48 protein-coding genes (1 of these 48 cut by a window edge) are annotated in these 57,004 nt (G+C 62.8%); 31 read left to right on the top strand and 17 right to left on the bottom strand.

Annotated elements, in window-relative coordinates; all coding sequences use genetic code 11:
• From odhB to ACYCCG_RS20970, 6 genes are all read left to right on the top strand, one after another.
• Positions 1–1,198, top strand: partial view of a 2-oxoglutarate dehydrogenase complex dihydrolipoyllysine-residue succinyltransferase gene (gene odhB, locus ACYCCG_RS20995; protein ID WP_021784849.1) — the 3' portion only. It extends 26 nt beyond the left edge of the window; only the last 1,198 of its 1,224 coding nucleotides appear in the window; the start codon falls outside the window, past its left edge; its stop codon occupies positions 1,196–1,198.
• Positions 1,199–1,294: 96 nt separating this feature from the next.
• Positions 1,295–2,731 carry a dihydrolipoyl dehydrogenase gene (lpdA, locus tag ACYCCG_RS20990; RefSeq protein WP_021784850.1) on the top strand — a complete coding sequence of 479 codons (1,437 nt, stop codon included), beginning with the start codon at positions 1,295–1,297 and terminating at the stop codon, positions 2,729–2,731.
• A gap of 172 nt (positions 2,732–2,903) precedes the next feature.
• A complete protein-coding gene (gene sucC, locus ACYCCG_RS20985; protein ID WP_003254205.1) occupies positions 2,904–4,070 on the top strand; it encodes an ADP-forming succinate--CoA ligase subunit beta in 1,167 nt (388 codons plus the stop codon).
• Complete coding sequence (sucD, locus tag ACYCCG_RS20980) at positions 4,070–4,954, top strand: succinate--CoA ligase subunit alpha (protein WP_003254203.1); 885 nt, start codon at positions 4,070–4,072, stop codon at positions 4,952–4,954. The genes sucC and sucD overlap by 1 nt, the downstream gene beginning before the upstream one ends.
• A 403-nt stretch (positions 4,955–5,357) precedes the next feature.
• Positions 5,358–6,671 carry a branched-chain amino acid transport system II carrier protein gene (gene brnQ / locus ACYCCG_RS20975; protein WP_176682172.1) on the top strand — a complete coding sequence of 438 codons (1,314 nt, stop codon included), beginning with the start codon at positions 5,358–5,360 and terminating at the stop codon, positions 6,669–6,671.
• Between the two features lie 235 nt (positions 6,672–6,906).
• Complete coding sequence (locus tag ACYCCG_RS20970; RefSeq protein WP_209967208.1) at positions 6,907–7,656, top strand: DUF599 domain-containing protein; 750 nt, start codon at positions 6,907–6,909, stop codon at positions 7,654–7,656.
• Between the two features lie 67 nt (positions 7,657–7,723).
• On the opposite strand, the gene ACYCCG_RS20965 is transcribed toward ACYCCG_RS20970, so the two are convergent.
• Positions 7,724–8,008 carry a hypothetical protein gene (locus ACYCCG_RS20965; RefSeq protein ID WP_176682489.1) on the bottom strand — a complete coding sequence of 95 codons (285 nt, stop codon included), beginning with the start codon at positions 8,006–8,008 and terminating at the stop codon, positions 7,724–7,726.
• 154 nt (positions 8,009–8,162) lie between these two features.
• Here ACYCCG_RS20965 and ACYCCG_RS20960 point away from each other — a divergent pair, with 154 nt between their 5' ends.
• From ACYCCG_RS20960 to ACYCCG_RS20945, 4 genes are all read left to right on the top strand, one after another.
• Positions 8,163–8,639 (top strand): PaaI family thioesterase, encoded by a 477-nt coding sequence (locus ACYCCG_RS20960; RefSeq protein WP_010954945.1) that lies wholly within the window; start codon positions 8,163–8,165, stop codon positions 8,637–8,639.
• Positions 8,636–9,118, top strand: a complete 483-nt coding sequence (locus ACYCCG_RS20955; protein WP_176682174.1) for a PaaI family thioesterase — start codon at positions 8,636–8,638, stop codon at positions 9,116–9,118. Before ACYCCG_RS20960 ends, ACYCCG_RS20955 begins: the two co-directional genes overlap by 4 nt.
• A 69-nt stretch (positions 9,119–9,187) precedes the next feature.
• A complete protein-coding gene (gene htpG, locus ACYCCG_RS20950; RefSeq protein WP_176682175.1) occupies positions 9,188–11,092 on the top strand; it encodes a molecular chaperone HtpG in 1,905 nt (634 codons plus the stop codon).
• 77 nt (positions 11,093–11,169) lie between these two features.
• Positions 11,170–11,895 carry a dienelactone hydrolase family protein gene (locus tag ACYCCG_RS20945; protein ID WP_209967206.1) on the top strand — a complete coding sequence of 242 codons (726 nt, stop codon included), beginning with the start codon at positions 11,170–11,172 and terminating at the stop codon, positions 11,893–11,895.
• A gap of 395 nt (positions 11,896–12,290) precedes the next feature.
• On the opposite strand, the gene ACYCCG_RS20940 is transcribed toward ACYCCG_RS20945, so the two are convergent.
• Positions 12,291–13,154: a pirin family protein gene (locus tag ACYCCG_RS20940; protein WP_459671621.1), complete on the bottom strand. Its 864-nt coding sequence runs from the start codon at positions 13,152–13,154 to the stop codon at positions 12,291–12,293.
• Positions 13,155–13,270: 116 nt separating this feature from the next.
• Between ACYCCG_RS20940 and ACYCCG_RS20935 the strand changes: the two genes are divergently transcribed.
• The gene (locus ACYCCG_RS20935) at positions 13,271–14,278 is read left to right on the top strand and encodes an amidohydrolase family protein (protein WP_209967202.1); all 1,008 of its coding nucleotides are present in this window, start codon (positions 13,271–13,273) and stop codon (positions 14,276–14,278) included.
• Between the two features lie 130 nt (positions 14,279–14,408).
• Here ACYCCG_RS20935 and fabB read toward each other — a convergent pair whose 3' ends face one another.
• The 5 genes from fabB to ACYCCG_RS20910 all read right to left on the bottom strand — a co-directional run bounded on the left by fabB (position 14,409) and on the right by ACYCCG_RS20910 (position 21,296).
• The gene (fabB, locus tag ACYCCG_RS20930; RefSeq protein ID WP_176682179.1) at positions 14,409–15,629 is read right to left on the bottom strand and encodes a beta-ketoacyl-ACP synthase I; all 1,221 of its coding nucleotides are present in this window, start codon (positions 15,627–15,629) and stop codon (positions 14,409–14,411) included.
• Between the two features lie 11 nt (positions 15,630–15,640).
• The gene (gene fabA / locus ACYCCG_RS20925; RefSeq protein WP_003251509.1) at positions 15,641–16,156 is read right to left on the bottom strand and encodes a 3-hydroxyacyl-[acyl-carrier-protein] dehydratase FabA; all 516 of its coding nucleotides are present in this window, start codon (positions 16,154–16,156) and stop codon (positions 15,641–15,643) included.
• A gap of 207 nt (positions 16,157–16,363) precedes the next feature.
• Complete coding sequence (locus ACYCCG_RS20920; RefSeq protein ID WP_209967199.1) at positions 16,364–18,295, bottom strand: ATP-binding protein; 1,932 nt, start codon at positions 18,293–18,295, stop codon at positions 16,364–16,366.
• Entirely contained in the window at positions 18,292–19,182 is an 891-nt protein-coding gene (locus ACYCCG_RS20915) for an ABC transporter substrate-binding protein (RefSeq protein ID WP_339534177.1), read from the bottom strand. The genes ACYCCG_RS20920 and ACYCCG_RS20915 overlap by 4 nt, the downstream gene beginning before the upstream one ends.
• Positions 19,182–21,296, bottom strand: coding sequence for a TonB-dependent receptor plug domain-containing protein (locus ACYCCG_RS20910; RefSeq protein ID WP_339443281.1), 2,115 nt, complete (start codon positions 21,294–21,296; stop codon positions 19,182–19,184). Before ACYCCG_RS20910 ends, ACYCCG_RS20915 begins: the two co-directional genes overlap by 1 nt.
• Before the next feature lie 276 nt (positions 21,297–21,572).
• Between ACYCCG_RS20910 and ACYCCG_RS20905 the strand changes: the two genes are divergently transcribed.
• From ACYCCG_RS20905 to ACYCCG_RS20840, 14 genes are all read left to right on the top strand, one after another.
• Positions 21,573–22,598, top strand: coding sequence for an NAD(P)H-dependent glycerol-3-phosphate dehydrogenase (locus ACYCCG_RS20905; protein WP_176682183.1), 1,026 nt, complete (start codon positions 21,573–21,575; stop codon positions 22,596–22,598).
• 36 nt (positions 22,599–22,634) lie between these two features.
• On the top strand, positions 22,635–22,982 hold the full coding sequence (locus ACYCCG_RS20900; protein ID WP_176682184.1) for a DUF4389 domain-containing protein: 348 nt from the start codon (positions 22,635–22,637) through the stop codon (positions 22,980–22,982).
• A complete protein-coding gene (sixA, locus tag ACYCCG_RS20895; protein WP_459671618.1) occupies positions 22,979–23,437 on the top strand; it encodes a phosphohistidine phosphatase SixA in 459 nt (152 codons plus the stop codon). The genes ACYCCG_RS20900 and sixA overlap by 4 nt, the downstream gene beginning before the upstream one ends.
• 162 nt (positions 23,438–23,599) lie before the next feature.
• Entirely contained in the window at positions 23,600–23,974 is a 375-nt protein-coding gene (locus ACYCCG_RS20890) for a hypothetical protein (RefSeq protein WP_339443280.1), read from the top strand.
• Between the two features lie 92 nt (positions 23,975–24,066).
• On the top strand, positions 24,067–24,855 hold the full coding sequence (locus ACYCCG_RS20885) for an alpha/beta fold hydrolase (RefSeq protein ID WP_209969870.1): 789 nt from the start codon (positions 24,067–24,069) through the stop codon (positions 24,853–24,855).
• Positions 24,852–25,706 carry an alpha/beta hydrolase gene (locus tag ACYCCG_RS20880; RefSeq protein ID WP_176682187.1) on the top strand — a complete coding sequence of 285 codons (855 nt, stop codon included), beginning with the start codon at positions 24,852–24,854 and terminating at the stop codon, positions 25,704–25,706. Before ACYCCG_RS20885 ends, ACYCCG_RS20880 begins: the two co-directional genes overlap by 4 nt.
• 109 nt (positions 25,707–25,815) lie before the next feature.
• Positions 25,816–26,610 carry a DUF4892 domain-containing protein gene (locus ACYCCG_RS20875; RefSeq protein ID WP_176682188.1) on the top strand — a complete coding sequence of 265 codons (795 nt, stop codon included), beginning with the start codon at positions 25,816–25,818 and terminating at the stop codon, positions 26,608–26,610.
• Positions 26,611–26,622: 12 nt separating this feature from the next.
• The gene (locus ACYCCG_RS20870; protein WP_176682189.1) at positions 26,623–27,675 is read left to right on the top strand and encodes an AI-2E family transporter; all 1,053 of its coding nucleotides are present in this window, start codon (positions 26,623–26,625) and stop codon (positions 27,673–27,675) included.
• 238 nt (positions 27,676–27,913) lie between these two features.
• Positions 27,914–28,003, top strand: a complete 90-nt coding sequence (kdpF, locus tag ACYCCG_RS20865) for a K(+)-transporting ATPase subunit F (RefSeq protein ID WP_003251485.1) — start codon at positions 27,914–27,916, stop codon at positions 28,001–28,003.
• Between the two features lie 9 nt (positions 28,004–28,012).
• A complete protein-coding gene (gene kdpA, locus ACYCCG_RS20860; RefSeq protein ID WP_209967188.1) occupies positions 28,013–29,707 on the top strand; it encodes a potassium-transporting ATPase subunit KdpA in 1,695 nt (564 codons plus the stop codon).
• A gap of 9 nt (positions 29,708–29,716) precedes the next feature.
• On the top strand, positions 29,717–31,771 hold the full coding sequence (gene kdpB / locus ACYCCG_RS20855) for a potassium-transporting ATPase subunit KdpB (RefSeq protein WP_339443278.1): 2,055 nt from the start codon (positions 29,717–29,719) through the stop codon (positions 31,769–31,771).
• Between the two features lie 10 nt (positions 31,772–31,781).
• On the top strand, positions 31,782–32,339 hold the full coding sequence (gene kdpC, locus ACYCCG_RS20850; RefSeq protein WP_339443277.1) for a potassium-transporting ATPase subunit KdpC: 558 nt from the start codon (positions 31,782–31,784) through the stop codon (positions 32,337–32,339).
• Positions 32,340–32,486: 147 nt separating this feature from the next.
• Positions 32,487–35,141 carry a sensor histidine kinase gene (locus ACYCCG_RS20845; RefSeq protein WP_209967181.1) on the top strand — a complete coding sequence of 885 codons (2,655 nt, stop codon included), beginning with the start codon at positions 32,487–32,489 and terminating at the stop codon, positions 35,139–35,141.
• On the top strand, positions 35,138–35,833 hold the full coding sequence (locus ACYCCG_RS20840; protein ID WP_176682194.1) for a response regulator: 696 nt from the start codon (positions 35,138–35,140) through the stop codon (positions 35,831–35,833). Before ACYCCG_RS20845 ends, ACYCCG_RS20840 begins: the two co-directional genes overlap by 4 nt.
• A 63-nt stretch (positions 35,834–35,896) precedes the next feature.
• Here the strand turns inward: ACYCCG_RS20840 and ACYCCG_RS20835 are convergent, their stop codons facing one another.
• A complete protein-coding gene (locus ACYCCG_RS20835; protein WP_176682195.1) occupies positions 35,897–36,802 on the bottom strand; it encodes a LysR family transcriptional regulator in 906 nt (301 codons plus the stop codon).
• Positions 36,803–36,880: 78 nt separating this feature from the next.
• Between ACYCCG_RS20835 and ACYCCG_RS20830 the strand changes: the two genes are divergently transcribed.
• On the top strand, positions 36,881–38,116 hold the full coding sequence (locus ACYCCG_RS20830; protein WP_209967179.1) for a flavin monoamine oxidase family protein: 1,236 nt from the start codon (positions 36,881–36,883) through the stop codon (positions 38,114–38,116).
• 3 nt (positions 38,117–38,119) lie between these two features.
• On the opposite strand, the gene ACYCCG_RS20825 is transcribed toward ACYCCG_RS20830, so the two are convergent.
• The 8 genes from ACYCCG_RS20825 to gloB form a co-directional block, all read right to left on the bottom strand.
• Positions 38,120–41,050 carry an aminotransferase gene (locus ACYCCG_RS20825; RefSeq protein WP_459671613.1) on the bottom strand — a complete coding sequence of 977 codons (2,931 nt, stop codon included), beginning with the start codon at positions 41,048–41,050 and terminating at the stop codon, positions 38,120–38,122.
• A 410-nt stretch (positions 41,051–41,460) separates the two neighbouring features.
• Positions 41,461–43,065: an ABC transporter ATP-binding protein gene (locus ACYCCG_RS20820; RefSeq protein WP_459671611.1), complete on the bottom strand. Its 1,605-nt coding sequence runs from the start codon at positions 43,063–43,065 to the stop codon at positions 41,461–41,463.
• Position 43,066: 1 nt separating this feature from the next.
• Complete coding sequence (locus ACYCCG_RS20815) at positions 43,067–44,086, bottom strand: ABC transporter permease (protein ID WP_339443273.1); 1,020 nt, start codon at positions 44,084–44,086, stop codon at positions 43,067–43,069.
• A 1-nt stretch (position 44,087) separates the two neighbouring features.
• On the bottom strand, positions 44,088–45,161 hold the full coding sequence (locus ACYCCG_RS20810) for a microcin C ABC transporter permease YejB (protein ID WP_021783280.1): 1,074 nt from the start codon (positions 45,159–45,161) through the stop codon (positions 44,088–44,090).
• 1 nt (position 45,162) lies between these two features.
• Positions 45,163–46,998 (bottom strand): extracellular solute-binding protein, encoded by a 1,836-nt coding sequence (locus ACYCCG_RS20805; protein ID WP_459671608.1) that lies wholly within the window; start codon positions 46,996–46,998, stop codon positions 45,163–45,165.
• Positions 46,995–48,824: an extracellular solute-binding protein gene (locus ACYCCG_RS20800; RefSeq protein WP_209967171.1), complete on the bottom strand. Its 1,830-nt coding sequence runs from the start codon at positions 48,822–48,824 to the stop codon at positions 46,995–46,997. The genes ACYCCG_RS20805 and ACYCCG_RS20800 overlap by 4 nt, the downstream gene beginning before the upstream one ends.
• A 220-nt stretch (positions 48,825–49,044) precedes the next feature.
• The gene (locus ACYCCG_RS20795; RefSeq protein WP_209967169.1) at positions 49,045–50,475 is read right to left on the bottom strand and encodes a lytic transglycosylase domain-containing protein; all 1,431 of its coding nucleotides are present in this window, start codon (positions 50,473–50,475) and stop codon (positions 49,045–49,047) included.
• Between the two features lie 100 nt (positions 50,476–50,575).
• Complete coding sequence (gloB, locus tag ACYCCG_RS20790) at positions 50,576–51,355, bottom strand: hydroxyacylglutathione hydrolase (protein WP_176682202.1); 780 nt, start codon at positions 51,353–51,355, stop codon at positions 50,576–50,578.
• Between the two features lie 85 nt (positions 51,356–51,440).
• Between gloB and ACYCCG_RS20785 the strand changes: the two genes are divergently transcribed.
• The 4 genes from ACYCCG_RS20785 to ACYCCG_RS20770 all read left to right on the top strand — a co-directional run bounded on the left by ACYCCG_RS20785 (position 51,441) and on the right by ACYCCG_RS20770 (position 56,010).
• The gene (locus ACYCCG_RS20785; RefSeq protein ID WP_176682203.1) at positions 51,441–52,214 is read left to right on the top strand and encodes a class I SAM-dependent methyltransferase; all 774 of its coding nucleotides are present in this window, start codon (positions 51,441–51,443) and stop codon (positions 52,212–52,214) included.
• Between the two features lie 13 nt (positions 52,215–52,227).
• Positions 52,228–52,674: a ribonuclease HI gene (gene rnhA / locus ACYCCG_RS20780; RefSeq protein ID WP_176682204.1), complete on the top strand. Its 447-nt coding sequence runs from the start codon at positions 52,228–52,230 to the stop codon at positions 52,672–52,674.
• 50 nt (positions 52,675–52,724) lie between these two features.
• Positions 52,725–53,483 carry a DNA polymerase III subunit epsilon gene (gene dnaQ, locus ACYCCG_RS20775; protein WP_209967167.1) on the top strand — a complete coding sequence of 253 codons (759 nt, stop codon included), beginning with the start codon at positions 52,725–52,727 and terminating at the stop codon, positions 53,481–53,483.
• Positions 53,484–53,760: 277 nt separating this feature from the next.
• Positions 53,761–56,010: an Orn/Lys/Arg family decarboxylase gene (locus ACYCCG_RS20770; protein ID WP_209967164.1), complete on the top strand. Its 2,250-nt coding sequence runs from the start codon at positions 53,761–53,763 to the stop codon at positions 56,008–56,010.
• On the opposite strand, the gene ACYCCG_RS20765 is transcribed toward ACYCCG_RS20770, so the two are convergent.
• On the bottom strand, positions 55,994–56,212 hold the full coding sequence (locus ACYCCG_RS20765) for a hypothetical protein (RefSeq protein WP_010954911.1): 219 nt from the start codon (positions 56,210–56,212) through the stop codon (positions 55,994–55,996). The genes ACYCCG_RS20770 and ACYCCG_RS20765 overlap by 17 nt on opposite strands.
• Before the next feature lie 156 nt (positions 56,213–56,368).
• Here ACYCCG_RS20765 and chrR point away from each other — a divergent pair, with 156 nt between their 5' ends.
• Positions 56,369–56,929: a class I chromate reductase ChrR gene (gene chrR / locus ACYCCG_RS20760; protein WP_176682207.1), complete on the top strand. Its 561-nt coding sequence runs from the start codon at positions 56,369–56,371 to the stop codon at positions 56,927–56,929.
• Positions 56,930–57,004: the final 75 nt, after the last annotated feature.

Raw genomic sequence — 57,004 nt, 5'->3', positions numbered from 1 at the left:
CTTCCCGGAATCGGTTGCCGACGGCACCGTTGCCACCTGGCACAAGAAGCCGGGCGAAGCCGTCAAGCGTGACGAGCTGATCGTCGACATCGAGACTGACAAGGTTGTCCTGGAAGTACTGGCTACTGCCGATGGCGTGCTGGGCGATATCGTCAAGGGCGAGGGCGACACCGTCCTGTCCGACGAACTGCTGGGTTCGATCGTTGAAGGCGGTGCTGCCGCAGCACCAGCCGCGGCAGCCGCTCCTGCTGCTGCTCCGGCCGCTGCTGCCGCTGACGCCGGCGAAGATGACCCGATCGCTGCCCCGGCCGCGCGCAAGCTGGCTGAAGAAAACGGCATCGACCTGGCTACCGTGGCAGGTACCGGTAAAGGCGGTCGCGTCACCAAGGAAGACGTGGTTGCTGCTGTTGCCAACAAGAAGTCGGCACCTGCCGCTGCCCCGGCTGCCAAGCCTGCTGCCGCCGCCGCTGCCCCGGTTGTCGTCGCCGCTGGCGACCGCACCGAGAAGCGCGTGCCGATGACCCGCCTGCGTGCCAAGATCGCCGAGCGTCTGGTCGAAGCCCAGTCGAACATGGCGATGCTGACCACCTTCAACGAAGTGGACATGACCGAAGTCATGGCCCTGCGCTCGAAGTACAAGGACCTGTTCGAGAAGACCCACAATGGCGTGCGCCTGGGCTTCATGTCGTTCTTCGTCAAGGCTGCTACCGAAGCGCTGAAGCGCTTCCCGGCCGTGAACGCCTCGATCGACGGCAACGACATCGTCTACCACGGTTTCGCCGACGTCGGTGTTGCCGTGTCCAGCGACCGTGGCCTGGTGGTGCCGGTGCTGCGTAACGCCGAGTCGATGAGCCTGGCTGAAATCGAGAACGGCATCGCTACCTTCGGCAAGAAGGCCCGTGACGGCAAACTGGCCATCGAAGAAATGACCGGTGGCACCTTCACCATCACCAACGGTGGTACCTTCGGTTCGATGATGTCGACCCCGATCGTCAACCCGCCGCAGGCCGCCATTCTCGGCATGCACAACATCATCCAGCGCCCGATGGCCATCAACGGCCAGGTCGTGATTCGCCCGATGATGTACCTGGCGCTGTCGTACGATCACCGCCTGATCGACGGCAAGGAAGCGGTAACCTTCCTGGTCACTATCAAGAACCTGCTGGAAGATCCGTCCCGCCTGCTGCTGGACATCTAATCGCGCAGCTGTAAGCTGCAAGCCGCAAGCTTCAAGCTGAAGCCTGCTGGTCTTGCGGCTTGCAGCTTGCCGCTTGAAGCTAAAAAGGAATCTTTTATGACCCAGAAATTCGACGTAGTGGTGATTGGTGCAGGTCCTGGCGGCTATGTAGCTGCCATCAAGGCTGCCCAACTTGGTCTGAAGACTGCCTGTATCGAGAAGTACACCGACGCCGAGGGCAAGCTGGCCCTGGGCGGCACCTGCCTGAACGTAGGTTGCATTCCTTCCAAGGCGCTGCTGGACAGCTCCTGGAAGTACAAGGAAGCCAAAGAGAGCTTCAACGTCCACGGTATCTCCACTGGCGAAGTGAAGATGGACGTCGCCGCGATGGTTGGCCGCAAGGCTGGCATCGTCAAGAACCTGACCGGTGGCGTTGCCACCCTGTTCAAGGCCAACGGCGTTACTTCGATCCAGGGCCACGGCAAGCTGCTGGCTGGCAAGAAGGTCGAAGTCACCAAGGCTGACGGCACCACCGAAATCATCGAAGCCGAGAACGTGATCCTGGCTTCCGGCTCGCGCCCGATCGACATTCCGCCGGCTCCGGTCGACCAGAACGTCATCGTCGACTCCACCGGCGCCCTGGAATTCCAGGCCGTACCGAAGCGCCTGGGCGTTATCGGTGCAGGCGTGATCGGCCTGGAACTGGGCTCGGTATGGGCTCGCCTGGGTGCTGAAGTCACCGTGCTGGAAGCCCTGGACACCTTCCTGATGGCTGCCGACACCGCCGTGTCGAAAGAAGCCCAGAAGACCCTGACCAAGCAAGGCCTGGACATCAAGCTGGGCGCTCGTGTCACCGGCTCGAAAGTCAACGGCAATGAAGTCGAAGTGACCTACACCAACGCCGAAGGCGAGCAGAAGATCACCTTCGACAAGCTGATTGTCGCAGTCGGCCGTCGCCCGGTGACCACCGATCTGCTGGCTTCCGACAGCGGCGTGACCATCGACGAGCGTGGTTACATCTTCGTCGACGATTACTGCGCCACCAGCGTTCCGGGCGTGTACGCCATCGGTGACGTGGTACGCGGCATGATGCTGGCCCACAAGGCTTCGGAAGAGGGCATCATGGTCGTCGAGCGCATCAAGGGCCACAAGGCCCAGATGAACTACGACCTGATCCCCTCGGTCATCTACACCCACCCGGAAATCGCGTGGGTCGGCAAGACCGAACAGGCCTTGAAGGCCGAGGGCGTTGAGGTTAACGTGGGCACCTTCCCGTTCGCGGCCAGCGGCCGTGCGATGGCAGCCAACGACACCGGCGGTTTCGTCAAGGTCATCGCCGATGCCAAGACCGACCGCGTTCTGGGTGTTCACGTGATTGGCCCATCGGCTGCCGAACTGGTGCAGCAGGGCGCAATCGCAATGGAATTCGGCACCAGTGCCGAGGATCTGGGCATGATGGTCTTTAGCCATCCAACCCTGTCCGAAGCGTTGCATGAAGCAGCGCTGGCGGTGAATGGCGGCGCCATTCACGTGGCCAACCGTAAGAAGCGTTAATTATAAGAAACCACGGCGGGCTGCCCGTCGTGAGTCTTGCGTGCATGACTCACCGCGGAAAGTCCGCCGGACCGGATCACATGGGATAACCCGGGGTCAACGGTCACAGGTGGTGCGGCGCCACTGATGGCGCAGCGCCGAAGCGCAGTACCTAACGAAGACGGTAAAAAGCATGAATCTTCACGAGTATCAGGGTAAGCAGCTGTTCGCTGAATACGGCCTGCCAGTTTCCAAGGGTTTCGCAGTCGACACCCCTGAGCAAGCTGCAGAAGCCTGCGACAAGATCGGCGGGAACGAGTGGGTTGTAAAAGCCCAGGTTCACGCGGGTGGTCGCGGTAAAGCGGGCGGCGTAAAGCTGGTTCGCAGCAAGGAAGACGCCAAGGCGTTTGCTGCACAGTGGTTGGGCAAGAATCTGGTTACCTACCAGACCGATGCCAACGGTCAACCCGTCTCCAAGATTCTGGTCGAATCCTGCACTGACATCGCCAAAGAGCTGTACCTGGGCGCTGTAGTCGATCGTTCGAGCCGCCGTATCGTGTTCATGGCTTCCACCGAAGGTGGCGTGGACATCGAGAAAGTCGCTCACGAAACGCCTGAGAAAATCCTCAAGGCCACCATCGACCCACTGGTCGGCGCTCAGCCGTTCCAGGGTCGCGAGCTGGCATTCCAGCTGGGCCTGGAAGGCAAGCAAGTTCAACAGTTCGCCAAGATCTTCGTTGGCTTGGCCAAGCTGTTCAAGGATCACGACCTGGCGCTGCTGGAAGTGAACCCGCTGGTGATCAAGGCCGATGGCGACCTGCACTGCCTCGATGCCAAGATCAACATCGACGCCAACGCCATGTACCGTCAGCCGAAGCTGAAAACCTTCCACGACCCGTCGCAGGACGATGCCCGTGAAGCCCACGCTGCCAAGTTCGAACTGAACTACGTTGCCCTTGAAGGCAACATCGGCTGCATGGTCAACGGTGCCGGCCTGGCCATGGGTACCATGGACATCGTCAACCTGCACGGCGGCAAGCCGGCCAACTTCCTTGACGTTGGCGGTGGTGCTACCAAAGAGCGCGTAACCGAAGCGTTCAAGATCATTCTGTCCGACAGCAATGTCGCGGCCGTTCTGGTCAACATCTTCGGCGGCATCGTTCGCTGCGACATGATTGCCGAAGGCATCATTGGTGCAGTGAAAGAAGTCGGCGTCAAAGTTCCGGTCGTCGTTCGCCTCGAAGGCAACAACGCCGAACTGGGCGCTAAAGTACTGGCAGAAAGCGGTTTGAACATCATTGCGGCAACCAGCCTGACCGACGCTGCTCAACAAGTTGTCAAAGCTGCGGAGGGCAAGTAATGAGCGTCCTGATCAATAAAGACACCAAAGTCATCTGCCAGGGCTTCACCGGCTCGCAGGGTACTTTCCACTCCGAACAGGCCATTGCCTACGGCACCAAGATGGTCGGCGGCGTAACCCCAGGCAAGGGTGGCACCACCCACCTGGGCCTGCCGGTGTTCAACACCGTCAAGGAAGCCGTGGAAGCGACCGGCGCTGACGCTTCGGTCATCTATGTACCGGCTCCGTTCTGCAAAGACTCGATCCTGGAAGCGGCCTTCGGCGGCATCAAGCTGATCGTCTGCATCACCGAAGGCATTCCTACCCTGGACATGCTGGATGCCAAGGTCAAGTGCGACGAGCTGGGCGTTACCCTGATCGGCCCTAACTGCCCAGGTGTCATCACCCCGGGCGAGTGCAAGATCGGCATCATGCCAGGCCACATCCACCTGCCAGGCAAGGTCGGTATCGTTTCGCGTTCCGGCACCCTGACCTATGAAGCTGTGAAGCAGACCACCGACGCCGGCTTCGGCCAGTCGACCTGTGTCGGCATCGGCGGTGACCCGATCCCGGGCTCCAACTTCATCGATATCCTGAAGCTGTTCCAGGAAGACCCGAAGACCGAAGCGATTGTCATGATCGGTGAGATCGGCGGTTCGGCTGAAGAAGAAGCTGCGGCCTACATCAAGGCCCACGTCACCAAGCCTGTCGTATCCTACATCGCCGGTGTTACTGCACCTGCGGGCAAACGCATGGGCCACGCTGGCGCCATCATCTCCGGCGGCAAGGGCACTGCGGACGAGAAATTCGCCGCCCTGCAGGACGCGGGTGTGAAGACCGTGCGTTCCCTGGCTGACATTGGCAAGGCCCTGGCCGAGCTGACTGGCTGGGAAGCCAAGAAGTAATACTGCTACACCCCCCACGCGCACAGAGGCCACCTTCGGGTGGCCTTTGTCGTATGTGGGGTTCGTAGGAGCGGGTTTACCCGCGAAGAGGCCGGTTCTGGCAATAGAGATTCTTCGATAGGTTTAATAGGAATTTTCACGCAGACGAATGTTTCAATCCGAGGATAATTCCAGCCGTCCTCGGTCACACAGACGACAAACATGTACGCACATCGGACAAGCAGCACTGTGCCAGTGCGTTTGACTGACAAACCAGTTACATTACGCGTTCACTCTGTGCCCGTACCCCAAAAGGGAACGACACGCTAAACGGGTCTGGCCTATCAAGCCGGGCAGCATTTCCCCTTACCCAAAGGGAAATCCCCTCTCGAATCCCGATTTCAGCAGTGTGGTACTACCTTAAATGAAAGTTCTCAAAGGCCAGGATATCCTGGCGCTTGGCTTTATGACGTTTGCGCTTTTCGTGGGTGCAGGCAATATCATCTTCCCGCCTATCGTCGGTCTGCAGTCTGGCCCGCACGTCTGGATGGCGGCCTTGGGCTTCCTGGTCACCGCCGTGGGCCTGCCGGTCATCACCGTTGTCGCCTTGGCCAAGGTCGGTGGTGGCATGGATGCACTGAGCAGCCCGATCGGCAAGTTCTTCGGCGGCCTGCTGGCGGCTGTGTGCTACCTGTCGGTCGGCCCGCTGTTCGCCACCCCGCGTACGGCGACCGTGTCGTTCGAAGTAGGCGTTGCACCGCTGACCGGTGAAAGCCCGCTGGCGCTGTTCATCTACAGCCTGGTGTACTTCATCGTCGTGCTGGCCGTGTCCATGTACCCTGGCAAGTTGCTCGACACCGTGGGCCGCTTCCTGGCGCCGTTGAAGATCATTGCCCTGGCGGTGCTGGGTATCGCTGCCTTCGCGTTGCCCGCCGGTACCATTGGTGAAGCACAGCCTGCCTATGCCGCCGCTGCGTTCTCCAAAGGCTTCTCCGATGGCTACCTGACCATGGATACCCTGGGTGCCCTGGTGTTCGGTATCGTCATTGTCAATGCCATTCGTTCGCGCGGTGTCGAGTCGCCGAGGCTGATCACCCGCTACGCCATCATCGCCGGCCTGATCGCCGGTGTCGGGCTGGCCCTGGTCTACATCAGCCTGTTCCGCCTGGGTGCCACCAGCCACGACATTGCCGCTGACGCCACCAACGGTGCGGCGGTGCTGCATGCCTACGTACAGCACACCTTCGGTTCGCTGGGCAGCGGCTTCCTGGCCGTGCTGATCGCGCTGGCCTGCCTGGTGACTGCGGTTGGTCTGACCTGTGCCTGTGCCGAGTACTTCAGCCAGATCCTGCCGCTGTCGTACCGCGCGCTGGTGGTGATCCTCGCCGGCTTCTCGCTGCTGATCTCCAACCTTGGCCTGACCAAGTTGATCATGTTCTCGATCCCGGTGCTCACCGCCATCTATCCGCCGTGCATCGTGGTGGTCGGTCTGAGCTTCGTCAAAGACCTGTGGAACTCGCCAACGCGCATCCTGGCACCCGTGATGCTGGTCTCGCTGCTGTTCGGCATGGTCGATGCGATCAAGGGCAGCAGCCTTGCCCACATGTTGCCAGACTTCATGGCGCACCTGCCATTGAGTGATGCCGGTATGGCTTGGCTGGTACCGTCGGTGGTGACCCTGGTGGGTGCCGTGGCCTGCGACCGCATGCTCGGCAAGCCGCGCGAGGCGTTGGCCTGACCGTACAAGTCGAAGCCTGAGGGCGGCACCGGCCACAAGCCGTAGGGTGCGCGCCAAGGGTGAAAACAAGAGAGCCCCGTATCCGAAAGGATGCGGGGCTTTTCGTTGGTTGCCTGTTGCGGTCTCTTCGCAGCAGGTCAGGCATTTTTCACTGTGCAGGTGTGCCTTTTGCCGCTTGCCAGCGTCGAAATCCGGTCCCTATCCTTTAGGCACATGGCCCTTTCGGGAACCCTGCATGAACTTCATCCAAAGCAACCTCAACAACCTGCTGGCCATCGCCTGGTTCGCCCTTTGCTGGGGTGGCTATACCCGCTATGCGATCTGGAAGGGGCGCGACACCGCGTGCCTGGCCAGTGTGCTGCACCTGTACCGTGAAGACTGGATGCGCCGTATGTTGCTGCGCGACAACCGCATCGCCGATGCCAGCGTGATCGGTAACCTGGAGCGCAACGCCTCGTTCTTTGCCTCCAGCACCCTGATCATTCTGGCTGGCATCCTCACCGTGCTCGGTGCCTCCGACCGGGCACTGTCGTTGCTGGCCGACCTGCCGCTGGTTCAGCAGACATCCCAGGGCATGTCGGAGATCAAGCTGCTGTGCCTGGCCATGGTATTTGTCTATGCCTTCTTCACGTTCAGCTGGTGCATGCGCCAATACAACTTTGCCGCCGTGCTGGTGGGCTCGGCGCCGATGATCGGCGAACGGCTGGTCAACGAGCTGGAGCGCAAGGCGTTCGCTTCACGGGCGGCGCGGGTATTGTCGTTGGCGGCTAACCAGTTCAACCTTGGGCTGCGTTCTTATTACTTCGGAATGGCCATGTTGAGCTGGTTCATCAGCCCATGGTTGTTCATGGCGATGAGTGTGGGAGTAGTGCTGATTCTGTACCGTCGAGAGTTCCATTCGGATGTACTCGATGTGATGGTGTTCACACCGACCGAAAGTGTATTGTCGGAGCCTGCCAAGGAAAGCTCCGCAGCCTCTAACTGAAACGATTAATCGAAACTTTGCAGGCACAAAAAAACCCGACGTCGTCGGGTTTTTTTGTTTCAGCCAATTATTGCTTGGCGGGTTCTGCCGGAGTAGCTGGAGCCGCTTCTGGCGCCGGAGTAGCCGGAGCGGCTTCTTCGGCAGCCTTCTGCTCGGCTTCGGCCTGATCTTTGGCAGCTTCAGCGTTTTCCTCGGCTGCTTCGTTCATCTTATCCTGAGCTTCACCCATTTTTTCCTGGGCTTGCTCGGCGTGTTGCTGTGCGTCCTGGGCTTTGTCTTCGCTCGCTTTATCGCAAGCAGCCAGGCCCATGGCAGCGGCCAGCATCAGAGCAAAAGCAAAAGGTTTACGCATGGGGGTGTATCTCCTTGGTGGAATAAGTGACTTGTTCCTTCGAGTGCCACTACGCGGAATAAGTTCAACGAAGATTACAGATATATAACGCCTCATTCTATATAGACTTTTCAACGAATTCATGAAGCCGCCCTGCGGCCAATGGGAACAGCCAATGAGCGATTCAACCTTGATGGCAATGGCCGAGCGCTTTCTCTCGGCTTTAAAACATTGTCAGTTGTTGCAGATGCGGGTGGCGCAGGCTGATGGCGATGGCATGACCCTGGTCCTGCCGTGGTCGCCGGCCATTGTCGGCAACCCGCAAACTGGTGCTGTGCACGGCGGGGCGCTGACCACGCTGATGGACACCACCTGTGGCATGGCCACGTTGTGTGTGTTGCCGCGCTTCGAAGTGTGCCCGACGTTGGACCTGCGCATCGACTACATGCACCCTGCTGAGGCCGGCAAGGACATCTACGGTCACGCCCAGTGCTACCGTGTTACCCGCGACGTGATCTTCACCCGTGGCACCGCCTACCAGGACGACCCCGACCAGCCCATCTGCCAGGTGGTGGGCACGTTCATGCGCCTGGGCCAGGACATCAAGGGCGGCATCCGTTTCGGCGACAGTCTGAAGGAGGGCAAGGCATGATTCCGCGCGCGGTGCGCCAGCAGCTCAACGCCGCCCATGCGGTGGGCGACTATCGACCATTGCTGGCGCTGATTCCCTATGCCGGGCTGATCGGCATCGAATGCGAGCGTCAGGGCGATGACTTGTTGTTCCGCCTGCCGGCCAGCCCTGACAATATCGGCAACCCGCTGTTACCGGCCATTCATGGCGGCGTGATCGCCGGCTTCATGGAGCTGTCGGCAGCGCTGTACCTGCTGATCTACAGCGAGAGCGCAAGCATTCCGAAAATCATCGACTTTTCTGTCGACTACCTGCGCGCCGGGCATTTTCGCGATACCTACGCCCAGTGCCAGCTGTGGCGCCAGGGCCGGCGGGTGACCAACGTGGCCATCACCGCGTGGCAGGGCGACAGGCAGTCGCCGATTGCCACGGCCCGTGCGCATTTCAAGATCGAACCGGAAAAGCCCTTGAAATCATCCGGGCAGCCCCCATCTGCATGACATCCGCCGTTAACGCTGGCCGAATCGGCCGCCAGGCGCCATCGCCATCAGATCGGAGTTTCGAAGACCATGACTGTGGAAACACAAAAGGAAACGCTGGGCTTCCAGACCGAGGTGAAGCAACTGCTGCACCTCATGATTCACTCGCTGTACTCGAACAAGGAAATCTTCCTGCGGGAGCTGATTTCCAATGCTTCCGACGCCGCCGACAAGCTGCGTTTCGAAGCGTTGGCCAAGCCAGAGCTGTTCGAGGGCGATACTGACCTGAAGATTCGCCTGAGCTTCGACAAGGACGCTGGTACCGTGACCCTCGAGGACAACGGCATCGGCATGAGCCGCGAAGACGTCATTACCCACCTGGGCACCATCGCCAAGTCCGGCACTGCCGACTTCATGAAGAACCTCACCGGTGACCAGAAGAAGGACTCGCACCTGATCGGTCAGTTCGGCGTGGGCTTCTACTCCGCGTTCATCGTTGCCGACAAGGTCGATGTGTACAGCCGCCGTGCTGGTCAGCCAGCGGCGGAAGGTGTGCACTGGTCGTCGAAAGGCGAGGGCGAATTCGAAGTCGCCACCATCGACAAACCACAGCGTGGTACCCGTATCGTCCTGCACCTGAAGAAGGACGAACAGGAGTTCGCCGATGGCTGGCGCCTGCGCAACGTGGTCAAGAAGTACTCCGATCACATTGCCCTGCCGATTCAACTGCCAAAAGAGCAGGCCGCCGCCGAAGGTGAAGAACAGCCGGCCGAAGAGTGGGAAACCGTCAACCGCGCCAGCGCCCTGTGGACCCGTTCGCGCACCGAGGTGAAGGACGAGGAATACCAGGAGTTCTACAAGCACATTGGCCATGACTTCGAAAACCCGCTGGCCTGGAGCCACAACAAGGTCGAAGGCAAGCTCGAATACAACTCGCTGCTGTACGTGCCGGCCCGTGCGCCGTTCGACCTGTACCAGCGCGAAGCGCCGCGCGGCCTGAAGCTGTACGTGCAGCGTGTGTTCATCATGGACCAGGCCGAGTCGTTCCTGCCGCTGTACCTGCGCTTCATCAAGGGTGTGGTCGATTCCAACGACCTGTCGCTGAACGTGTCGCGTGAAATCCTGCAGAAAGACCCGATCATCGATTCGATGAAAACCGCGCTGACCAAGCGCGTGCTGGACATGCTGGAGAAGCTGGCGAAGAACGAACCCGAGCAGTACAAGGGCTTCTGGAAAAACTTCGGTCAGGTGCTGAAAGAGGGCCCGGCCGAAGACTTCGCCAACAAGGAGAAAATCGCCGGCCTGCTGCGCTTTGCGTCCACCCAGGACGACAGCGGCGAGCAGAGCGTCGCCCTGGCCGACTACCTGGCCCGTGCCAAGGAAGGTCAGGACAAGATCTATTACCTCACCGGCGAGTCGTACGCGCAGGTCAAGAACAGCCCGCACCTGGAAGTCTTCCGCAAGAAAGGCATCGAAGTGCTGCTGCTGACTGACCGCATCGACGAGTGGCTGATGAGCTACCTCAACGAATTCGACGGCAAGGCCTTTGTCGATATCGCCCGTGGCGACCTGGACCTGGGCAAGCTGGATTCGGAAGAAGACAAGAAAGCCCAGGAAGAAGTCGCCAAGGACAAGGAAGGTTTGGTCGAGCGACTGAAAGGTGCGCTGGGTGACACCGTGGCCGAAGTGCGCGTATCGCACCGCCTGACCGACTCGCCGGCGATCCTGGCCATCGGCGAGCAGGACCTGGGCCTGCAGATGCGCCAGATTCTGGAAGCCAGCGGGCAGAAAGTGCCGGAGTCCAAGCCGATCTTCGAGTTCAACCCGAGCCACCCGCTGATCGAGAAGTTGGACCACGAGCAGAGCGAAGACCGTTTCGCCGAGCTGTCGCACATCCTGTTCGATCAGGCGGCCCTGGCGGCCGGTGACAGCTTGAAGGACCCGGCGGCGTACGTTCGTCGCCTGAACAAGCTACTGGTCGAGCTGTCTGCTTGAGTTGATCATAGGAAAGCCCGCTTCGGCGGGCTTTTTTCATGGCTGCCTTTTTGTGAAAAGTGCCAAAGGAGTGCTAGATGAGCAAAGTTATCGTCGAGTCGCTGGTTTATCACCTGTCCGGCAAGGCCTATGAAAGCCGTTTGGTCTATGAGCCGGGGGCGCTGGGCCGTCCGGGCCTGGTGATGGCGCCGAACTGGATGGGCATTGGCGAAGGTGCCGAGCGTATCGCCAAGGAAGTCGCCGAGAAGGGCTATGTGGTGTTGATTGCCGACCTCTACGGGCAATCGGTGCGCCCGTCCAATGCCGATGAGGCAGGCGTGGCGATGATGCCGCTGAAGAATGACCGTGACGAACTGCGCAAACGCATGCAGGAAGCCTTGGCGCAATTGTTGGGCCAGTCGAAGGCGCTGCTGGAGCCTGGCAAGGTGGCTGCCTTCGGCTTCTGCTTCGGTGGCTGCTGCGCCCTGGAGCTGGCCCGTAGCGGCGCCGACCTGCGCGCGGCAGTGTCGTTCCACGGTACTCTGGACACGCCGAACCCTGAAGATGCCAAGCGCATCAAGGGTTCGGTGCTGGTGTTGCATGGTGCCTCCGACCCATTGGTGCCTAGAGAACAACTGCCGGCATTCGAGGACGAGATGAACGCGGCCAAGGTGGACTGGCAGTTGCTCAGTTATGGCGGTGCGGTGCACTCGTTTACCGACCCGAATGCCAACGTGCCGGGCAAGATGCAGTACGACCGGCGCACTTCCGAGCGAGCGTTCCGTTCGATGCATAATCTGCTGAGTGAAGTGTTCCAGCGCTGAGATTGCAGGGGGCTGCTTTGCAGCCCTTCGCGGGTAAACCCGCTCCTACGCGACGGCCTGCGCCCAATTACCAATGTGCGTTCACCCCCGATCAGGTGTAGGAGCGGGTTTACCCGCGAATACGGTGGCGGCGGCAACGGTGAACAGCGGGTGGAGATTGGCCAGCAGGGCCGGCCCTTTCGCGGGTGAACCCGCTCCTACAGGACGGCCTGCGCCCAATCACCAATGTGCGTTCACCCCTGATCAGGTGTAGGAGCGGGTTTACCCGCGAATACGGTAGCGGCATCAACGGTGAACGGCGGGTGGAAATTGGCCGGCAGGTCCGGCCTCTTCGCGGGTAAACCCGCTCCTACACGACGGGCTGCGCCCAGCCGTCGACCTGTGTCCACCCCCGATCACCGAGGTAACTCGATCCTGGAATGTTCCCCCGGCACCACCGGCCAATCCCCCGCGGCCCACCTGGCCCGGGCCCGCTCGATCAGCTCCGGGTCGCTGGCCACGAAATTCCAGTTCATCCGACGCGGCCCATCCAGCGGTGCACCGCCAATCAGTACCAATTGGCATTCACCCTCCGCATACAACGTCACCTCTTCCCCCTCCGGCAGTACTACCAGGCTGCACGGTTCCACGTCTTCATCGTTCATCGTCAACTCACCATCGAGCAGGTACAGCGCCCGCTGCACATGCTCATTCGGTACCAGCAAGGTGGTCGCCGGTTGCATCCGTACATGCGCATAAAGGGTAGGGGACAGCACCGGCACCGGCGACACCAGGCAGAACCCGCTGCCAGCAATCATGCAGATACGTACACCCAAGCTGTCACTGACGGGCAAGCTCGCGGCGGGGTGATGGCTGTAGCTTGCCTGGCCTTGCTCAAACTCGCGCGGCGATGCCAGCCATACCTGCAGCCCATGCAGGCGCGAGCCATGGGCCAGGGCATCCTCGGGGGTGCGCTCGACATGCGCGACGCCGCTGCCCGCAGTCATCCAGCTGACATCACCTGGCAGCACTCGCTGCGCCGAGCCAAGGCTGTCCTTGTGCAGGATTGCGCCTTCGAACAGGTAGGTCAGGGTCGACAAGCCGATATGCGGATGTTGGCGGATGTCCATGCCATGCCCCGGGGCATAGTCCGTTTCGAGCATGTGGTCGAAAAACACGAACGGGCCGACGCTGCGGCACTGGGCTGACGGCAGCGGGCGCAGGATCGGCTGGCCCTCGACCGATTCGGCACGGGGGTGAATGACCAGGGGGCTGCTCATGGGACGGCTCCAGGCGAGGTGACAGTGCTTCAAGCATAACGGTTTGCCTGCTGTGGCTGAACCGTCGCGTTGGCCGGCCGGTCTACTGTTTTCATACTCGGATAAGGAACCTGCCCATGATTGCCAGAGCGCTGGCCTGCGTGATGTTGTCTGCCTGTCTAAGCCAGGCGGCACAGGCGCGCGACTACCGCTACAGTGATGCCCACCTGCACTACGTGGACTTCTTCCAGGAAAGTGAAGGCATGCCGGCGCTGATCAAGGCCATGGATGCCGCAGGGGTTGAGCAGTCGATGATTTCAGGTATACCGGTGGCCAAGAAATGGCACGAAGACGAACCCAAGCGCCCGCGCTACTACGCCGGTGATGACGCTGATGCCTACTGGTACAGCGCCACCGATACTTACGTGGCGGCGGCGCTGCAGCAATTGCCGAGTGAGCAGCGCAAGCGCTTCCACCCATTCCTCAGCGGTTTCAACCCGGTGGACAAGAATGCGGTCAGCCATATCGAGCGCATGCTCGATTTGTACCCGGGCCTTTGGCAGGGCATCGGCGAGGTGTTTACTCGTCACGATGATCTGACAGCGCTGACCAGTGGGGACACGCCGCGCGCCAACAACGAGGCCATGACGCGCATCTATCATCTGGCGGCCGAGCGCGATCTACCGGTGCTCCTGCATTCCAACATCACCTCCAAGCGCGAGCGCAACCCGCTGTACCTGGCGGAGATCGAAGAGCCGCTGCGCAATCACCCGCATACGCGATTCATCTGGGCGCATGCCGGCAGCAGCATGGAGATACACCGCCACCAGACGCAGATGGACTTTCTACTGCCGGTACTGACGCGATTGCTGGAGGACTACCCGAACCTGTATGTCGATCTGTCGTGGAGTGTGCTGCAGCCGTATTTGCTGGATAAGCACGGCGTGCCGCGCAAGGAATGGCTGGCGCTGGTCGAGAAGTACCCGGAGCGCTTCATGATGGGGTCGGATGTGGTGGGGCGGTTTGGCAGCCTGGGGGAACAGATGCACGGGTTCAAGCCGTTTCTGGATGCCTTGCCGGAGGCGGTGGCGCACAAGGTGGCCCGGGAGAACTTTCTGGCGGTGTTACCCAAGGCGCGCCATTAGCCTGCAATGGCCATAAGCACTGTAAATGACCTGTGTAGGAGCGGGTTTACCCGCGAAGAGGCCAGCACAGGCAACCCAAACAAAAACGCCCCGAACCAGTCGGGGCGTTTTCATTTACAGCAGCAGCGTCTTACTTGCCTTCCCAGCGCTTGAGTACCAGGGTGGCGTTGGTGCCGCCGAAGCCGAAGCTGTTGCTCATGACCGTATCGATCTTGGCGTTTTCTTCGGTTTTACGCAGGACTGGCAAGTCGGCGACCTCCGGGTCCAGCTCGTCGATGTTGGCAGAGCCGGCGATGAAGTTGTTTTCCATCATCAGCAGGCAGTAGATCGCCTCGTGCACGCCGGCGGCGCCCAGCGAGTGACCCGACAGGCTCTTGGTAGAGCTGATCTTCGGTGCCTTGTCGCCGAACACGGCACGCACGCCCTTGATCTCGGCCACGTCACCGACCGGGGTCGAGGTACCGTGGGTGTTCAGGTAGTCGATCGGGGTGTCGACGGTGGACAGCGCCTGCTGCATGCAGCGGATGGCGCCTTCGCCGCTCGGAGCAACCATGTCGTAGCCGTCGGAAGTAGCACCGTAGCCAACGATTTCGGCGTAGATCTTGGCGCCACGTGCCAGGGCGTGTTCCAGTTCCTCGACCACGACCATGCCGCCACCGCCAGCGATGACGAAGCCATCACGGTCAGCGTCGTAGGCGCGCGAGGCCAGTTCCGGGGTTTCGTTGCGCTTGGTCGACAGGGCGCCCATGGCATCGAACAGGAACGACTGGCTCCAGTGCTCTTCTTCACCACCACCGGCGAAGACGATGTCCTGCTTGCCCCACTGGATCTGCTCCAGTGCGGTACCGATGCAGTGAGCCGAGGTGGCGCAGGCCGACGAGATCGAGTAGTTGATGCCCTTGATCTTGAACGGGGTGGCCAGGCATGCCGACACGGTGCTGCCCATGGTACGGGTTACACGGTATGGGCCGACGCGCTTGACGCCCTTCTCACGCAGGGTGTCCAGCGCTTCCATCTGGTTCAGGGTCGAGGCGCCGCCGGAGCCAGCCACCAGGCCGGTGCGCGGGTTGGAAACCTGCTCTTCGGTCAGGCCGGAGTCCTTGATCGCGTCCTGCATGGCCAGGTAGGCGTAGGCAGCCGCGTGGCCGACGAAGCGGTAAACCTTGCGGTCGATCAGTTCTTCGAGGTTGAGGTCGATGGACCCGGAAACCTGGCTACGCAGCCCCATTTCCTTGTATTCCGGGTTGAAACGGATACCCGGACGGCTGTTGCGCAGGTTTTCGGTGACGGTAGCTTTGTCATTGCCCAGGCACGATACGATGCCCAGACCAGTGATAACGACGCGGCGCATGCGAATAACCCTTAGAAATTGTCAGTGGAGGTGAACACGCCGACCCGCAGGCCTTCGGCAGTGTAGATCTCGCGGCCGTCGACGCTGACCGAGCCATCGGCGATGGCCATGTTCAGCTTGCCCTTCAGGACGCGCTTGATGTGAATGTTGTACGTGACTTTCTTGGCTTCAGGCAGTACCTGGCCAAAGAATTTCACCTCGCCCGAACCCAGGGCGCGGCCACGGCCCGGCAGGCCCTGCCAGCCGAGGAAGAAGCCAACCAGCTGCCACATGGCGTCGAGGCCCAGGCAGCCCGGCATTACCGGATCGCCTTCGAAATGGCAGGCGAAGAACCACAGGTCCGGGTTGATATCCAGCTCGGCGACCAACTCACCTTTGCCGTACTTGCCGCCTTCTTCGCTGATATGGGTGATGCGATCGACCATCAGCATGTTCGGCGCGGGCAGTTGCGCATTACCTGGGCCGAACAGCTCACCGCGACTGCAGCGCAGCAGGTCTTCCCGAGTAAAGGCGTGTTGTTTGGTCATGCGAGCTCCTCAATAACCCCCTGCGGCAGGGGATGAATCTTCCCGGCCGGCCCGAAAACCAAGCGCTTCGAGGCGGCAGCCTACAGGTAGACTATTGCGTTGTGGTGAAAGTCACAGCGCACCTGGTGAAAGAAGTACAGGTGTGCACTGAAACGTCTATTTTCAGGTCCGATGAAGGTCCTGTCCAGTGTTTAAGACTGCCGCACTTTAGCATTTATCGCCAGTCGCGGTTGTCTGACCGGGTAACCAGCGCTGCAGCACCTGCTGCAACTCGGTGCGGCGCAAGGGTTTGCTGAGGTAATCGTCCATACCGGCGGCCATGCAACGTTCACGGTCCCCCTGCAAGGCGTTGGCAGTCAGGGCGATGATCGGTAGCCCAGCGCCGTTGGGCAACTGGCGGATGCGTCGGGTGGCTTCATAGCCGTCCAGGTGCGGCAGGCGGCAATCCATCAGCACGGCAGCAAAGCGCTGGCGGCCGACCAGTTCGACGGCTTCGAGGCCATCTTCTGCCGTGCATACTGCCAGCCCCAGGCTGCGCAGCATGGCTTCTACGACACTTCGGTTGACCGGATTGTCCTCCACCAGCAGTACCTGATCATTGTCCGGCACCGTCGTTTGTGCAGTCGTTGGCGGCGTCAGCGGGATGGGGGCAGGGTTGGCGAGGGCCAGCGGCATCTCCAGGGTAAATGTCGAACCCTGGCCCTCACGGCTTTCACCGCGTAGCTTGCCGCCCATGCGCTCGGCCAAGGTACGAGCGATCGAAAGCCCCAGCCCGGTGCCGCCGTAACGACGGGAAATCGAGCTGTCGGCCTGCTGGAAGGCGACGAACATCATTTCCAGGCGGTCGCTGTCGATGCCGATGCCGGTGTCACGCACGCTGCAGGTCAGCCAGATCAGCTGTCGGTCGAGCACCTGCCAGCGTGCGTCGACTTGTACTTGGCCACGTTCGGTGAACTTCAGGGCGTTGCCCACCAGGTTCAGCAGGATCTGGCGGATGCGTGTGGGGTCGCCGTTCACCTGCAACTTCTCGATACCGGCCGGCAGTTGCAGGTGCAGGCCCAGGCCGCGTTGCTGGGCGCTGTGCTGGAACGACTGGACACTGCTGGTAATCAGCTCGCCGAGGTTGAAGTCGATGTGCTCCAGTTGCAACGCGGCGCGTTCGATGCGCGAAAAATCGAGGATGTCGTTGATGACCTTAAGCAAATGCCCGGTGGACTCGCTGGCCACTGCCGTGTAATCGGCCTGTTCACTGCTCAGCGGTGTAGTTTCCAACAGTTGCAGCATGCCCAGCACGCCATTCATCGGGGTGCGCAACTCATGGCTCATCATCGCCAGGAAATCCGATTTGGCGCGGTTGGCCTGTTCGGCCTCCTCGCGGGCCTGGATGAGTTCGGCAATGGCCTGCTTCTGTTCATCACTGGCCTGTTCCAGGGCGCTGGCCAGGTTGTTGATGTGGCGGGCCAGGTGGCCCAGCTCGCTGTCGTCGACTACCGGCAGGGGGGTGTTGTACTCGCCTTGCTGAATAGCCTTGACCGCATGCCCCATGTCACTGATCGGCTTGGCCAGGCTCAGGGCCAGGCGGCGAGCCAGCAAAAAGGTGAACAGCAGGGCGAACAGCGCCAGGATCCCGGCCTTGATCACGATTTCCTGCTGGCGCTGGCTGAAGGCGTCATCGGACATGCCGACGATCACCCGGCCCAGGTAGTCGTCACCGATGGCCGGGGTGGTGGTTTTGCCCTGTTGCAGGAAGTCGTTGTCCAGGCGGATTTGTTGCAGGCGAATCGGCGCCTGGAACACTTCGACCTGTTGCGCGCGGTTGGCGCTTTCGTCGGACTGCTCGACGTACACCAGGATGTGGTTGCGGCTGTCCTGCACTTCCAGAAAGCGCACGTGCGGGATGCTGAGGGTGGCGCGCATCAGCCCTTCGAGCACTTCGTTGTTGCCCGAAATCACCCCGTACTCCGACGCCGGTGCCAACTGGTTGGCGATCAGTTGCCCGGTGTGGTTGAGTTCCTGGCGCAGGTCCTGGATGCGCACGAAGGTAAAGAAGCTGATCAAGATCAAGGTCAGTAGCAGGGCGGGGCCGAGGCTGATGATCTGCGTGCGGGTATGAATGTCCCAGCTCAAGCGTTTGCTCATGGGGTGGGTTCTCCCTCGGCCAGGGCCTTGACGGCGGCGTTCTGATCGATCGGTTCAAGACCCAGGGCACGGGCCACCTGCTGGTTGCCACTGACCCCGTAGCGCACTGGGTACAGGCTGCGCGGCCAGCGCGTCGGCGGCTGGTCGAGCAACTGGTCGAGCACCCACAGCCAGTCGTCCTGGTCGCTGTAGGTGCTGGCCAGGGCGCCAGCGCGAACGAAGCCGGCGTTCGGGCCGATCAGCGCCATCTGCCGGCCATAACTGCTCAACAGCAGGTTCTTTGCAGTCTTGGAGTTGTACAAGTCAGGGTCGTCCAGGCCCAGTAGCACATCGCTGTTGCCCAGCAGGTGCTGCAGGGGCCGGTTGTCACGCGGGTCGGACCAGTCCTGAGCAACGATTTCCAGGCCTAGCGGCCGTGCGGCATTGCGCAGTTCGTCCAGCAAGAAGCGACTGTGCTCGCCGTACAGCACGCCAATGCGCCTGGCCTGCGGCAACAAGTAGCGTGCCAGGCGCAGTTGCCGTCCCAACGGTGCGTCGCTCCACAAGAGTGTGAGGAACGCGGGGCGCGACTTTCCCAGGCGCTGTTCAGCCTGTACCCGGCTGACCCGCATGACCAGTGCCGGCGGGCCGGCGGTTTCCCCCAGGCGCCATTCCAGTGCTGCGCTGTCGAGCAGGATCAGGCGTTGGTCGGCTTTGAGCTTGCCTGGGCGTGGCAGGTTGGCGGTGGTGCGAAACTGCACATGATCGTGCGGTCGGCGGCTTTCCAGTGCGGCGATGAAGTTGCGTATACCGGGCTGGTCCTCGGCCCCCACCAGCATGATTTCGCTGGCGGACAAAGGCCCCAACGGCCACAGGCACAGCAGCAACAGGCGCAGCAGCAGGGCCATCAGAACTCCAGCTCCGCGCTCACGCTCAGGCGGTGACGGCTGTCGTAGCGGTTCTGCAGGGCCGAGGTGGGTTCATCATCCAGGCGCTGCTGCCACAGCGCTGCCAGCTCCAGGTTGCTGCCATACACCCGAAAACGCTTGGCCAGGCGCAGGTCCAGACGCTCGTAGCGATACTGGTTGAGGGCATCGTCGCCGTAATAGAACAGTGCGCTCGACCAGCCGGCCCCCCATTCGCGCATCCACCCTGCCGAGCCGCTGTTGCGGGCGCTGAGGCGGCGGTCGTCGGGGTTGCTGGCCCAGGCATCGACGTAGGCATAGGTCAGGCGCAGGCGGTCGCGCAGGGTAGGGCGCCAGTCCATTTGCGCCTCGCTGCCGCTGAAACGGGCCTTGTTGGCGTTGCTGGCGATGTACTGATTGTTCCTCAGAGGCTCGCTGATCATGCCGGTGATCTCGTCGTAGAACAGCTTCACATCCAGGCTCAGGTCGATGTCGCTGAAGTAGCCGTTGTAGCCTAGCTCGCGCGAGCGCATGCGCTCCTGTTCAAGGTCACCAGGGCCACGGGTCTTGACGAAGTACTCACCGTTTTGCAGCCCGAATGCATTGGGGGTCAGGTTCTTGACCGTGTAACTCCAGTTGACGTTGTTCTCGAACATGTCGGGCGAGCGCACCGCTTCGGAGTACACCGCACGCAGGCCGTGGCGCGGGGTGATCAGGTAGTTGACCGCGACGCGCGGGGTCAGCGAACTGCCAGACAGGCGTGAGTCTTCGAACATGGCCCCACCTTGCAGTATCCAGTGCTCGTCGGCCCGCCATTCCAGCTGGCCGAACAGGCGCCAGGTCTGGTCGTCGAGGCTGCCGTTGAAGTAGGTCTGCGAGTCGGCGAGGTCATAGCGGTAGTTCATGCCACTGAGCAGGCGCAGGCTGTCGGTCAGGCTCAGGGTGTCCTGGATTTCCAGGTCATAGCGGGTTTCACGGGTGCTCTGGTCGACATCGCCGCAGACCTGCTCCCTTCCACCCATCTCCCATTGTTGCTGCACTTTCTGCAGAAGCCCTTTCAGGGCCGGGTCGTCAGTGGAAAGGGGGGCGCCAGTCGCAATACCTCGCGCCACTCTTTCGGCGAAATCGGGGTTCATCTGCCAGAGCTGGGTCAGTTCGGGGCTGAACGACTGCAAGGCATCACAGGCACGCCACACTTGCTGGCGATCAAAATGCTGGGCTGAGCCCTGGATATAAAGGCTGTGCTCAGCGCTGAAGTCTTTGGTCCAGCGCAACGAGCCCGCATAGTCCTTGGCGTTGACGTCGGCATTGTTCCCGGACTCGTACTTCTGGAACACCGGCTGGTAGGTGTAGGGCCGTTGATTGCTGCCTTCCTTGGCCGCCAGTTGCCACTCCAGGGTCTGGTCGACCGCCAGGTTGTGGTTGGCGCTGAGGTTGAAGCGGGTAAGGCGGCGGCTGTCGCGGTAGTCCTGGCCGAACTGGTTCTCATCGAAGCCGTCGTCCTGTTGGCCCGACAGCGACAGGCGCATGTCGCCGCCGTCCCAGCCGAAGCCGTGGCTGGCATAAAAGTCGTTGATGCCGTCCTGGCCGCGCGTCACTTTCAGCCGCGTACCATGGCTGTCGGCGGGGTGGCGGGTGAGGATGTTGACCACCGCCATCAGCGCGTTGGCGCCATAGCTGACGGTGTTCGGGCCGCGGAATACCTCGATGCGCTCGATATCCTCCATGGCCAAGGGGATGTCGCTCCAGTCCACCGTGGCCAGGCCTGCGCGGTACACCGAGCGGCCATCGATCAGTACCTGCATGCGCCGCGCGTCGTTGACGTTGCTGCCGTGGTAGTTGACCGTGGGTTGATTACCGGCACCGTAGCCGATCATCATGCCGGGTACCAGGCGCAGCAGTTCGGGGATATCACGGGCACCGCTGGCGCGAATCAGTTCGCTGTCGAGTACGGTCATGCTGCCCGGTACAGCGGCGGGGGATTGTTTCAGGCGTGTGGCGGTCAGAATCTGCGGCAGATCGGTGTTGTCGATGAACAAGTCGTCGGCCACGGCCTGACCGCCGAGCAGGGCGGTCAATAACAGCAGGCGCGGGTACGGGGGCGTGCCAGGAAACACGGGGCGGCCTTTGTTTCAGGATTGAAACAGGCATGGTAACTGACCTTGGCGTATTTTCCAGTGATCTGCAGCGGTTTTGCAGCGTGTCTGTCTTGACGCTTTCATGGGGCGGACATCGAGCGCCGCGCGGGCGGTGCATCGCGAGCAAGCTTGCTTCTTCATTTGTTGCAACGTGTGGCCATGACCGTGTCATCTGCGTTGCTAGCCTTGGCGCATGGCAGGCGAGCCGTATAATAGCGGGGTCGCCACTTAACTTTTGGCTTTAATGGATTGGATATGACTGAACAGCAACCTGTTGCGGTGCTGGGCGGCGGCAGCTTCGGCACCGCCGTGGCGAACCTGCTGGCGGAAAACGGTGTGCCGGTGCGCCAATGGATGCGCGACCCGGCGCAGGCCGAGGCCATGCGCGTGAATCGCGAGAATCCGCGCTACCTCAAGGGTATCCGCTTGCACGATGGGGTTGAGCCGGTCAACGACCTGCTGGCCACCCTGCAGGCCAGCGAGCTGATCTTCGTTGCCTTGCCATCGAGTGCCTTGCGCAGTGTGCTGGCACCCCATGCCGAGCTGCTGCGCGGCAAAGGCCTGGTCAGCCTGACCAAGGGCATCGAAGCGCAAAGCTTCAAGCTGATGAGCCAGATCCTCGAGGAAATCGCCCCCGAGGCGCGCATCGGCGTTTTGTCGGGGCCGAACCTGGCGCGCGAAATCGCCGAACATGCACTGACTGCCACAGTGGTGGCCAGTGAGCACGAAGAACTGTGCCAGCAGGTACAGGCCGTGCTGCACGGGCGCACCTTCCGCGTCTACGCCAGTGCCGACCGTTTCGGCGTCGAACTGGGTGGGGCACTGAAGAACGTCTACGCGATCATCGCCGGCATGGCTGTGGCCTTGGGAATGGGCGAGAACACCAAGAGCATGCTGATTACTCGGGCCTTGGCCGAGATGACCCGCTTCGCCGTCAGCCAGGGCGCCAACCCCATGACCTTCCTCGGCCTGGCCGGTGTCGGTGACCTGATCGTCACCTGCTCCTCGCCCAAGAGCCGCAACTATCAGGTTGGCTACGCACTGGGTCAGGGCCAAAGCCTGGAGGAGGCGGTCAACCGCCTGGGCGAAGTGGCCGAGGGTGTCAACACGCTCAAGGTGCTCAAGACCAAGGCCCAGCAAGTGCAGGTGTACATGCCGCTGGTCGCTGGCCTGCATGCCATCCTGTTCGAAGGCCGCACGCTGAACCAGGTGATCGAGCACCTGATGCGCGCCGAGCCCAAGACCGATGTCGATTTCATTTCCATCAGCGGTTTCAACTGAGCCCTTGGCGGCTCTGACACGAGCAAGGAGCAACACATGAACGATACGCCCGAACGCGCCCAGCGCGAGTCGATCATCCTGCGGGTGCTGTGGATGCTGGTGTTCCTGGTGGTCTGGCAACTGGCCGAGGTGCTGCTGGGTGGCCTGGTGCTTGTACAGTTGATCTACCGACTGGTGTATGGGGCGCCCAGCGCCAGTCTCATGAACTTCGGTGACAGCCTGAGCCAGTACCTGGCACAGATCGGCCGTTTCGGCAGTTTCCACAGCGACCAGAAGCCATGGCCGTTCGCTGACTGGCCGGCCCCGCGTGCGCCGGAAGGTGAAGCCGCGCACGCCGTCGCGCCGGCCGCGCATCCAGTGCGTGACGAGGAACCCAAGCTGTGAAGCTGTGGGTGCTGCGCCACGGTGAAGCCGAGCCGCGGGCGCATAAAGACGCCGAGCGCCGGCTGACTGCCCATGGTCGCGAGCAGGTGCTGCACAGTGCTGCTCGCCTGATCGGGCAGCCATTGCAGGCGATTTTCGCCAGCCCTTACGTGCGCGCCCAGCAGACCGCCGCGCTGGTGCATGACACCCTGGGCTTCGCCGAACCGGTGCGCACAGTGCCCTGGCTGACGCCCGAGGGTGATGTGCAGCAGGTCATCGGCGAAATCGAGCGCCTGGGGTTTGAGCAGGTGTTGCTGGTCAGCCACCAGCCGTTGGTCGGTAACCTGGTCGGGGCGCTGGAGCACGGCCACAGGCAACAGCCGGCAGCCATGAGTACTGCCAGCCTGGCGGAACTGGAAGGTGAGTGGCCGCTGGCCGGGTTGATGACCCTTCGGGCCATCCACTCACCCGCTTGAACGTGCGATGGCTTGTGCAGGCCACTGTTTCGCTCGGACTTGAATGCTGGCGTGGGTAATGATCGATAAGGCAACTGGCATTTTTGTCAGTTGTCGCGCTTCACCAGCGCTTGCTAGCGTTGCCCCACGGCAAATATCAGGGAATGGCGAATGAGGGGCGAAATGCTGGAACTGTTGCGTTGCTTGGACCTGCAACCCACCCTGGAACAGGTTGACCAAGGTACTTCGCTGGATTTCGCCCAATACAGCCTGCTGCGCGAATCGGCCGATGCCAAGCTGTACCACCTGATGCGCAAGGTGAACGACAACCCCAGGCTGGAGCCCGCAGCGAGGCAACAATGCGAGCAGGACCTGCGTACATTGCAGGACGCCTGCCTGCGGGTCTCGCACCTGCTGCAAACCAGTTGTCTGGCCTTGCGCCGCCTGCAACTGGACTGCCAGGACCAGCGTCTGGCCCGCGAGGCGCTGGAGAGCCAAATGGCCTACATGCAGGCTTGCCTACGGCGGTCGTTGAGCAGTTTCGACCGTTCGGCATGACCTGATCCCCCTCGCCGATGACCTTTATGGACATTGCCGAACCACTGCGCGATGCCGACAATGGGCCATCATTCCGCTCCGGACCAGGCGCCATGTCGCAGCAGATCTTCTTCGCTCATGCCAACGGTTTCCCATCGGCCACCTACGGCAAGCTGTTTGCAGCGCTGGCGCCGGACTATCAGGTGCAGCACCTGGCCCAGCATGCCCATGACCCGCGCTTTCCCGTGGACGAAAACTGGCAAAGCCTGGTCGATGAATTGTTGCATCACCTGGCGCAGCAGGACCAGCCAGTCTGGGGCGTTGGTCATTCGCTGGGTGGCGTGTTGCACCTGCACGCAGCATTGCGCTGCCCCGAGTACTACCGGGGGCTGGTAATGCTCGACTCTCCGGTGCTCACCCGCGCTGATCAATGGCTGCTGCGCACTGCCAAGCGCTTTGGTTTCATCGACCGCATCACACCGGCCGGGCGCACCCTGGGGCGTCGCGAAACCTTCAACGACCGCGACAGCGCCCGGGACTATTTCGCGGGCAAATCACTGTTCCGTCATTTCGATCCCGATTGCCTCGACGCTTATGTAGAACACGGCCTGCAGGCGGTGGAGCAGGGGCTACAGTTGCGCTTCGACCCTGCCACTGAAATCAGCATCTACCGCAGCATCCCGCATACCAGCCCCGCCCCTGCGCGCCAGTTGCAGGTACCGCTGGCCATGGTGCGCGGCAACCGCAGCAACGTCATTCGTCGCCACCACACCTTGGCTGTGCGCGGCATGCCCAAAGGTGAATACCACAGCGTACCGGGTGGGCACATGTTCCCGCTGGAGCGTCCGGCCGACACTGCCAGCCTGATCAAGGGCCTGTTCGACCGCTGGAGCCAGGCATGAGCGCGCACGTAGAGGAAATTCGCCTGAGCCTGGGCCATATCGAGCTGGCTGCACACCTGTTCGGCCCCGAAGACGGGCTGCCGGTGATTGCCCTGCATGGCTGGCTGGACAACGCCAACAGCTTTGCCCGCCTGGCACCGCAACTGAAAGGGCTACGCATCGTCGCCCTGGACCTGGCCGGCCATGGTTACTCGGAGCACCGCCCGCTCGGTGCCGGTTATGCCCTGGCCGACTATGCCCATGACGTGCTGCGCGTGGCCGAGCAACTGGGTTGGCAGCGTTTCGCCCTGCTGGGGCATTCGCTGGGCGCGATCATTTCGGTACAACTGGCCGGGGCATTGCCCGATCGGGTCAGTCACCTGGCGTTGATCGACGGCGTCATCCCGCCGACCGGCGCCGAACAGGATGCCGGCGAGCGCTTAGGGATGGCACTGCAAGCCCAGTTGCGGCTGGATGGCAAACGCAAGTCGGTGTATGCGACATTGGAAGCCGGTGTGCAAGCCCGCATGAAAGGCATGGTCGCGGTCAGCCGCGAGGCGGCCGAGCTGCTGGCCCAGCGTGGCCTTATGCCGGTGCCCGGTGGCTACAGCTGGCGCAGCGACAGCCGCTTGACCCTGCCCTCACCGGTGCGCCTGAGCGAGGCCCAGGCCATGGCCTATGTGCGGCGGGTGAGTTGCCCGGCGCTGTTGGTGGTGGCTGCCGACGGCATGCTGGCGCGCCACACCGGGTTGCTGGAGCAGCTACCCTTTGAACAGGTGACGCTGCCCGGCGGCCATCACCTGCACCTGAATGATGCGCAGGGCGCGGTCCTTGTTGCAGACTGTATCAATCGCTTCTTTGGCTTTGCTTGACTTGCACCGGACAAGTGTCGAGGCTTGGCGGGTTGAACAGGGAGACAACCATGCAACTGCCAGACATCCTGGAGCTTCAATTCGGCGCTGAGCGCCGCCTGGTTCGCCAATGAGCGCGCCTGTTTCCATTCGCACTGCCCTGGCGGCCTGCCTGGTGCTCGCCAGCCCCGTGTTGTGGGCCGGTAGCCTGCCGGTACCGCAGGACGCCAAGGTGGTTGATCAACGCCCGGCCGTCGAGCAGGAGCGGGTCTACCCGATGGGCCCGTTGCGCAAGATCAGTGGCCGCCTGCGGGTCGATGACAAGGTCGAGAGCCGTGGTCAGGTCAGCTCGGTGACCTACGAATTGCCCGTCGAACGTACTGCCCGTGAGGCCTTCACCAATGCTCGCGAAGCACTTGTACGTGACGGTGGCTACCCGTTGTTCTGGTGCCAGGGGCGTGATTGCGGTGAGGCCAGCCTGTGGGCCAATGATGTATTCGGCAATGCCCGCCTCAACGGTGGCGATGAGCAGCAGGCGTTCATTTTGCTACGCCGCTCGGCAGAAGAGGCCGACACCCTGGTCGCGCTGTACAGCGTTACCCGTGGCAACCGCCGCGCCTACCTGCATGTGGAAGAGTTCATCGCAGGCAGCCCGCTGGGCGAACTGCTGCCAACCGCGGCCACGGTGCTGCGCGAAATGCTCGACACCGGCAAGCTCGACTACCCTGACCTTGCCGCGCCGCAAGACACCTGGGTAAACCTGCTGGCCCGCAGCCTGAACCTCGACAGCAGCTTGCGCGTCAGCCTCAGTGGCGCCCAGGCTGAGGCCTGGCGCGAGGCGCTGGTCAAGGCCGGGGTGCGCAGCCGCCGCCTTGAAGTCGGCAGTGCGCCTGCAGACGGCCTGCACCTTGAACTGATCCGTTGAACGAGCACCATCATGGTTAACAATGATCGCCTGCTGGTCCAGATTCTGCTGGTGGCGTTGCTGGGTGCCGGCCTGTGGGTGATGGCACCGTTCATATCGGCATTGCTGTGGGGGGCCATCCTGGCCTTTGCCAGCTGGCCGTTGATGCGCTTCCTGACGCGCCTGCTGGGCGGGCGTGAGACGCTGGCAGCCGGCCTGCTGACCATGGCCTGGATTCTGATCGTGGCACTGCCGCTGGTGTGGCTGGGGTTCAACCTGGCCGATCACATTCGCGACGCTACGGCGTTTGTGCGTGACGTGCAGGTCGACGGCCTGCCCGATGCGCCGGCCTGGCTGGGTGGCATTCCCTTCGTTGGCGAGCGTCTGGTCAATAGTTGGCAATCGCTGGACCAGCAAGGCGCAGCCTTGCTTGCCTCGATCAAGCCTTACTTAGGGCAAGTGGGCAACTGGTTGCTGGCGCGCAGCGCGCAGATTGGCAGCGGCGTGCTGGAACTGACCCTGAGCCTGGTGTTCGTGTTCTTCTTCTACCGCGACGGGCCGCGTTTGGCGGCATTCGTGCTGCGCTTGCTGCACCGGCTGGTGGGCGAACGTGCCGAATATTACCTGGAACTGGTAGCCGCTACCGTTCAGCGGGTGGTCAACGGGGTGATCGGCACGGCGGCCGCGCAGGCCCTGCTGGCGCTGATCGGCTTCCTGATCGCGGGGGTGCCTGGGGCGATCGTGCTGGGGGTGGTGACCTTCATGCTCAGCCTGATCCCCATGGGGCCGCCACTGGCATGGATCCCGGCCACCGCTTGGTTGGTGTGGAAGGGCGAATACGGCATGGCGGTGTTCCTGGGAGTCTGGGGCACGTTCGTCATCAGCGGCGTGGACAACGTGCTCAAACCGTACCTGATCAGCCGTGGCGGCAACCTGCCGCTGGTGATCGTGCTGCTGGGCGTGTTCGGTGGCTTGCTTGCCTTTGGCTTCATTGGCCTGTTCATCGGGCCGACCTTGCTGGCGGTCGGCTACAGCCTGCTGCTGGACTGGAGCCGTAACGCGGCGCAGCAGCCGCCACAACAGTAAGCCTGTAACGGCCCTTTCGCGGGCACGCCCGCTCCCACAGGTACCACACAGGCCTTGAAGGCTGTGCAGTATCTGTGGGAGCGGGCGTGCCCGCGAAAGGGCCGTTACAGGCAGACCACAACGCTGATTTTTACGCATTCTTTATACCCACCCCCACACCCCGCTCTCGCCCCTTTACGCCCCTCCCTCGGACAATTTCCCTAAAGCGGCCCAAGCCGTAACACGGGGAGAACCACACATGAACATGCTCGACGGGCTGTCACTGCTGCTGGCAGTGGCATTGGCGTTTTATCTGCTGGTGGCGCTGCTGCGCGCCGATCGCAGCTAGGGAGCGGCCATGCACAGTTACGATTTCGCCTTGCTCCTGGCATTCTTTGCCATCGTGCTGCTACCGGCACCCTGGCTCGGGCGGTTCTACTTCAAGGTCATGGAGGGCCAGCGTACCTGGCTGACGCCTGTGCTGGGGCCGGTCGAGCAGGGCTGTTACCGGCTGGCGGGTGTGAACGCCAGCCAGGAGCAGAACTGGCGGCAATACGCCTTGGCCCTGCTGGCGTTCAACCTGGTCGGCTTCCTGCTGCTGTTCAGCGTGCTGCTGTTGCAGGGCCACCTGCCACTCAACCCACAGCACCTGCCTGGCCAGGAATGGTCTCTGGCGTTCAACACCGCCGTCAGTTTCGTTACCAATACCAACTGGCAGGCCTATAGCGGTGAGGCGTCGGTCAGCTACCTGAGCCAGATGCTTGGCCTGACCGTGCAGAACTTTGTCAGCCCTGCCACCGGCCTGGCCGTGCTGGTTGCCCTGTGCCGCGGTATCGCCCGGCGCAGTGCGACGACGCTGGGCAACTTTTGGGTCGACATGACCCGTGCCACCCTCTATGGCCTGTTGCCGCTGTGCGTGCTACTGGCGCTGCTGCTGGTCTGGCAGGGCGTACCGCAGACCTTTGCCGATTACGCCCACGCGCTGACCTTGCAGGGTGGCGACCAGACCATTCCGTTGGGGCCGGCCGCCAGCCAGATCGCCATCAAGCAACTGGGTACCAATGGCGGCGGCTTCTTCGGCGTCAACTCGTCGCACCCGTTCGAGAACCCTACGGCCTGGAGCAACCTGTTCGAGGTGGCGTCGATCATCCTCATTCCAGTGGCTTTGGTGTTCACCTTCGGTCACTACGTGAAGGATCTGCGCCAGAGCCGCGCCATCCTCGCCTGCATGCTTGCCCTGTTCCTGATCGGTGGCAGCACGGCGTTGTGGTCCGAGCACCAGCCGAACCCAGCGCTGGAAAGCACGCAGGTGCAGCAGACCGCCCCACTGGAGGGCAAGGAAAGCCGCTTCGGCACCACCGGTTCGGTGCTGTGGGCGGTCACCACTACCGCCGCCTCCAACGGTTCGGTCAACGCCATGCACGACAGCCTGAACCCGCTGACCGGTATGGTGGCGATGGTCAACATGATGGTCGGCGAGGTGATCTTCGGCGGTGTTGGCGCCGGGCTGTACGGCATGTTGCTGTTCGTGCTGATCGCGGTGTTCCTGGCCGGACTGATGATTGGGCGCACGCCGGAATACCTGGGCAAGAAACTGCAGGCCCGTGAGGTGCAACTGCTGGTGGCAACCCTGCTGGTGATGCCGGTTGGTGTGCTGGTACTTGGCGCCATCGCCGCCAGCTTGCCAGGCCCGGCCGGGGCGGTCACCAACCCGGGGGCGCATGGATTCAGCCAGTTGCTGTATGCCTATACCTCGGGTTCGGCCAACAACGGCTCGGCCTTTGCCGGCTTTGGCGCCAACACCGTGTATCACAACCTGATGATCGGCCTGGCCATGCTCATCGGCCGCTTCGGCTACATCCTGCCGATACTGGCGTTGGCCGGCAGCCTGGCGGCGAAGAAAAGCGCGCCGCTGGGGCAGAACAGCTTCCCCACCCACGGCCCGCTGTTCACCGGCTTGCTGCTGGTGACCATCCTGCTGGTCGGAGGCCTGACCTTCCTGCCGTCCCTGGCCCTTGGGCCAATCGCCGAACACCTTAGCCTGGGTTTTTGAGGACCGATCATGAACATGCCCATTCCTGAAGTGAATAGCCGGCACAGTGCCAAGGACCAGACCCGCTTCGCCGCGCTGTGGCGCCCGGCGCTGGTGCAGGCGTTCGTCAAGCTCGACCCGCGTCAGCTCAAACGTTCACCGGTAATGCTGGTGGTGGCCCTGACCGCAGTACTGACCACCGTGCTGTGCTTTGCGCCCGGCGGCGGCGTGAGCACCGGTGTTGCGGTGCAGATTGCCCTGTGGCTGTGGTTCACCGTGTTGTTCGCCAACTTCGCCGAGGCGTTGGCCGAAGGCCGTGGCAAGGCCCGCGCCGACAGCCTCAAGGCCGGCAGCCAGGGCCTGACCGCCCAGCGTCGTCTGCGTGATGGCAGCTACGAGACGGTGGCTGCCAGCGCGCTGCGCAAGGACGACGTGGTACGCGTGGTGGCCGGCGAGATTATCCCCGGCGACGGCGAGGTGCTTGAAGGCATTGCGGCCGTCAACGAGGCCGCCGTTACCGGTGAGTCCGCGCCGGTAATACGCGAATCAGGCGGCGACCGCTCGGCGGTGACCGGCAATACGCGGCTGGTCTCCGACTGGCTGCTTATCCGCATCACCAGCAATCCGGGGGAGTCGACCCTGGACCGCATGATCGCCCTGGTCGAAGGTGCCAAACGGCAGAAGACCCCGAACGAAATCGCCCTCGACATCCTGCTGATCGGCCTGACCCTGATTTTCCTGATCGTGGTGGTGACCTTGCAGCCGTTCGCCCACTTCGTGGGTGGCAGCCTGCCGCTGATCTTCCTGGCCGCGCTGCTGGTGACGCTGATCCCTACCACCATCGGCGGTCTGCTGTCGGCCATCGGCATCGCCGGCATGGACAGGCTGGTACGGCTGAATGTCATTGCCCGCTCCGGCCGCGCGGTCGAGGCGGCCGGGGACGTGCATACGTTGATGCTCGACAAGACCGGCACCATCACCTTCGGCAACCGCCGCTGCAGCGCACTGCATGCGGCACCGGGCATTACCGCCAAGGAACTGGGGGAGGGCGCCTTGCTGGCCTCGCTGGCCGACGACACCGCCGAAGGCAAGTCGATTGTCGAATACCTGCGCCAGTTGCACGACTTCGTCGACCCGCCTGCCGGGCAGTTCGAAGCGGTGGCTTTCAGTGCCGAGACACGCCTGTCGGGCATCGACTTCGAGCAGCACCGCTACCGCAAGGGCGCCGTCGATGCGGTGCTGGCATTCGTCGGTATGCAACGCATGGATATGCCGGCGGCGCTGGCCCGCGAAGTCGAACGCATCGCGCAGAGTGGCGGTACACCGTTGCTGGTGTGCGTCGACAAGCGCTTGCTTGGCGTGATCCACCTCAAGGACGTGGTCAAGCCTGGTATCCGCGAGCGCTTCGCCGAGCTGCGCAAGCTGGGCATCCGCACGGTGATGGTGACCGGCGACAATCCGCTGACTGCGGCCGCCATCGCCGCCGAAGCGGGGGTGGATGACGTACTGGCCGAGGCCACACCCGAGAAGAAGCTGGCGCGCATTCGCCAGGAGCAGAATGACGGCCGCCTGGTTGCCATGTGCGGCGACGGTGCCAACGACGCCCCGGCACTGGCCCAGGCTGACGTAGGCATGGCCATGAACGATGGCACTCAGGCTGCACGGGAGGCAGCCAACATGGTCGACCTGGACAGCGACCCTACCAAGCTGCTGGACGTAGTCCAGGTCGGCAAGGAGCTGCTGGTCACCCGTGGTGCGCTGACAACATTCTCCATTGCCAACGACGTGGCCAAATACTTTGCCATCCTGCCGGCGCTGTTCGCTGCCATCTACCCGCAACTGGGTGTACTCAACCTGATGCAACTGGCCAGCCCGCAGAGCGCGATCCTGTCGGCGATCGTGTTCAACGCGCTGATCATCATCGTGCTGATTCCGCTGGCGCTGCGTGGGGTGCGCGTGCAGGCGGTCAGTGCGGCGCACCTGTTGCGGCGCAACCTGCTGATCTACGGGCTGGGTGGCATTGTGGTGCCGTTTGCCGGGATCAAGCTGATCGACCTGCTGCTCAATGCCCTGAACCTGGTCTGAGGAGGCCACCATGACTGCTTATCTACGCCCGGCATTGAGCCTGGCTTTGTTGATGACCCTGGTGACCGGCGCCCTGTATCCGCTGGCGGTGACCGGTATTGCCCAGGTTGCTTTCCCGAACCAGGCCAACGGTAGCCTGGTACGCGATGCGCAAGGGCAGGTGCGGGGTTCGGCATTGATCGCCCAGGACTTCCAGGGCGATGGCTGGTTCCACTCGCGGCCCTCGGCAGGTGCCTACGCGACCGTGGCCAGCGGCGCCAGCAACCTGTCGCCGAGCAACCCGGCGCTGGCTGAGCGGGTAAGGAGCGATGCGGCCGCGTTGTATCAGGCACAGCAGGGGCCAGTGCCGCAGGCGCTGCTGACTACCTCGGGCAGCGGCCTGGACCCGCACTTGCCACCGGAGGCATTGGCCTATCAGATCCCGCGGGTGGCGGCGGCACGGCAGTTGCCGGTCGAGCGCTTGCAAGCCTTGCTGGAACAGGCCACCCTCCACCCATTGATCGGCCCGCCGGTGGTCAACGTGCTGGCGTTGAACCAGACCTTGGAAAAGCTCGCCATTGTCAGGTAATCGAAGCGCTGGCAGGAAGCCTGTAGGAGCGGGTTCACCCGCGAATGCGGTGGTGGTGCCACTGACGCATTCGCGGGTAAACCCGCTCCTACAGTCAAGGGGCTTTCCCTGAACTGGCCGACTGCTGGAAAAAGCAAAGGATGAAGCATGAGTGATTCCGCCCGCGCCGATGCGCTGCTGGCCAACCTTCCGCGAAATGGCCGGGGCCGGTTGAAGGTGTTCCTTGGCGCCGCCCCTGGCGTCGGCAAGACCTTCGCCATGCTCCAGGCCGCACACGCCCAGCAACGCCAGGGCGTGCAGGTGTTGGCCGGGGTGGTCGAAACCCATGGCCGCGCCGAAACCGAAGCGTTGCTCGGAGGGCTGCATCAGCAGCCCTTGTTGCGTAGCCAGTACCGTGGCGTCACCCTCGAGGAAATGGACCTTGACGGCCTGCTGCGTGCCGCGCCGGCCTTGGCCCTGGTGGACGAACTGGCCCACACGAACGCCCCCGGCAGCCGCCACGCCAAACGCTGGCAGGACGTACAGGAACTCTTGGCCGCAGGCATCGACGTGTACACCACGGTCAACGTCCAGCACCTGGAAAGCCTCAACGACAAGGTCCGCGACATTACCGGCGTGCAAGTGCGCGAGACCCTGCCGGACTGGGTGCTGCAGGAAGCGTTCGAGCTGGTGCTGATCGACTTGCCTCCGCGAGAGCTGCTCGAACGCCTGCGCGAAGGCAAGGTGTACGTGCCCGAGCAGGCTCGGGCGGCCATCGATGCGTATTTTTCGCAAACCAACCTCACCGCCCTGCGCGAGCTGGCCATGCAGACCGCCGCTGCTCAGGTCGATGCCGACCTGGCCCACGGCTATCGTCAGCGTGGCCAGGAGGCGCCGGCCTTGCGTGGCCGGTTGCTGGTGGGCATCGAGGGTGACGACCAGGCCGAACGCCTGGTGCGCCATGCCTGTCGCGTGGCCCAGCGCCGCCACCTGCCCTGGAGCTTGGTGCACGTGGACAACGGCCGCCTGCGTGACGAAACCGCACGGCAGCGTTTGCAAGCCGCGCAGCAGTTGGCCGAGCGACTGGGCGGGGAGGTGGTGCAGCTGCGTGCTGGCGAAGTGGCCCGCACGCTGATCCAGCATGCTGCCGAGCGGCGGGCCAGCCTGGTGCTGGTCGGGCAGTCTCGCAATCGCCTGCGTCGGCGTTTGTTCGGCGCTGGTGTGGCGGCGCGGCTACTGCGCGAAAGCCATGGCCTGGAGATCAATGTGCTGGACCGCGAGGTGCAGCCGCCAGCGCCGCGTTCAGCGGTGCGGCGGGTGTGGGTGTGGCGTCATTACCTGCTGGCGCTGCTGGCCACCGTGATGGCTGCGGGGCTGGCCTGGGCGGTGTCCAGTGTGCTCGCGTTGCCCAATATCTCGCTGGTGTTCCTGGCGGCGGTGTTGCTGGTGGCGGTGCGCAGTAGCCTGGGACCTGCGCTGGCTTGCGCCGCACTGTCATTCCTGGTCTATGACTTTCTGTTCATACCGCCCAACTTCTCGTTCACCATCCAGCGCGAAGAAGACGTGCTGACCCTGGTGTTCTTTCTGTTGATGGCTGCGCTCACCGGCAACCTGGCCGCGCGCCAGCGTCGCCAGTTGCAGGCGCTGCGCGAGACCCAGGCGCAGACCAGCCAGTTGCTCGACCTGTCTCGCCGGTTGACGGTCGCCACCGACCGCCAAGCCATATTCAAGGCTGCCGGCCAGCACCTGGACGGCTGGCAGGACACCCAGGTGTGCTTGCTGGAGCGCAACGCCGAAGGCCAGTTGCAAGTGGCCAGTGGGGAAGTCCACACCTTCAGCGACACCGAACGGGCTGCTGCCGATTGGGCCTGGCAGCACGGGCAGGCTGCCGGCCACGGCAGCGATACCCTGCCAAATGGCCGCTGGTGGTGGTGGCCGTTGGCGGTGGACGATCAGCCTCTGGCGCTGCTGGGTGTGCGCCCGCGCACCGGACAGCCGCTCAGCGACCCGCGCCGGCGCCTGCTCACCGCCCTAGGCCAGCCACTGGCCCAGGCCTTGGCCCGCGCACGCCTGGCCGAACAGCTGGAAGCCGCACGCCTGCACGGCGAAACCGAGCAACTGCGCAGCGCCCTGCTGGCTTCCGTATCCCATGACTTGCGCACGCCGTTGACCGCCATGCGTGGCAGCATCGACAGCCTGCTGGCGTTGGGCGACGCGATCTCGGTTGAAGACCGCCGCGAGCTGCTGGAGGGCACCCGCAACGAGGCCGAACGCCTCGATCGCTACATCCAGAACCTGCTGGACATGACCCGCCTGGGCCATGGCGGCCTCAAGCTGGCCCGCGACTGGGTGGCCCCGGCGGACATCGTCGGCAGTGCGCTCAACCGCCTGCGGGTGGTGCTGGCGCCGCTGCGCGTGCACACTGACGTGCCGGCCGAGTTGCCATTGCTGTTCGTGCATGCGGCGTTGATCGAGCAAGCGTTGGTCAACGTGCTGGAAAACGCCGCACGCTTTTCGCCGGCCAATGGTCGGCTTGAGCTGCAGGTGGCCGTGCATGACGACCAGCTGCGCTTGACCGTCAGCGACCAGGGCCCCGGCATTCCTGAAGCCGACCGTGAGAAAATCTTCGACATGTTCTATACCGCCGCCCGTGGCGACCGCGGCGGGCAGGGTACCGGCCTGGGCCTGGCAATTTGCCAGGGCATGATCGGTGCCCATGGCGGGCAGATTCTGGTGGGCGAAGGCATCGATGGCCAAGGCACCAGCATCACTCTATGCTTGCCGCTGCCTCCTCAACCTGAAGCCGAAAGCGAAGCCCCATGAGCCAGTCCGCCACCCTGTTGGTCATCGATGATGAACCGCAGATCCGCAAGTTCCTGCGTATCAGTCTGGCCTCGCAAGGCTACAAGGTGCTGGAGGCTGCCACCGGTGCCGAGGGGTTGGCCCAGGCGGCACTGGGCAAGCCGGACCTGGTGGTGCTCGACCTGGGGCTGCCGGACATGGACGGCCAGCAGGTGCTGCGTGAATTGCGCGAATGGAGTGCAGTGCCGGTGATGGTGTTGTCGGTGCGTGCCAGTGAAGTGCAGAAGGTCGATGCGCTGGATGGTGGCGCCAATGACTATGTGACCAAGCCGTTCGGTATCCAGGAGTTTCTCGCGCGCGTGCGGGCTTTGCTGCGCCAGGTGCCACAAGCCGGCGGCTCGGAAGTGGCGGCCAGCTTTGGGCCGCTGACGGTGGATTTTGCCTACCGCCGGGTGACGCTCGACGGTGTGGAGGTGGCATTGACACGCAAGGAGTATGCGTTGCTGGCGCTGTTGGCCGGGCACCCTGGGCGGGTGATTACCCAGCAGCAGCTGCTCAAGGATATCTGGGGGCCTACCCATGCGGAGGATACCCACTACCTGCGGATCGTGGTCGGGCATCTGCGACAGAAACTGGGCGATGACCCCACGGCGCCGCGGTTCATCATTACCGAGGCGGGGGTTGGGTACAGGTTGGTAGCGCCGACAGCATAACCCGCTCCCTCAGCCCAAAGGGCTGGGCGGGCGCCTGCAGGGCAGGGACTCGCGCAAGGGGTATCAGGCCCTGGGTGGTTCCTTCTCGAACACCTGGCGCATGACTTCCAGGTAGCGGCGCGCGCCCAGGCCCAACGGGCGCGACTTGATCCAGATGATGTCTACCCACAAGCGCAGGCGGCTGGCCATGTTGTCGAAGCGCACCTCGGCCAGTGCACCCGAGGTTATCAGCGGTTCGACCAATGGCTGCGGCAGGTAGGCCCAGCCCAGCCCGGACTGCACCAGGTCCAGCGTGGCCAGGTAGCTGTCGGTCAGCCAGATGCGCCGGGACAGCACCATGCGCGGGTCCGATCCGGTGGCCTTGCCCGAGGCCACGATGATCTGCCGTTGTTCGGCAAAGGCCTCCTCCGGCAGTGGCGTACCGCTGTTCTGCCCGGCCGGATGGCGCGGTGACGCTACGGCCACCAGCAGTTGGCTGCCGGCTTCGAGGAATGACTCGCGCTCGTCGATGCCGGGCCGTTCGAACACCAGTGCCAACTGCACACTGCCGTCATGCAGCAGGCGAATGGCCTCGGTCTGGGTGGCCGAACGTACCTCGACTTCCAGGCTGGGAAATGCCTGGGCGAGGATTTCCAGTGGTTGGCTCCAGCGGCCGGTTTGCAACTCGGGCGCCATGGCGATGGTCAAGCGTTTTTCCAGGCCTTGGTGCAGTTGCAGGGCCTGGGCGTCGAGCAGGTTGAGCTGGCAGATCACCTGCCTGGCCTGGGGTTCAAGGGCCAGGGCCGCGCTGGTGGGCAGGGCCTTGCGCGTGGCCCGGTCGAACAGCGGCAGGTCCAGTTCGGCCTCGAGCTGGGCGATCGCCATGCTCACGGCTGAAGGCACACGGCCCAGCTTGCGGGCGGCGGCGGAGAACGAGCCGGCATCGAGCACCGCGAGGAAAATTGCCAAGGAGTCGCTGCTAAAGGCCATTGTCAGTAAACCTGATGATGATCATCTTTTATTGCTAAAAATTATGAACATTAATGCACCTGCAGGACAGTCCTCTCAATGGAGAAAAGCGTGCACAGACCAACCGCTTGGCATATCACCCACTGGAGTTCCGACCCGTTCAGCCTCGGGGCCTACAGTTCCTTGCTGCCAGGAGGGTTGCCGCAGCATCGAAGCGCCCTTGGCCATGTGCTGCATGGGCGCTTGGTCATTGCTGGAGAAGCCTGTAATGCCAGCGCTCCGGCAATGACTCATGGTGCGTGGAATGATGGGCTGCGCGCCGCCGAGGCAGCCGTGAGTGCCGGGGCGAGCAAGGTGATCGTGATCGGTGCGGGGTGTGCAGGCCTGGCTGCCGCTCAACGCTTGCGGGAAAGGGGTGTCGATTGCACGGTGCTGGAGGCGCGTGGGCGAACGGGTGGGCGCGCCCACACTGTCGAGTTGGGCGGCGTGAAAGCAGATGCAGGTGCGGCATGGCTTCAGCATTTTGCCGAGAACCCATTGGCCGCTGTTGCACTTCAACATGGCTTGGCTTGCGTCGAGACCGATTTCAGTTGTCCGCTTGCAGCAGCACGGGGCGGGGCGTTGCCGGATGTCGACGCCGCCTGGGATGCCTTGACCAGGCGTCTCGATCGGCAACAGCCTTTGTCTGACGCGATCAATGGCTATATGGCCACACTCGACCCCGCGCTCGCGCGTGCCACGCAGTTTGCCATCGACGCCAACCTTGTACTGGAAGCGTGTTTGCCCGTCGAGCAACTGTCGATCTGTGCCTTGGATGAGGAGGGGGTCGGGCATGGTGATCGTATGCTGCCAGGCGGCTACAGCGAGCTTGTTGACTTGCTGTCGAAGAACCTGGATATCCGCCTGGACAGTCCTGTCACCCACATCGACTGGTCGAGCGCGCGCGTCAAGGTGAATGACGAGGTATGCGACTTCTGCATTTGCACAGTCCCGGTGGGAGTGCTGAAAGCGTTGCACTTTGCCCCTGCGTTACCTGAAACACAGCAGGAAGCGCTGGCGCATCTAGGGATGGGCAAGCTGGAAAAAGTGATTCTGCAGTTCGATGAGCGATGGTGGCCGTGCTCACCCTCAGGCTACCTGCGCTGGTACGACGTACCCGCCAGTTGGGGGGAATGGCTGGACCTGACCGATGCTGTCGGCAAGCCCACCATTGCCGGGCTGATTGCCGCCGATGCGATCGAACGGCAGTTCACCGGGCGTACCGATGAGCAGGTGGCCATGGCCGCGTGTGAGGCATTGCAGGCGTGGGCCGCAGCCGTCGGGCCCACGCGTTGACACTTACAGGCCTTCGCCCAGCACTCGGTCAATGCTGTCGACAAAGTAGTCCACGCTCGCACGGCTGGTGCACATCGGTGGCTTGATCTTGAGGATGTTCAGGTAGTCGCCGGTCGGCTGCATGAAGATGCCCAGGTCACGCAGGCGATCGCACAGTACCATGGTTTCTTCGGTGGCCGGCTCCAGGGTGGTGCGGTCGCGCACCAGTTCCAGCCCCAGGTAGAAGCCCGAGCCATGTGCCGCGCCGGCCAGCGGGTGCTTGTCGACCAGCGCCTGCAGGCGTGCCTTGAAGTAGCGCCCGGTGTCGCGGGCGTTGTCCCACAGGCCTTCCTCCTGCATGACATCCAGCACCGCCATGCCGATGCGGCAGCTGACCGGGCTGCCACCGGCCGAGGAGAAGAAGTAGCCCTCGGCCTCCAGCGCCTCGGCGATTTCGCGACGGGTGATGACCACGCCCAGTGGTTGGCCGTTACCCATGCCCTTGGCCATGGTAATGATGTCCGGCACCACACCCTGTTCCTCGAAGCCCCAGAAGTACTCGCCCAGGCGGCCATAACCCACCTGCACTTCGTCGGCGATGCACACCCCGCCGCGGGCGCGGACCTTGGCATAGGCGTCGCGCAGATAGCCTGCAGGCAGTGAGATGCCGCCGGCATTGCCGTATACCGGTTCGCAGATGATGCCCGCCAGCTGACGGCCTCGGGCGTCGAGGTCGGCCAGCTTGGCGTCGACGTCTTGCAGGTAGTCGGCGGCGCTGTCGGCCCCGCGGAAACGACCGCGGAAGGTGTTCGGTGCTTCGACCGGGTGTACCCAGTCCGGGCGGGTTTCCAGAGCTTGCGGGTTGTCGGCGATCGACGTGGAGATGGCATCGGTGGCCACTGACCAGCCGTGGTAGGCCTCCAGTACGCTTAGCAGGTCGCGCCCGCCGCTGTAGGCCCAGGCCAGGCGAATCGCCAGATCGTTGGCCTCGGTGCCGCTGTTGACCATGAACACCCGGTCGAAACCTTCGGGGGCCAAGTCCAGCAGTCGTTCGGAGAATTCGGTGATCGCTGCGTAATGGAAACGCGAGTTGGTGTTCAGCAGCGACCATTGCCGCGCCGACTCGGCGACCATGCGTGGGTGGCCATGGCCCAGCACCGCGACGTTGTTGAGCATGTCCAGGTAGGAACGGCCCTGCATGTCGATCAGGTAGTTGCGCCAGCCGCGTTCAATGTGCGGCGGTTGCGCGTAGTAGTGCTTCTGCGAGCGGGCGAAGCTGGCATCGCGGCGGGCCAGTAGGGCTTGCGGATCGGGTAGCGGCTCGGCATCGCAATCGAAGCCCAATAATGCGGCTGGCGACGGGCACAGGGCCAGCCACGCAGCAGCCTGTGACGGCGTGGCGAAGAAGGGGGGCTGGATGCTGTTGTCCAGGCACAGTTGTACGCTGAGGCTACTGCCGCTGCTGCCCAGGGACTGGCCTTTTTCCACGGCCTGGCCATCTGTCGGCGCATCTTCCAGGCCCTGTAGCCACAAAGCCCAGTGTGCGGTGCGCAGGCAGCCCCGGCCATCGCCGTGACGCTGCCAGGTGCCGGCTGCCGGCGCTTGCACCTGGCTGCCGTTGGGCACATGCAGCTCGATGCCAAGGGCACAGGTGGCGGGCTCTTCGGGGCGGTCGATATGGGTTTGCGACAGGCGATATTGCCCGTGCAGGCTGCAGGCCGGGGCGGCCTGCGAGGTCAGCAGTTGCTGGTCGTAACCGGGTTGTTCCCAGTTGCCGGCCTCGAAGTGTTCGCTGAGTACCCCCAGGTCCACCCGTGTGACAGCCTGCCCGGCCAGCTCGGGGAGCAGGGGGGCGCAGCCGTTCAAGTCCGGCGCAGCGGGTTGCAGGTCCGCAGCCTGCAGAATGGCCGCCTCCATCAGGGCGAAAGGCACGGCGGTGGCCGTGTCGAAAATTTCCCATTCGTGGGCAATGTTGTCGCGGGTGTACTGGTTGCCCGGGTCGACGGTTAGCTGTTGTTCGCTGCTCAGTACCAGCACGGCAGCACGGTTCAGCACCAGCGGCCACAGGGCGCGCAGCTCGGCCTCGGTCAGCGGGTTGAGCGCCTGGTAGGCCTGCACGGCAGGCAGGATGCGCAGCGGGTCGCCCTCGGCGTGGTGCAACAGCGCAGCGCAGGTCACCGACAGGTCGGCGATACGCCAGGTGCGCAGCAGGTCGCCGAAATCGATTACGCCTTGCAGTTGCCATTGACGCTGGGCATCACGGGCCCACACGGTGTTGTCGTCGGTGATGTCCAGATGCACGGCCTGACTGGGCAGTTGATCGACCAGCGGCACCAAGCGCTCGTTGGCCTGTCGCGTGGCGTGTTCGATGCGGGCGCGCTGCCCGTTATCTTTCAGCACTGGCAGCAGGTGATCGATCAGTGCCCCGGCATGCTGCGGGTCCCATTGCAAGGTACGCGCAAGGCCTGGGTGATCGAAATGGGCAAGCGCCTTGTCCAGCTTCGCACAGAGCCCGCCCAGCTCGGCCATCAGGCGCGGCTCCATGTGCTTGAGGCGGGTCAGCGGTTGGCCTTCGATGTAATCGAGCAGGCGCAGGCGCAGTGGTTGCGCGTCGATGTCCAGTTCCAGCAACCCCATGCCGTTGTGGGCTGAGCGCACGGCGGGTACCGGCAAACCTTGATCGCGCAGGAAGGCCAGGGCGGCGTGCTGGGCTTCAAGCTCCAGCTGGGCGTAGCTGCCGTGACAGGCCTTCAGCACATAGCCACCCTGCGGTGTGACCACGCGAAAGTTCAGGTCTTGCTGGCTGCCCAGTACCGAAAGGTTGCCGGCAAGGCCATAGTGGGTCTGCAGCACGGCGTGTGCCTGGGCTTCGCTCAGCGTTGGGCTGGGCAGGCCGGAGCGCTGGATCAGGGTGGCCAGGGCAGGGGAAGCGGGCTGGTGTTGTGGACTGGACATGGGCTCTACCGTGGGTACTGGGAGTTGACGGCGGAGAATTTATGCCCGATTCGGCTGATGATGGAAGACGATTATTGTCAGAAAAATTGATCACTGCCGCTTGATTCTGTTGGCGTGGCAAGCAGATGGGCTAATTTTCTCGGCTGCCTGGCCCGGCCCTTTCGCGGGCACGCCCGCTCCCACAGGTATTTGCAAGTCTTGAAGACTGTGGTGATCCCGTGGGAGCGGGCGTGCCCGCGAAAGGGTCGGCCCTCACAGTACATTAATCAACCTTGATGCGAAGTCCCGAGGTCATCATCAGGATCGAAGCGATGATTTGGGCTGCAGCTCCAACGCCTTATGCACCACGCTCGCGGTGCTCGATCTCAAACACGCCGCAAGAATCAAGACGAACACGCACCCTTTCCCTACTAACCCCCAACCTCTAAAAACGCCGCCTCCAGCAACTGTCGGGTATACGGATGCTGCGGCGCATGGAAGATCGCCTGCGCGTCCCCTTGCTCCACCACATGCCCATGCTTGATCACCATCAACTGGTGACTCAACGCCTTCACCACCGCCAGGTCATGGCTGATGAACAGGTAGGTCAGGTTGTACTTTTGCTGCAGGTTACGCAGCAATTCCACCACCTGGCGCTGTACGGTGCGGTCCAGTGCGGACGTGGGCTCATCCAGCAGAATCAGTGCTGGCTTCAACACCAGCGCCCGGGCAATGGCAATGCGCTGGCGCTGCCCACCAGAGAACTCATGGGGGTAGCGATGCCGCGTGCGCGGGTCCAGGCCTACTTCCTCCAGGGCCGCGATAATCGCCGCTTCCTGTTCCTGCGCGGTGCCAATGCCGTGAATGCGCAACCCTTCACCCACAATGTCCGCCACGCACATGCGCGGGCTCAGGCTGCCAAACGGGTCCTGGAACACCACCTGCATTTCCCGCCGCAGGGGGCGCACGGCTTTCTGGTTAAGCCCTTCGAGGTTCTGCCCATGAAAGCGAATGCCGCCCTGGCTGGAAATCAGCCGCAGGATCGCCAGGCCCAATGTGGACTTGCCCGACCCGGATTCGCCAACAATGCCCAGCGTCTGCCCCTGGGGCAAGCTGAAGTTGATCCCGTCCACCGCCTTCACATGGTCGACCGTGCGCTGCAGAAAGCCCTTCTTGATGGGGAACCAGACCTTCAGGTTATCCACCTCCAGCAACGGCGCGCCCACCGGGTTGTGCGCCGGCAGCCCGCTGGGCTCGGCATTGATGAGCATCTGCGTGTAGTGGTGCTGCGGGGCGCTGAACAGTGTGGCGCATTCAGCCTGCTCCACGATCTGCCCGTGCTGCATCACACACACACGATGGGCGATGCGGCGCACCAGGTTCAGGTCATGGCTGATCAGCAACAGGGCCATGCCCAGACGCGCCTGCAGTTCCTTGAGCAGCTCGAGAATCTTAAGCTGCACGGTCACATCCAGCGCTGTGGTCGGCTCGTCGGCAATCAGCAGTTCGGGCTCATTGGCCAGCGCCATGGCGATCATTACCCGCTGGCGCTGCCCGCCCGACAATTCGTGGGGCAGGGCCTTGAGGCGCTTGTGCGGCTCGGGAATGCCGACCATATCCAGCAGCTCCAGCGTGCGCGCAGTCGCTTCCTTGCCGGTCAGGCCCTTGTGCAGCAGGAGGATTTCGTTGATCTGCTTCTCGATGCAATGCAGCGGGTTGAGCGAGGTCATCGGCTCCTGGAAGATCATCGCAATGCGGTTGCCGCGAATGCGTTGCAGGGTCTTCTCGTTCTGCTGCAGCAAGTCCTTGCCTTCGTAGTGGATGCTGCCGCTGGGGTGGCGGGCCAGGGGATAGGGCAGCAGGCGCAAGATCGAGTGTGCGGTGACCGATTTACCCGAGCCACTTTCGCCCACCAAAGCCAGTGTCTCGCCTTTGCGAATGTCGAAGCTGACGCCGCCAACCACCCGGTTGACCTGGTCCCCGGTCACGAACTCCACGGCCAGGTCCCGCACTTCGATCAGGTTCTGTTCACTCATGTCACTTCCTCGGGTCGAAGGCATCGCGAGCGGACTCACCGATGAACACCAGCAGGCTCAGCATCAGCGCCAGCACGGCAAAGGCGCTGATGCCCAGCCACGGGGCCTGCAGGTTGGACTTGCCCTGCGCCACCAGCTCGCCCAGTGAAGGCGAACCGGCAGGCAGGCCGAAGCCAAGGAAGTCCAGGGCGGTGAGGGTGCCTATGGCGCCGGTGAGAATGAACGGCATGAAGGTCATGGTCGAGATCATGGCGTTAGGCAGGATGTGCCGGTACATGATCGCGCCGTTGCGCATGCCCAGCGCGCGGGCGGCGCGCACGTATTCCAGGTTGCGTCCGCGCAGGAACTCGGCGCGTACCACGTCCACCAGGCTCATCCACGAGAACAGCAACATGATGCCCAGCAACCACCAGAAGTTGGGCTGCACGAAGCTGGCCAGGATGATCAGCAGGTACAGCACAGGCAGGCCGGACCAGACTTCCAGAAAGCGTTGCCCGGTCAGGTCGACCCAGCCACCGTAGAACCCCTGCAGGGCGCCGGCGATGACGCCGATAATGGAGCTGGCTACGGTCAAGGTGAGGGCAAACAGTACCGAAATGCGGAAGCCGTAGATTACCCGTGCCAGCACGTCGCGGCCCTGGTCGTCGGTGCCCAGCCAGTTGTCCGCCGAAGGTGGGGCAGGCGCCGGGACACGCAGGTCATAGTTGATGCTCTGGTAGCTGAACGGGATGGGCGCCCACAGCACGAAGCTGTCTTTCTTCGCCAGCAGTTCGCGGATGTAGGGGCTTTTGTAGTTGGCTTCCAGTGGGAATTCGCCGCCGAAGGTGGTTTCCGGGTAGCGTTTGAACGCCGGGAAGTACCATTCCCCGTCGTAACGTACGGCGATCGGTTTGTCGTTGGCGATCAGCTCGGCGCCCAGGCTCAGCCCGAACAGAATCAGGAACAGCCACAGCGACCACCAGCCACGGCGGTTGGCCTTGAAACGCTCGAAGCGCCGGCGGTTGAGGGGGGACAAGGCCATGTCAGTGCTCCCGGCTGGCAAAGTCGATGCGTGGATCGACCAGGGTGTAGGTCAGGTCGCCGATCAGTTTCACCACCAGCCCTAGCAGGGTGAAGATGAACAGGGTACCGAAGACCACCGGGTAGTCGCGGTTGATGGCCGCTTCGAAACTCATCAGGCCCAGGCCGTCGAGGCTGAAGATCACCTCGATCAGCAAGGAGCCTGTGAAGAAGATGCCGATGAACGCCGAAGGGAAGCCGGCGATCACCAGCAGCATGGCGTTGCGGAACACGTGGCCGTACAGCACCCGTGATCGGCTCAGGCCCTTGGCCTTGGCGGTGACCACGTACTGTTTGTTGATCTCGTCGAGGAAGCTGTTCTTGGTCAGCAGGGTCATGGTGGCGAAGTTGCCGATGACCAGCGCGGTGATCGGCAGTACCAGGTGCCAGAAGTAGTCCAGCACCTTGCCGGTGGTGCTCAGTTCGTCGAAGTTGTTGGAGGTGAGGCCACGCAGCGGGAACCAGTCGAAGTAGCTGCCACCGGCGAACAGCACGATCAGCAGGATGGCGAACAGGAACGCCGGGATGGCGTAGCCGACGATGATTGCCGAGCTTGTCCACACGTCGAAGTGGCTGCCGTGGCGCACGGCCTTGGCGATCCCCAGCGGGATCGACACCAGGTACATGATCAGCGTGCTCCACAGCCCCAGCGAGATCGAAACCGGCATCTTCTCGGCGATCAGGTCGATCACCTTGGCATCGCGGAAGAAGCTGTCGCCGAAGTCCAGTCGGGCGTAGTTCTTGATCATGATCCACAGGCGCTCGGGCGGCGACTTGTCGAAGCCGTACATGCGTTCGATTTCAGCGATCAGCGCCGGGTCCAGGCCCTGGGCGCCGCGGTAGTTGGAGCCGGCAACGGAAACCTCGGCGCCGCCACCTGCAATGCGGCTGGTGGCGCCTTCGAAGCCTTCGAGCTTGGCGATCATCTGCTCGACCGGGCCACCGGGAGCGGCCTGGACGATGATGAAGTTGATGATGAGGATGCCGAACAGGGTCGGAATGATCAGCAGCAGGCGGCGCAGGATGTAGGCCAGCATCTTAGTTGGCCTCGTCCGCAGGCGCTTCGCTGACCGCCGGGGTTACCTCGGGCTTGATCCACCAGGTGTCGATGCCGATGTCGTACTTGGGCGACACGTTCGGGTGGCCGATGTGGTTCCAGTAGGCCACACGCCAGGTCTTGATGTGCCAGTTGGGGATCACGTAGTAGCCCCACAGCAACACGCGGTCGAGCGCGCGGCAGTGGTCGATCAGGTTCTGGCGCGAGTCGGCGTTGATCAGCTGTTCCACCAACTGGTCGATGGCCGGGTCGCGCAGGCCAATGAAGTTGCGGCTGCCGGGGTTGTCGGCGGCGGCACTGGACCAGAACTCGCGCTGTTCGTTGCCCGGCGAGTTGGACTGCGGATAACCGCCGACGATCATGTCGTAGTCCCGAGAACGCAGGCGGGTGATGTATTGCGAAACGTCGACCCGGCGGATGTTCAGCTCGATACCGAGGTCGGCGAGGTTGCGTTTGAACGGCAGCAGGATGCGCTCGAACTCGGTCTGCGCCAGCAGGAATTCGATGCTTACCGGCTTGCCTTGGGCGTCGACCATCTTGTCGTCGACGATTTTCCAGCCCGCGTCCTGCAACAACTTGTAGGCCTGGCGCTGTTGCTCGCGGATCATGCCGCTGCCGTCGCTGACCGGGTTGTGGAAGACCTCGCTGAATACTTGCTCGGGCACTTTGCCGCGCAGTGGTTCGAGGATTTTGAACTCGTTGGGGCTGGGCAGTCCGTGGGCGGCCATTTCCGAGTTGTCGAAGTAGCTGCTGGTGCGGGTATAGGCGCCGTTGAACAGCTGTTTGTTGGTCCACTCGTAGTCCAGCAGCAGGCTCAGTGCCTGGCGCACGCGAACATCCTGGAACACCGGGCGGCGGATGTTAAAGATGAAACCCTGCATGCCGGTGGGGTTGCCGTTGGGCAGTTCCTCCTTGATCAGGCGACCCTCGCGCACGGCGGGCACGTCGTAGGCGGTGGCCCAGTTCTTTGCGCTGACTTCCAGGGCATAGTCGAACGCCCCGGCCTTGAGTGCTTGGAGGGCGACGGTGGTGTCGCGGTAGGAGTCGAAGGTCATGACATCGAAGTTGTAGAAGCCGCGGTTGATCGGCAGGTCCTTGGCCCAGTAGTCCTTGACCCGCTCGTAGCGCACCGAGCGCCCGGCCTTGACCTTGGCGACCTTGTACGGGCCACTGCCCAACGGGATCTCCAGGTTGCCGCGGTTGAATTCGCGATTTTCGTACCAGTGCCTGGGCAGTACCGGCAACTGGCCGAGAATCAGCGGCAGCTCGCGGTTGTTGGTGTGCTTGAACTTGAACAGCACCTTCAGCGGGTCTTCGGCGACCACTTCGGCGACGTCGGCGTAGTACTGGCGGTACAGCGGGGCGCCGTCCTTGATCAGGGCGTTGAAGGTGAACACCACGTCGTCGGCGCGCATCGGATGGCCATCATGGAAGCGCGCTTCGGGGCGCAGGTAGAAACGCACCCAGCTGTTGTCCGGGGCCTTTTCGATCTTGCCGGCAACCAGGCCGTATTCGGTGAACGGTTCATCCTGGCTCTGGCGCATCAGGGTGTCGTAGATAATGCCGATATTCTCGGCCGCCACGCCTTTGTTGATGAACGGATTGAGGCTGTCGAAGCCGCCGAAGCTGGACTGGCGGAAGGTGCCGCCTTTGGGCGCGTCCGGGTTGACGTAGTCGAAGTGCTTGAAGTCGGCGGGGTACTTGGGTGGCTCATCGTAAAGGGTGAGCGCGTGCTGCGGCGCGGCCAGCGCGGGAAGGCTCAGGCAGGCGAGCAACAGGCTGCCTGCCAGCTGGCGCAGACGATGCGTTGGCGTCATTGGGCTTTCTCCGAAGTCTTGATCCACCAACTGTTCAGCCCAAGGGTGTAGGGCGGCGTGGTGACGAAGGCGAACCGGTTGCGGTAGGCCAGGCGATGGTTGTCGAGGTACCAGTTGGGGATCATGTAGTAGTGCCATGAGAGCACGCGGTCCAGGGCGCGGGCGGCGGCGACCTGGTCATCGCGGGTGCGGGCGGCGAGCAGGGTGTCGAGCAGGTGGTCGATCACCGGGTCCTTGACCCCAGCATAGTTCTTGCTGCCCTTTGTCGCGGCCTGGCTGGAATGGAAGTACAGCCACTGTTCGAGGCCGGGGCTCAGGGTCTGGTTCAGGGTCATCAGAATCATGTCGAAATCGAACTGGTCCAGGCGTTGTTTGTACTGGGCGCGGTCCACGGTACGCAAGCGCGCATCGATGCCGATGCTGGACAGGTTTTCGACATAAGGTTGCAGGATGCGTTCAAGGTTGGGGTTTACCAGCAGCAGTTCCATGCGTAATTGCTGGCCCTTGCTGTTGACCAGACGCTGGCCGTGCAGCTTCCAGCCGGCCTCGGCGAGCAGGCCCAGGGCCTGGCGAAGGGTCTGGCGGCTGATGCCCCGGCCATCGGTGTGGCTGACCTTGTACGGCTCGCTGAACAGCTTGGCGGGCAACTGGTCACGGAACGGCGCCAGCAGCAGCCACTCCTTGCCAGTGGGCAGGCCGCTGGCGGCGAACTCGCTGTTGGGGTAGTAGCTGGTCGAGCGGCGGTAGGCGCTGCTGAACAGCGCGCGGTTGGTCCACTCGAAGTCCAGCATCAGCCCCAGTGCCTGGCGTACCCGCGGGTCGCTGAACGCGGCCCGGCGGCTGTTCATGAACAGGCCTTGTGTTTGCGTGGGGATGCTGTGCGGGATTTGTGTCTTGATCACTTCACCCCGGCGCACGGCAGGGAAGTTGTAACCGTTGGCCCAGTTTTTTGCCTGGTGCTCGATATAGATGTCGAACTCGCCGGCCTTGAAGGCTTCGAAGGCCACCGTCGCGTCGCGATAGAACTCGTATTCCACCCGATTGAAATTGTACTTGCCACGGTTGACCGCCAGGTCTTTGCCCCAGTAGTTCTTCACCCGTTCGAACACCAGGCGTCGCCCGGGTTGTACCTGGGTGATGCGGTAGGGGCCGCTGCCCAAAGGGGGCTCGAAGGTGGTGGCCTTGAAGTCGCGCTTCTGCCAGTAGTGTTTGGGCAGCACAGGCATTTCGCCCAGACGCAGGATCAGGAGCGGGTTGCCGGCGCGTTTGAACACGAAGCGGATGCGTAGCGGACCGAGGATGTCTACCCGCTGCACTTCCTGCAGGTTGGTGCGGTAGATCGGGTGGCCATCCTTGAGCAGCGTGCGGTAGGAGAAGGCCACGTCAGCCGAGGTGATCCGCTGGCCGTCATGCCAGCGGGCTTCCGGGCGCAGGTTGAACACCACCCAGCTGCGGTCCTCGCTGTATTCCACCGAGCGGGCGATCAGGCCATAGCTGGAGGTCGGCTCGTCACCAGACGGGTCGTACTGGCCAGTGCCGACCATCAGTGGCTCGTTCAGCTCGCTGATGCCGTACTGCTGGAAATTGGGCGTGGTAATCGGGCTCGACCCCTTGAAAGTGTAGGGGTTGAGCGTGTCGAAGGTGCCAAAAGCCATGGCCCGCAATGTGCCGCCCTTGGGCGCTTGCGGGTTGACCCAGTCGAAGTGGGTGAAAGTGGCTGGGTACTTGAGCGTGCCGAACTGCGCGTATCCGTGGCTTTCGCTCACCATCGCGGCTACGGGAAAGCTCAAGGCCAGGCTGAGTGACAGCAGGAGGGGACGTATCAAGTCGGCATCCGATCCAGAGGCGTTGGGCTTTGATCGAGTACAGTAACAGCTTGGTGGGGTTGGAAAAAGAGAGGGGCTGGGGTTTTCCAGTGGCTGGGTTTTCAGGCCCATTCGCGGGCACGCCCGCTCCCACAGGTACGGCACCGGCTTTGAGGGCTGTGAAAAACCTGTGGGAGCGGGCGTGCCCGCGAATGGGCTGCAAAGCAGCCCCTGTAACGACTCAATGCCCGACGTAGACGGTCAGGGTCTGGCCTGGCTTGAGGGCGTGACCGCTGCGTGGGTTCCAGCGCTTGAGGTGCTTCATTTTCACATTGAAGCGCTTGGCCACCAGGTACAGGGAGTCGCCCTTGCGCACCTTGTATTTGGTGGAGCGCTTTCCGGATGCTGCGACCCGGTTGCCGGCGGCGCTCGGTGCACTGCCACCGCGCAGGGCCAGAACCTGGCCAGCGCGCAGTCTGTTGCTGGACAAGCGGTTCCAGCGCTTGATGTCCTTGATCGACACACGGTTGGCCTTGGCGATGACGCTCAGGTTATCGCCACGCTTGACCCGGTAACTGCGTGCCCCCACCGGTGCCTTGGCTTCGGCCACGGCCCGGGCAAACGCTGCTTTCGGCGGTTGCAGGCTGACCAGTTGCTCCGGCTTGAGGTTGGACAGGCTGGCACTGAGCAGCTGCGCCTTGGCGGTGGGCACCAGCAGCTGTTTCGGGCCATCGACGGTCATGCGCTTCTTGAATGCCGGGTTGAGCTGGATCAGCTCATCCTCGTCGATGTTGGCAAAGGCCGCGACCCGGGTAAGGTCCAGGCGGTCTTTGATCGCCACCGCTTCGAAGTACGGTTCGTTGGCGATCGGGGTGAGATTGATACCATAGGCTTCTGGCGTGGACACCACCTGCGACAGCGCCAGCAACTTGGGCACGTAGTCGCGGGTTTCCTTTGGCAGCGGCAGGTTCCAGTAGTCGGTCGGCAGGCCGAGCTTTTCGTTGCGTTCGATGGCTCGGCTGACAGTGCCTTCACCGGCATTGTAGGCCGCCAGGGCCAACAGCCAGTCGCCGTTGAACATGTCGTGCAGGCGGGTCAGGTAATCCAGTGCGGCGTTGGTCGACGCGGTGACATCGCGGCGGCCGTCATAGAAGTTGGTCTGGCGCAGGTTGAAGTGACGACCGGTAGCTGGCATGAACTGCCACATGCCGGCAGCGCTGGCGCGTGAGTAGGCCATGGGGTTGTAGGCGCTTTCGATGGCGGGCAGCAGGGCCAGCTCCAGCGGCATGTCACGTTCTTCAAGGCGCTCGACGATGTAGTGCAGGTAGAGGCTGCCACGTTCCCCGGCGCTTTCTATGAAGGACGGGTTGCTGGCGAACCACAAACGCTGCTGCTCGATGCGCGGGTTGACGTCGATGGTGTCCTGCAGGGCGAAGCCCTGGCGCATGCGCTCCCAGACATCCTGCGGCGCCTGCTCGGCCGGCTTGACCAGCAGCGGTGAAGGTTTGTGCTTGATCCGCGCCTGGTAGTTGTGCGCGCGAACGCTATCGGATTCGTCGAGCTGACGGGTGCTCTGACAGCCCACCAGCGTGGCTGCCAGGGCCAGCGCGCTGATTTGAGCCAGACGCGTCAGGGCGGCGGAATGAGAGGTTCTGCGGCTACGGGAAGACATCGGCTGACACAGGTATCCGGGCGAAAAATTTCGGCGATTCTAGAAACCGCTCCGGCCCCGGTCAACCTTAGACCCTCACTTGCGATATATCTTGCGGTTATCAGAAGGTGTCCTTCCAAGACCTCAAGGCAGCAAAAACAGCGACATGCGAGGTGTTTGAATGTCCCTTCCACTCGTCTGCTTTTTGTTTAACTAATGTTTCAGAGGTACGCAGAAAGGGGTTGGTCAGGCGCTCCAGGCCGATCGTCGATGGCAAGCTGATGCGATTTTCGGCGCGCAATCGGGTAACGTCCTCGAACCGTTGCTGAACGTGCGGGTTGGTCGGTTCGACAGCCTTGGCGAAGCGCAGGTTGCTGAGGGTGTATTCATGGGCGCAGTACACTTCTGTCTGCGCTGGCAGGGCCGCCAGGCGGGCGAGGGCGGGCTGCATCTGTTCGGGTGTACCCTCGAACATGCGCCCGCAACCGGCGGCGAACAGGGTATCGCCACTGAACAGGATGGGCGTCGCTGGCTGGTCGCTGAAGAAGGCGATATGCCCCAGGGTATGGCCGGGTACCGCGAGTACCTGAAACGTCACACCCAGCACGTCCACCCTGTCGCCTTCGTCCAGGGCCAGTTCGCGTCCGGGAATGCGTTCGTTGGCGGGGCCACAGACCCGTGCGCCGGTCAATTGCCTGAGCCGTTCCACACCGCCGACATGGTCATTGTGGTGGTGGGTGACGAGGATGTCGCTCAGCACCCACTCGGGGTTGGCAGCCAGCCAGCGCTCCACCGGGCCGGCATCGCCCGGGTCGACCACCGCGCAACGGCGTTTGGCAGTATCCTGTAACAACCAGATGTAGTTGTCGGAGAAAGCGGGGAGAGCATCGATCTGTATCATGGTGCGGATCCGATTCACCTAGCGTGGCACATGAGGGCATCTTAGCCGCGATGGCGCGGTGGGAGAACCTTCGAGGGAGAGCGCAATGACCGACCAAGCCTTTGCCCAGGCCGACCCGGACTGGGTCGAGCTGATCAGCCTGGCCCGTGAGTGGTTCAACGGCCCACTTGGGCAACTGATGCTCAAGGAGGAGGACAAACTGCTGGAAGAAGAGCTCGGGCGCTTCTTTGGCGGTTATCTCGTCCATTACGGGCCCTGCGCCGAGCCACCGCCCAGAGCCCCCCAGGTACAGCGTAACGTGCGCCTTGGTGCGCCGTTGCCGGGTGTGGAGATTGTCTGCGAGGAGCAGGCCTGGCCGTTGAGCGAGCACGCTGCCGACGTGGTGGTGCTGCAGCATGGCCTGGACTTCTGCCTGTCGCCCCATGGCCTGCTGCGCGAGGCCGCCAGTGCCGTGCGCCCGGGCGGGCACCTGCTGATCGTGGGGATCAACCCGTGGAGCAGCTGGGGTATGCGCCATTTCTTCAGTCACGGTGCTCTGCGCAAGGCGCGCTGCATCTCGCCGTCACGGGTGGGCGACTGGCTCAACCTGCTGGGCTTCGCGCTGGAGAAACGCCGCTTCGGGTGCTATCGTCCGCCGCTTGCCTCACCGGCCTGGCAGCAACGCCTTGAAGGCTGGGAACGACTGGCCTGCGGCTGGCAGGGCTTTGGTGGCGGGGTGTACCTGCTGGTGGCGCGCAAGATGGTGGTGGGCCTGCGGCCATTGCGCCCGGAGCGCCGTGAACCGATGGGCAAGCTGCTGCCGCTGCCGCTGGCCAAGGTCAACCGAACGGCGGCCAACCCTGATACCGAAAAGCACTGAACATGAGTGGTACATGAGCGAAAGCATCGAAATGTTTACCGATGGCGCCTGCAAGGGCAACCCCGGCCCGGGTGGCTGGGGCGTCCTGATGATCTACAAGGGCGTCGAGAAGGAACTGTGGGGTGGTGAACGCGAAACCACCAACAACCGGATGGAGCTGATGGCTGCTATCCAGGGGCTGATGGCGCTGAAACGCGAATGCGAAGTGGTGCTGACCACCGACTCGCAATACGTGATGAAGGGCATCAACGAATGGATGGTCAACTGGAAGAAGCGCGGCTGGAAGACCGCGGCCAAGGAACCGGTGAAGAATGCCGACCTGTGGCAGCAGCTCGATGAGCAGGTCAACCGCCACAAGGTGACCTGGAAGTGGGTGCGCGGCCATATCGGCCACCCCGGCAACGAACGCGCCGACCAACTGGCCAACCGCGGGGTCGATGAGGTGCGCGCCCAGCGTTGAGCTGGGGTACAATCGCAGTCTTTGTAACTGATGCAAGTTGGAGCGCCTGCGTGGAGCAGCAGCAAGATAAGCGGTTCGTCATTCTCGATACCGAAACCACGGGTATGCCGGTTGGCGAAGGCCACCGGATCATCGAGATCGGCTGTGTCGAGGTCATCGGCCGGCGTCTGACCGGGCGGCACTTCCACGTCTACCTGCAGCCAGACCGCGAGAGTGACGAGGGCGCGATCAACGTTCACGGCATCACTGATGCCTTCCTGGTCGGCAAACCACGCTTTGGCGATGTCGCCGAAGAGTTCTTCGACTTCATCCAGGGTGCCACGCTGGTCATCCATAACGCGGCGTTCGACGTTGGCTTCATCAACAACGAATTCGCCTTGCTGGGCCAGCAGGATCGCGCTGACATTTCGCGGCACTGCACCATTCTGGACACCCTGCTGCTGGCACGTTCGCGCCACCCGGGGCAACGCAACAGCCTGGATGCGCTGTGCAAACGCTACGACATCGACAACTCAGGCCGTGAGTTGCACGGCGCACTGCTCGACTCGGAACTGCTGGCTGACGTTTACCTGGCCATGACCGGTGGCCAGACCAGCCTGTCGCTGGCTGGCCATGGTGCAGATGCAGAGGATGACGGGCAGGGGGCTGGCGGCAGCGAGATCCGCCGGATTGTCGGGCGTACGCCGGGTCGGGTGATCATGGCCAGCGCCGAGGAACTGGAGGCGCATGCCGAGCGTCTGGCGGCCGTTGCCAAGTCGGCGGGTGGGCCTTCGCTGTGGCAGACCCTGACTGAGACACCAGCCGGCTGATCTTTCGCCCTGCAACAGGAGTGGAGATCGTTGTAGGAGCGGGTTTACCCGCGAATACGGTGGTGGCTGCGGCGGTGAGTGGCGGGGGGCAGATTGGCCAGCAGGCCCGGCCCTTTCGCGGGTAAACCCGCTCCTACGACGCCTGTGTCCAATCACCGACCGGTGTCCACCACCAATCAGGTGTAGGGGCCGGTTCACCCGCGAAAGGACCAGTACAGGCAATACAAGGCTCAACTACCCTGAAATGGACGCCATGTCCTTTTGAGGTAGCCGCCTGATGTACAAGGACCTCAAGTTCCCGATCCTCATCGTCCACCGCGCCATCAAGGCCGACAGTGTTGCTGGCGAGCGCGTGCGGGGTATTGCCGAGGAACTGCGCCAGGATGGCTTTGCCATTCTTGCCGCAGCCGACCACGCCGAAGCGCGCCTGGTCGCCGCCACCCACCATGGCCTGGCCTGCATGCTGATTGCCGCCGAAGGCGCTGGCGAGAACACCCACTTGCTGCAGAACATGGCCGAGCTGATCCGCCTGGCCCGTCTGCGTGCACCCAGCCTGCCGATCTTTGCCCTGGGCGAGCAGGTGACCTTGGAAAATGCCCCCGCCGAAGCCATGAGCGAGCTCAACCAGCTGCGTGGCATCCTTTACCTGTTCGAAGACACCGTGCCGTTTCTCGCCCGCCAGGTGGCGCGTGCCGCACACACCTACCTCGATGGCTTGCTGCCGCCGTTCTTCAAGGCGCTGGTGCAGCACACCGCGCAGTCCAACTATTCCTGGCACACCCCGGGCCATGGTGGCGGTGTGGCCTATCATAAAAGCCCGGTAGGCCAAGCCTTTCACCAGTTCTTCGGGGAAAACACCCTGCGCTCGGACTTGTCCGTTTCCGTACCGGAGCTGGGTTCGCTGCTTGACCACACAGGCCCACTGGCCGAAGCCGAGGCCAGGGCGGCGCGCAACTTCGGCGCCGACCACACCTTCTTCGTCATCAATGGCACCTCCACGGCCAACAAGATCGTCTGGCACGCCATGGTCGGCCGTGACGACCTGGTACTGGTGGACCGCAACTGCCACAAGTCGGTGGTGCACGCAATCATCATGACGGGGGCCATCCCGCTGTACCTGTGCCCGGAGCGCAACGAACTGGGCATCATCGGCCCGATCCCGCTCAGCGAGTTCAGCTCCGAGGCGATCGCTGCGAAGATCCAGGCCAACCCCCTTGCCCGTGATCGTGGGCGGCGCATCAAGCTGGCGGTCGTGACCAACTCCACCTACGATGGGCTGTGTTACCACGCCGGGCTGATCAAGCAGACCCTGGGTACCAGTGTCGAGGTGCTGCACTTCGACGAGGCCTGGTTCGCCTATGCGGCGTTCCACGACTTCTTCACCGGGCGCTACGCCATGGGCACCGCCTGCGCGGCAGACAGCCCGCTGGTGTTCAGCACCCATTCCACCCACAAACTGCTGGCGGCGTTCAGCCAGGCCTCGATGATTCATGTGCAGGACGGTGCCAGGCGGCAACTGGACAGGGACCGCTTCAACGAAGCGTTCATGATGCACATCTCTACCTCGCCGCAATACAGCATTCTCGCCTCGCTGGATGTGGCGTCGACCATGATGGAAGGGCCGGCCGGGCGCTCGCTGCTGCAGGAGATGTTCGACGAAGCGTTGAGCTTTCGTCGTGCCCTTGCCAACCTGCGGGAGCACATTGCCGCAGAGGACTGGTGGTTCAGCATCTGGCAGCCGCCAAGTGCCGAGGGCATCCCCCGTCTGGTCGCGCAGGACTGGTTGCTGCAGCCAGGGGCGCAATGGCATGGGTTTGCTGAAGTGGTGGCCGATTATGTGCTGCTCGACCCGCTGAAAGTGACCTTGGTAATGCCGGGCCTGAGCGCAGAGGGTGTGCTGGGCGCGCGCGGCATCCCGGCGGCGGTAGTCAGCAAGTTTCTCTGGGAGCGCGGGCTGGTGGTGGAAAAAACGGGCCTGTACAGCTTCCTGGTACTGTTTTCCATGGGCATCACCAAGGGCAAGTGGAGCACCCTGCTCACCGAGCTGCTGGAATTCAAGCGCCACTATGACGGCAACACCCCGCTCAGCAGTTGTCTGCCGAGCGTGGGGGCTGCCGACGCCTTGCGCTACCAGGGCATGGGCCTGCGCGACCTGTGCGACCAGTTACATGATTGCTACCGCGCCAATGCCACGGCCAAGCAGCTGAAGCGGCTGTTCACCCGTTTGCCGGAGGTGGCCGTAAGCCCGGCCCAGGCCTATGACAAGATGGTGCGTGGGGAGGTAGAGGCGGTGCCGATCGAGGCACTGCTGGGGCGTGTGGCAGCGGTGATGCTGGTGCCGTACCCGCCTGGGATCCCGTTGATCATGCCGGGTGAGCGGTTCACCGAGGCGACCCGCTCGATCCTGGACTACCTGGCATTTGCCCGGGCATTCAACCAGGGCTTTCCCGGGTTCGTCGCCGATGTGCACGGCCTGCAGAACGAAGGGGGCCGCTACACCGTGGATTGCATCACGGAATGCGTGTGATCTCGACACCGGAGCGTGCCAGCTCGAAACGGTTTTCACCCAGGTGGTTGACCTTGTCGCCGATGGCCAGGCGGTAGGTGGTGATGGGGGCGCCCAGCGTGCTGCCATCGAGTTGCAGGGTGGACTCCTGGAACTCGTGCACGGGGTAGATGCGGCCTTCGGCGTCACGGGCGTGGAATTGGCCGACCATTACTGCTGCCATTTGGGTGGAAACCTCTGAATTACGTAGGAAATGTATGAAGGCATAGACCGTGAAACAGACTCGGAAGTTTTCGCCTTGCGGAAAAAAAACCAAAGCAACGAGGAGCGGTCATCTATAACTACAACGTCTCTTTACCCCGCAAAGGTTGGAATTGCCATGAGCCAGGTGTATTCGGTAGCAGTCGTCGTCGGTAGCTTGCGCAAGGAGTCCTACAACCGCAAGGTCGCCCGCGCACTTTCGGAGCTGGCGCCGTCCAGCCTTGCCCTGAGGATCGTCGAGATTGGCGACCTGCCGCTGTACAACGAAGATATCGAAGCCGAGGCACCGCCGGAAACCTGGAAGCGTTTTCGCGATGAGATCCGCCGCAGTGATGCGGTGCTGTTCGTCACCCCGGAATACAACCGCTCGGTGCCGGGCTGCCTGAAAAATGCCATCGATGTGGGCTCGCGGCCTTACGGGCAAAGTGCCTGGAGCGGCAAGCCGACGGCGGTGGTGAGTGTGTCGCCGGGGGCTATTGGGGGCTTTGGCGCCAACCATGCGGTGCGCCAGTCGCTGGTGTTTCTCGACATGCCCTGCATGCAGATGCCCGAGGCTTACCTTGGCGGGGCGGCGAGCCTGTTCGAGGATTCCGGCAAGCTCAACGACAAGACGCGACCGTTCTTGCAGGCGTTCGTCGACAGGTTTGCTTCCTGGGTGAAATTGAACAGGGCGGTCTGAACCCCGAATCATGCTGTGCAGTAACCCCCCCCGTAGGAGCGGGTTTACCCGCGAATGCGTCGGTAAATTCAACGA

Source organism: Pseudomonas sp. VEM90, assembly GCF_054611535.1.
The sequence above is the reverse complement of the archived record's forward strand: the minus strand, read 5'-3'. Positions and strand labels throughout refer to the sequence as shown.

Excerpts from the sequence above, each read along its gene's own strand:
- ACYCCG_RS20880 (WP_176682187.1), top strand. The coding sequence starts at position 24,852 with ATGAGCGCGCACGTAGAGGAAATTCGCCTGAGCCTGGGCCATATCGAG.
- ACYCCG_RS20825 (WP_459671613.1), bottom strand. The coding sequence starts at position 41,050 with ATGTCCAGTCCACAACACCAGCCCGCTTCCCCTGCCCTGGCCACCCTG.
- sucC (WP_003254205.1), top strand. The coding sequence starts at position 2,904 with ATGAATCTTCACGAGTATCAGGGTAAGCAGCTGTTCGCTGAATACGGC.
- ACYCCG_RS20830 (WP_209967179.1), top strand. The coding sequence starts at position 36,881 with ATGGAGAAAAGCGTGCACAGACCAACCGCTTGGCATATCACCCACTGG.
- ACYCCG_RS20765 (WP_010954911.1), bottom strand. The coding sequence starts at position 56,212 with ATGGCAGCAGTAATGGTCGGCCAATTCCACGCCCGTGACGCCGAAGGC.
- htpG (WP_176682175.1), top strand. The coding sequence starts at position 9,188 with ATGACTGTGGAAACACAAAAGGAAACGCTGGGCTTCCAGACCGAGGTG.
- ACYCCG_RS20875 (WP_176682188.1), top strand. The coding sequence starts at position 25,816 with ATGAGCGCGCCTGTTTCCATTCGCACTGCCCTGGCGGCCTGCCTGGTG.
- brnQ (WP_176682172.1), top strand. The coding sequence starts at position 5,358 with ATGAAAGTTCTCAAAGGCCAGGATATCCTGGCGCTTGGCTTTATGACG.
- ACYCCG_RS20940 (WP_459671621.1), bottom strand. The coding sequence starts at position 13,154 with ATGAGCAGCCCCCTGGTCATTCACCCCCGTGCCGAATCGGTCGAGGGC.
- ACYCCG_RS20785 (WP_176682203.1), top strand. The coding sequence starts at position 51,441 with ATGACCGACCAAGCCTTTGCCCAGGCCGACCCGGACTGGGTCGAGCTG.
- ACYCCG_RS20965 (WP_176682489.1), bottom strand. The coding sequence starts at position 8,008 with ATGCGTAAACCTTTTGCTTTTGCTCTGATGCTGGCCGCTGCCATGGGC.
- ACYCCG_RS20905 (WP_176682183.1), top strand. The coding sequence starts at position 21,573 with ATGACTGAACAGCAACCTGTTGCGGTGCTGGGCGGCGGCAGCTTCGGC.
- lpdA (WP_021784850.1), top strand. The coding sequence starts at position 1,295 with ATGACCCAGAAATTCGACGTAGTGGTGATTGGTGCAGGTCCTGGCGGC.
- ACYCCG_RS20845 (WP_209967181.1), top strand. The coding sequence starts at position 32,487 with ATGAGTGATTCCGCCCGCGCCGATGCGCTGCTGGCCAACCTTCCGCGA.
- ACYCCG_RS20805 (WP_459671608.1), bottom strand. The coding sequence starts at position 46,998 with ATGACGCCAACGCATCGTCTGCGCCAGCTGGCAGGCAGCCTGTTGCTC.
- fabB (WP_176682179.1), bottom strand. The coding sequence starts at position 15,629 with ATGCGCCGCGTCGTTATCACTGGTCTGGGCATCGTATCGTGCCTGGGC.
- ACYCCG_RS20935 (WP_209967202.1), top strand. The coding sequence starts at position 13,271 with ATGATTGCCAGAGCGCTGGCCTGCGTGATGTTGTCTGCCTGTCTAAGC.
- ACYCCG_RS20885 (WP_209969870.1), top strand. The coding sequence starts at position 24,067 with ATGTCGCAGCAGATCTTCTTCGCTCATGCCAACGGTTTCCCATCGGCC.
- kdpA (WP_209967188.1), top strand. The coding sequence starts at position 28,013 with ATGCACAGTTACGATTTCGCCTTGCTCCTGGCATTCTTTGCCATCGTG.
- sucD (WP_003254203.1), top strand. The coding sequence starts at position 4,070 with ATGAGCGTCCTGATCAATAAAGACACCAAAGTCATCTGCCAGGGCTTC.
- ACYCCG_RS20810 (WP_021783280.1), bottom strand. The coding sequence starts at position 45,161 with ATGCTGGCCTACATCCTGCGCCGCCTGCTGCTGATCATTCCGACCCTG.
- ACYCCG_RS20820 (WP_459671611.1), bottom strand. The coding sequence starts at position 43,065 with ATGAGTGAACAGAACCTGATCGAAGTGCGGGACCTGGCCGTGGAGTTC.
- ACYCCG_RS20870 (WP_176682189.1), top strand. The coding sequence starts at position 26,623 with ATGGTTAACAATGATCGCCTGCTGGTCCAGATTCTGCTGGTGGCGTTG.
- ACYCCG_RS20840 (WP_176682194.1), top strand. The coding sequence starts at position 35,138 with ATGAGCCAGTCCGCCACCCTGTTGGTCATCGATGATGAACCGCAGATC.
- ACYCCG_RS20945 (WP_209967206.1), top strand. The coding sequence starts at position 11,170 with ATGAGCAAAGTTATCGTCGAGTCGCTGGTTTATCACCTGTCCGGCAAG.
- ACYCCG_RS20795 (WP_209967169.1), bottom strand. The coding sequence starts at position 50,475 with ATGTCTTCCCGTAGCCGCAGAACCTCTCATTCCGCCGCCCTGACGCGT.
- ACYCCG_RS20815 (WP_339443273.1), bottom strand. The coding sequence starts at position 44,086 with ATGGCCTTGTCCCCCCTCAACCGCCGGCGCTTCGAGCGTTTCAAGGCC.
- ACYCCG_RS20970 (WP_209967208.1), top strand. The coding sequence starts at position 6,907 with ATGAACTTCATCCAAAGCAACCTCAACAACCTGCTGGCCATCGCCTGG.
- ACYCCG_RS20890 (WP_339443280.1), top strand. The coding sequence starts at position 23,600 with ATGCTGGAACTGTTGCGTTGCTTGGACCTGCAACCCACCCTGGAACAG.
- kdpC (WP_339443277.1), top strand. The coding sequence starts at position 31,782 with ATGACTGCTTATCTACGCCCGGCATTGAGCCTGGCTTTGTTGATGACC.
- gloB (WP_176682202.1), bottom strand. The coding sequence starts at position 51,355 with ATGATACAGATCGATGCTCTCCCCGCTTTCTCCGACAACTACATCTGG.
- fabA (WP_003251509.1), bottom strand. The coding sequence starts at position 16,156 with ATGACCAAACAACACGCCTTTACTCGGGAAGACCTGCTGCGCTGCAGT.
- chrR (WP_176682207.1), top strand. The coding sequence starts at position 56,369 with ATGAGCCAGGTGTATTCGGTAGCAGTCGTCGTCGGTAGCTTGCGCAAG.
- ACYCCG_RS20920 (WP_209967199.1), bottom strand. The coding sequence starts at position 18,295 with ATGAGCAAACGCTTGAGCTGGGACATTCATACCCGCACGCAGATCATC.
- ACYCCG_RS20960 (WP_010954945.1), top strand. The coding sequence starts at position 8,163 with ATGAGCGATTCAACCTTGATGGCAATGGCCGAGCGCTTTCTCTCGGCT.
- kdpB (WP_339443278.1), top strand. The coding sequence starts at position 29,717 with ATGAACATGCCCATTCCTGAAGTGAATAGCCGGCACAGTGCCAAGGAC.
- ACYCCG_RS20915 (WP_339534177.1), bottom strand. The coding sequence starts at position 19,182 with ATGGCCCTGCTGCTGCGCCTGTTGCTGCTGTGCCTGTGGCCGTTGGGG.
- ACYCCG_RS20955 (WP_176682174.1), top strand. The coding sequence starts at position 8,636 with ATGATTCCGCGCGCGGTGCGCCAGCAGCTCAACGCCGCCCATGCGGTG.
- ACYCCG_RS20770 (WP_209967164.1), top strand. The coding sequence starts at position 53,761 with ATGTACAAGGACCTCAAGTTCCCGATCCTCATCGTCCACCGCGCCATC.
- rnhA (WP_176682204.1), top strand. The coding sequence starts at position 52,228 with ATGAGCGAAAGCATCGAAATGTTTACCGATGGCGCCTGCAAGGGCAAC.
- ACYCCG_RS20835 (WP_176682195.1), bottom strand. The coding sequence starts at position 36,802 with ATGGCCTTTAGCAGCGACTCCTTGGCAATTTTCCTCGCGGTGCTCGAT.
- ACYCCG_RS20900 (WP_176682184.1), top strand. The coding sequence starts at position 22,635 with ATGAACGATACGCCCGAACGCGCCCAGCGCGAGTCGATCATCCTGCGG.
- kdpF (WP_003251485.1), top strand. The coding sequence starts at position 27,914 with ATGAACATGCTCGACGGGCTGTCACTGCTGCTGGCAGTGGCATTGGCG.